This window comes from Mesorhizobium sp. WSM4808, from assembly GCF_055811675.1.
This window is the reverse complement of the sequence record NZ_JBVVQX010000004.1, coordinates 382,433-438,898: the sequence shown is the minus strand read 5'-3', so window position 1 is coordinate 438,898 and position 56,466 is coordinate 382,433. Positions and strand designations below refer to the sequence as shown.

Here is a 56,466-nt window from a genome sequence, read left to right as displayed (position 1 = left end):
GCTATCGCTGCTGGAAACCCCATCTCCGGGCTCGCCGGGACCGTCGCCCAGGATGCGCTACGCAACGGCTTTGGCTGGGTCATGCTCTATGGCGGGATCGGCGTCTGGATCATGGCCGCCATCAGTTTCGCAAGCTTCAACGGCCGGCCGGTGCGGCGGACGGAGGTTCAGTGCTCCGATTGAACATTATTCTGATTGAACTGGCGCCCTGGCGATCAACCCGCCGGCTGCAGCGGGTCGCTGCCGATCTTGGACAGCAGGATCACCGCCTGCGTGCGGCTGTCGACGCCGAGCTTCTGCAGGATGGCGGAGACATGCGCCTTGATGGTAGCCTCCGATACACCGAGTTCATAGGCGATCTGCTTGTTGAGCAGGCCCTCGGCCAGCATGCCCAGCACCCGTGTCTGCTGCGGCGTCAGAGCCTGCAGCCGCTTGATGAGGTCCGATATTTCGGGATCGCGCTCGATGCCGAGATCGACGCCGGCTGGTGCTGCGATGTCGCCGGCAAGCACCGATTGCACCGCGCTGCGGATCTCCTCCATGCTGGCCGACTTGGAGATAAAGCCGGAAGCGCCGAGATCGAGCGCCCGCCTGATGGTCGCCGGATCGTCATGCGCCGACACCACGACCAGCGGCACCGCCGGATGGATGCCACGCAGCGAGACCAGGCCGGACAGGCCGCTGGCGCCAGGCATCGACAGGTCGAGCAGCACCAGATCGACGTCCTCGTTGGCCACGACCAGCGCCTTGGCGCTCTCGAAATCGCCGGCTTCATGGATGGCGGCGACGTTGCCGATGCCGGCGAGCGCTTCGCGCAGCGCACCGCGAAACAGCGGGTGATCGTCGGCGATGACGAAAGAATAGCCTGCCGGCAAATGTCCCTCCCCAAATCCCCGATGATTTTTGGCTTTTCGGGTTCAATTGGACGATTATGAGGGGCTGCGCGCTGTTTTCAAGCGGCAAAGCCAGCGCGCCGCCTCCCCTGGTTGAAGCGCTCAGGTCTTCTGAGCGCCGTCGTCCTTGTCCATATCCTTGACGATGCCCATGAAGCCGCGCAGGAAGCGCTCCATGTAGCTCATGGTCTTGTTGAAATCCTCCTCGCTCGGCAGTTTCGATTCGAGGCGGGCGGAGAGCGAATTCTCGAGCTTGGTGACGCGCTCGTCCATCGACTTCATCGAGGTTTGCAGGCGGTCGACCTCGTCCTGGAAAGCGGCGCGTTCGTCGGCCGCCATCTTGCAGACGAGCTGACCCGAACGTTCTTCGCAGATCGACATGGCGCCGGTCTGCGTATCGATACGGACAAAGCCGCTATCGGACTTTTCCAGGCGGTAGCGGTCGGTCTCTTCCGAATAAGCTGAAGCCGCGACCAGCGAAACGAGCGCGGCGGGGATCAAGATGTGCTGCAGACGCATGTTGTCCTCCATGTCCAAGGCCTCAGATATCTCATGTTTGCGCCGGAAATGGGGAAGACCCTTGGCGTGGCCTTTCCCGAATGGCTGGTTCGGAATCTTTTTGACGCAATTCCCAAGGGAAAGCGCTATGCGCTTTTCCCGGGAAAACCGTTTCACACTTTTCCTGGAACTGCTCTATAGCGCAACCATGTCTCAGATTATCTACAAGATAACCCCGCAAGCGCCTTGGCGCGAGGCCGAAACGCATGGCCGCTTCACCGGCGCGCCGATCGATGTCGCCGATGGCTTCATCCACTTCTCCACGGCAGCACAGGTCAGGGAAACGGCGGCAAAGCACTTTGCCGGCCAGACGGACCTTCTGCTGGTCGCCATCGACGGCGCCGGCCTGGGTGCTGCGCTGAGATACGAGGTCTCGCGCGGCGGCGCGCTGTTTCCGCATCTTTATGGCCCGCTGGACCTCAAGGCCGTGCTGTGGGTCCGGCCACTGCCGCTTGGCGCCGATGGTGTGCACCAGTTCCCGGCACTGGAGGGGCAATGAGCGTGCTCGACCGGCTCGGCCAGAAGCTGCTGTTCGCCTTCGATCCGGAAACCGCGCATGGCATGTCGATTGCGGCGCTGCGATGCGGCCTGCCGGTCGGTGCGCGGACGACGCTCGACGCGCGGCTGAAGGTCAGCGTCTGCGGCCTCGATTTCCCCAATCCGATCGGCATGGCGGCCGGCTATGACAAGAACGCCGAGGTTCCGGACGCGTTGCTTGGCCTGGGCTTCGGTTTCGCCGAGGTCGGTACCATCACGCCGTTGCCGCAGGCCGGCAATCCGAAGCCGCGTATCTTCCGGCTGACTGCCGACGATGCGGTGATCAACCGATTGGGCTTCAACAATGAAGGCCATGCAGCGGCCGAAAAACGCCTTGCCGCACGCAAGGGGCGCTCCGGCATCGTCGGTGTCAACATCGGAGCCAACAAGGACAGCAGCGACCGCATCGGCGACTATGAGCGCGGTGTCGCCCGGTTTGCGCAATACGCCAGCTATCTCACCGTCAACATCTCCTCGCCCAACACGCCGGGCCTGCGCAACATGCAGGCGCGCGAGCAGCTTGGCGAGCTCTTGTCGCGGGTCATGGCCGCGCGCGCCACGGCAACGGCGCAGCCGCCAGTGTTCCTGAAGATCGCGCCGGATCTGGTCGAGGCAGAGCTGGAGGACATCGCCGCCGAGGTCACCGAAAAGCAGGTGGACGGCGTCATCGTCTCCAACACCACCATCTCCCGACCGCCATTGCGCAGCGGCGACACCGCGCGCGAGACCGGCGGGCTCTCCGGAAAGCCGCTGTTCGAGCGTTCGACCATCGTGCTGGCGAAGATGCGCAAGCTGCTCGGACCGGACCGCGCCATCATCGGCGTCGGCGGCGTCGATTCCGCCGATACGGCGCTGGACAAGATCCGTGCGGGTGCTGATCTGGTCCAGCTCTACACCGGCATGATTTATGCCGGGCCTTCACTGCCAGGCCGTATCCTTTCCGGAATGGTCCGTTTCGTCGAAAAGGAACGGCTGAAGTCGATTTGCGAGTTGCGCGGCAGCCGCCTCGACTTGTGGGCGTCCAGGCAACTCTGAGCCTGCTCTCAGGAGCGTAGATTGCGACTGACGGCCCGCTCGCAAATGGCGCCGCCGATGGCAGGCAACACGCCGAAGAGAAGCAATTGCGCGGTGCCGCCGATGCCAGAAACCGCGGAGAGAATGAACGCAGCGAGCAATCCCAACGCCGCGCCCAAGACATATGGCAGGTAGTTTCGCATAAGCTCGCCCTGGAACAATTGGTGCATCAAGTCTGTTGGAAATCGACTGGAAGTGCAAGTGCATCCGACCGCACAGCAGGGCAACGAACTCGGTTTAACGGGTTGCTTCGGAGCCTCGCCGGCGCATTGGCTAACGTAGCATCAAACGAAAAACCCGCCTGTGCGGCGGGTCACTGGCGCAAATCAGCACCATGGCCAAAAATGTACCATAGCTGAGATCACCGAGTCAAGAAAAAATTCCTATCGCGAACAGGTGCCGTTCGCTGCCTGGACGGCGCAGGGCCTTCCGGAGGGCACCGTCTAAAACGCCGTCCGCACCCTGAGCCGCAGGATCGTCAGCAGGCTGAAGCCTCGCACCAGCAGGAAGACGTGCAGCGCCGCCCAAAGTCCATTGTTGCCGAAGGCGGGCGCAAGGGTCAGCAGCGCGGCCGCGAAAACCAGGAACGACAGCAGCATCATGTTGCGCATGTCGCGGGACCAGGTCGCGCCGATGAAGACGCCATCCATCTGGAACGCCAGCACACCGCTCAGCGCCGTGAATGCCGCCCATGGCAGGTAGATGTCGGCCACCGAACGGACTTCCTCCGATGTCGTCACGAGAGCGACCAGATTGGCGCCACCAGACAGCATTACCAGCGTCGCGGCTCCCGCCAGTCCGAAACCCCAAAACAGCGTCAGCCGCACGGCCTGGCGGAACGGTGCGGCGGCACGTGCGCCGACGGCACGGCCCGCCAGCTGTTCGGCGGCGGTGGCAAAGCCGTCGAGGAAATAGCCGGCGACGAGGAAGAAGTTCATCAGCACGGCGTTGGCGGCCAGCGTCACCGTGCCGAACTGCGCGCCCTGGCGGGTGAACAATGCGAAGGCGGCGAGCAGCGAGAACGAGCGGATCATGATGTCGCGGTTGAGCGACATCATGCGCAGGAAGGCGGCCATGTCGAGCAGGCGGTGGCGCGGCAAGGATGGGGCGGCCCGGAACCGGCGGATCACGATCGCCAGGCCGAGCAGCATGGCCAGGAACTCACCGGTGACGGTCGCCCAGGCAACGCCGGCGACACCCCAGCCAAGTTCCAACCCAAGCACGAAGCAGAGCGCGATGTTGATGCCGTTCAGCACCAATTGCAGCATCAGCCCAAGCCCGCCCTCGCCGCGCCCCAGCACATAGCCGAGGATGGCGTAGTTGATCAGCGAGAACGGCGCCGCGAGCAGCCTGATCCTGATGTAGACGCCCATCGCCTCGCTGACGCGCGGTTCGGCGCCCATGAACTTTTGCCCGGCGATGGCGACCAGCGGCGCAAGGGCAGCGAGCACGATGCCGGCGATAACCGCGATCAGCACGGCGCGCCAGAACACCGCCTGTTCCTCCAGGGCATCGCCACGCCCAAACGCCTGTGCGACAAGGCCGGTGGTGCCCGAGCGCAGGAAATTGAAAGAGGTGAAGACGACGTCGAAGATCAATGCGCCGGCCGCCAGGCCGCCAAGCAAGGCGGCATCGCCGAACTGGCCGATGACAGCCGTGTCGACCAGGCCGAGCATCGGCGTCGTCAGATAGGCAAGCGTCATCGGCACGGCGATGGCGAGCACGGAGCGATTGGTGACGACAAATGATCCGGGGTTGATTGGGGATCTGGCGTCGGCTGGGGTTGCACCCTGGTCCAAGGATTGCTGCCTTGCTGATTGCGGCTTGATCGAACTGCCGATGTGCCTCATTTTCCAGCCACCGCGCAATCACTCTTCCCGTGACGGCCAACCGAATCCCCGGCCTGGCGCGAGCCGCCGGATCCAGTTCATGCCCCTGCACATCGTCCATCATCCCGACTACGACGCCGGCTTCGCCGTCAACCATCGCTTTCCGATGAGCAAATATCCCTTGCTGATGGGGGCGCTGCGTACACGCGGCCTCGCAGGCCCCGACGCGCTCAGCACCGCCGAACCGGCACTGGTGTCATGGCTGGAGCTTGCCCATGCGCCCGACTATGTCGACCAGGTCGTCAGCTGCCGCGTGCCCGAGAAGATCGAGCGCGAGATCGGTTTTCCGATCGGACCCCGCGTCTCGCTGCGCGCGCAGCTTGCCACCGGCGGCACCGTGCTGGCGGCGCGGCTGGCCTTGCGCCACGGTATCGCCTGCAACACCGCCGGCGGCAGCCACCATGCACGGCGCGCGCAAGGAGCGGGCTTCTGCACCTTCAACGATGTCGCCGTCGCCGCGCTGGTCCTGCTCGCCGAAGGCGCGGCACGCAACATCCTGGTCGTCGATCTCGACGTGCACCAGGGCGACGGCACGGCGGATATTCTTGCCGATGATCCACGCGTGTTCACCTTTTCCATGCATGGCGACCGCAACTACCCCGTGCGCAAGATCGCCTCCGACCTCGATGTCGCGCTGCCCGACGGCACGGGTGACGCTGCCTATCTCGAGAGGCTCGCCGCCATCCTGCCGGAGCTCTCCGCCCAAGCCCATTGGGACATCGTGTTCTACAATGCCGGCGTCGACGTCCATGCCGAGGACCGGCTTGGCAGGCTGTCGCTATCGGATGACGGGCTGCGCGCCCGCGACGACATGGTGATCAGCCACTTTCGCACGCGGGGCGTTCCGGTCTGCGGCGTCATCGGGGGTGGCTATTCAACTGACGTGCCCACGCTTGCCGCGCGCCACGCCATCCTGTTCGAGGTGGCCGCGGGCCACGCCCGATAGCACGATCTTGTCCAAAAACCGGGTGCCAGGGTTCGCTGACGCGGACCTGCGGTTCGGGATCATGCTCTACTTCCGGTAGTTGGCGAGCCTCAACAGGATGAAGGCCGGCACGACGATAGCCGCGCCCAGCAGGATATAGCCGAGGAAACGGTCGATGGCGTGGAAGCCGAGATTCCACAGGTCCATGAAGAATTTGCGGATGCCGTAGAGCACATCCATCGGCGACCAGCCGAAGGCGTTCATGACCAGGCCGACGAGGAAAGACACCACCAGCAGTTTCAGGATCACCTTGAGCGGCGAGTCGCCAAGAAAGCGCGTCAATGCGGACAAGGCCCGTCTCCAGATTGAGGTACCCAGGCTAGAGGGCGTCAGCCAGACATACGCACTTGGCTTGTCCGCTTCAAGCCGGGAGTTCTGCGGGGTAGCGAGACACCGAGCATAGTGTGGCCGCAAGCCGAGCCCAGGCGCATGGCAGACTGCCGGCTACTGCCGCACCGATCCCGCTGGCTTATCTGTTTTCTAACCAATTGCCGCTATTCCCAATCGGATAGCGGGAGCAAGGCTTTGGTGGAGACGGAGAGAAACACCGCGCGACGCGGCGTCATGCTGTCGGTGGTCATCCCATGCTACAACGAGCTGGATGGCGTGGCCGAACTGCATCGGCGGGTAACGGCCGCATGCCTTGAACAAGGCCCTTCCTACGAGATCGTCCTTGTTATCGATGGCGCGACCGACGGCACGCGCGAGGCCATTCTCCAGCTGGCCGAAAAGGACGACCATGTCGTCGCCATCGACCTTGCCCGCAATTACGGCCACCAGATCGCGTTGAGCGCCGGGCTCGAATTCTGTCGCGGCCAGCGCATTCTCATTCTCGATGCCGACCTGCAGGATCCGCCTGAACTGCTCGGCGCGATGATGACGAAGATGAACGAAGGCTTCGATGTGGTCTACGGCCAGAGGCTGACGCGCGATGGCGAAAGCTGGTTCAAGCTCGCCTCCGCGTCCATGTTCTATCGCTTGCTGCGCCGGATGGTCGACGTAGACATAGCCCCGAATACCGGTGATTTCCGGCTGATGAACCGTCGCGCGCTCGACCATCTGAACGCGATGCCAGAGCGTTACAGGTTTATTCGCGGCATGGTGAGCTGGATCGGGCTGAAACAGGTGGCTTTCCCCTATGAGCGGCACCGCCGCTTTGCCGGCACCACCCACTATCCGCTGAAGAAAATGCTTCTTCTGGCGGTCGACGCGATGACCAGCTTCTCCATCGTGCCGTTGCGGTTCGCCTCGCTGCTCGGAATGATGTTCGGGCTTCTGGGCCTGGTCGTGCTCGGCTACACGCTGCTCGAATGGTCGGTCGGAAACGTGTTGCCCGGCTGGACCAGCCTTGCCGCGATCGTGCTGATCCTCGGCAGCGTCCAGCTTATGGTGCTCGGGATCTTCGGCGAGTATCTCGGGCGCATGTACATGGAGACAAAGCGGCGGCCGCTCTACTTCGTCAACGAGATCGTTTCGCGCAGCCAGGCGGTGGAGGACGGCGAATTGCCGGTCCATCGCCTGCAGGAGATGGCAAAGAGGGCCGCACGTGCTTGAGGCGGAGTTCGACCAGTTTGCGCGGGAATATCAGGAGCAGCATGCCGCAAGCATAAGGCTGAGCGGCGAAAACCCGGATTTCTTCGCCAGGTACAAGATCGACGACGTCGCCGCGACGCTGCGGCGGGCCGGTGTCAAACCGCGACGAATACTGGATTTCGGCGCCGGCGTCGGCAATTCGCTAGGCCATATGCGCAACGCGTTTCCCGACGCGGAGATCACCTTGCTCGATCCTTCGCGGGAATCGCTCGACATCGCCAGCAAGCGCTTTCCCGGCCAGGCCGCCTTCACGCATTTCGACGGCAAGACAATTCCCTTTGCCGACGGCAGCTTCGACCTGGCCTTCGCGGCCTGCGTCTTCCACCATATTCCCGAGAACCTGCAGATCGGGCTGTTCGCCGAGATCGGCAGGGTGCTGGCCGATGGCGGCAGCTTCTTCGTCTTCGAACACAATCCCTGGAACCCGCTGACCACGCACGCGGTGAGAAACTGTGCCTTCGACGAAAACGCGGTTTTGATAAATTCGCGCGAGATGCGCGGGCGCATGGCCGAGGCGGGCCTTGCCAACACGAGGATCGTCTACCGGATTTTCTTTCCTCGGATGCTTGCGAGACTGAGGCCGTTCGAGCGCTTCCTCACCAAGGTACCTGTCGGAGCCCAATATTTTGCGTATGTGGTCAAGCCTGCCGTTTGACTTCCCGAGGATGCTGCGATTTGGCGCCGTCGGTCTGTTGAACACGGCGCTGGGATACGCGGTCATCCTGGCCGGGCTTGCGCTTGGTCTGGGCGACATCCTTGCCAACGCCACGGGTTATGCCGCCGGCCTTGTCCTCGGCTTCTTCCTCAACCGCCAATGGACCTTCAGCAGAGCCGATGGCTTCCAGCCCGGAACCGCGCTGCGCTACGGGGGTGTCTTTCTGGTCGCCTACAGCATCAATCTGGCCGTCGTGATCGCCGCCCGTTCGGCAGGCATCGTCGAAAACCCGCTGGTCCACCTCGCGGGAATCTGCGTCTATTCGGTGGTTTTCTATCTTGGCTCGGCCCGCTTCGTGTTTGTGGGACGTGGGGACGACAGCACCGACCGCACAGTTCGGGTGGCCGACAAGCCTCGGCGGCAGTCCGCCAGTCCAACACCTTGAACCCAACTGTCACCGGAACCGATCAGAGGCGGCGCATCATGAACGACGCTCAGGCCAGTGTGGCGGCCGCGACATACAACGAGCGGAACAGGCTGATCTTCTGCCTGCTCGCGGCCTTGGCGATGGCGGGTGCGTTGGCTGCCCAGGCAGGCGCCACCCTGCAGGATCCCGACAGCTGGTGGCAAGTGAAAGTCGGTCTCGATTTCCTGACAAACCGGACATTTCCGACCGTCGATCCTTACTCCTACACGTTTGCCGGCCAGCCCTGGATTGCCAAGGAATGGCTGGGGCAGGTCCTGCTGGCTCTTGCCTACCGGGCGGGCGGCTGGAACGGGGTCGTCACCGCGATCATCGCCTCGATCTCCCTGACGGTTTTCCTCATGGGGTGGTTTCTCAGCGCATGGCTGAAACCGATCCTGGCGATTACACTGGCCTTCGCGGCGGTGTTCCTGATCAACCCGATCTTCACGGCGCGTCCGCATGTCTTCACCTTCCCGATCATCGTCATCTGGACGGCGGTGCTGTTCGGTGCGGCAAGGGAAGAACGGGCGCCGCCCTGGTGGCTGCTTGTCCTGGTCGTATTATGGGCGAACCTGCACGCCACCTTCACCTTGAGCTTCGTCATCGCGGCTTTCGCCGGTCTCGATCTGCTGGCGCGCACGGGCTTGTCAAAACCGGCCCTGCTGGCGAAATGGATCGCGTTCGGCCTGCTTTGCCCGCTGGTCAGCCTGTTCCACCCGTACGGCGTCCAGGCCATCCTGGCGACGCTCGCCGTGGCTTACGGCAACGAGGCAGTGTCGCTGATCATGGAATGGAAACCGTTCAATCCGCCGGACAGTCCTGTCCAGGAAGCGGTGATGCTGCTGGCGCTTTTCGGGCTATTGGTGTCCCGATTGCGAATTGGCTGGGCCAAGGCGTTGTTCGTCGTCTTCACCTTGCATGTCTATCTCGCCCATGTGCGCTTCATGTACCTGTTCTTCCTGCTGATTCCGCTGGTGATGGCGGCCGAGGTCGCACAGCAATATCCCTCGCTTTCAGCCACCGCGTGGCTGGCCGAAAAGCGCGACGGGCTGGAGAGATTCTTAGCCAGACGGTTCTACGCCATTTGCGGCACGGCAGCCGTTCTGCTGATTGGCGGGGTCGCTGTGCTCGGCAGCGTCTATCAGGTAGCGCCAAGTCCGAAGACATCGGCCAGCGGGGCGCTGGCATTCGCGCAAAGCCATCATCTATCCGGCAACGTGCTGAATTCCTACAATTTCGGCGGCACGCTGATTTTCCACGGGTTCAAGACCTATATCGACGGACGGACGGACCAGCTGTTCCTCGGCGGTTTCACAAAGAGCGATAACGACACCGGACGCGGCGACGGCAAGCCGCTCCTCGAAGCCCGCCTGAAGAAATACGCAATAGATTGGGCGCTGCTATCGGCCGACGACAGCCGCATTCCCTTCTTCGACCAGTTGGGCTGGAAACGGGCCTATTCGGACGACTACGCGGTAATCTATCTGCCCGGCGCCTGATCCCGGTGCGTTCCTGGCGAATTTCGCGACAGCAATATATGCCTTGACACCCATGTTGCAGCGCAGCAAAATTGCTGCCTGGGGGTAAGCCTGTGAGATCGACGAGCCGGGATTTTCAGCACGATCGACGACATCGCCGCATGAGCGTGTCGGGTGCGGCCGCACGGATCCTGGTGGTCGCGCGCGGGCCGGCCGGATGAACTACCGGCGCGACATCGACGGCCTGCGGGCCGTTGCGGTGCTGCCCGTCGTGCTCTTCCATTTCGGCGTGTCCGCCATTCCCGGCGGCTTCACCGGTGTCGACATCTTCTTCGTCATATCGGGCTATCTGATCAGCGGCAGCCTGCTCGATGATCTTGAGCGGGGCCAATTCTCGATCGGCCGCTTCTACTGGCGCCGCGCACGGCGCATCCTGCCGGCGCTGACCTTCGTCATCCTGCTCGCGAGCATTGCCGCCTGGTTCATCCTTCTGCCTTCGGATCTCCACGAATTCAGCCTCAGCGTGATCGCCGCCTCGACCTTCTGGTCGAACATCTATTTCTGGAAAACGACGAACTATTTCTCCATCGACGCCGAACTGCGGCCGCTCCTGCACACATGGTCGCTTTCGGTGGAAGAGCAGTATTATATCTTCGCGCCGATCCTCCTTTATCTGATCTACCGATACGTCTCGAAGCGCTGGCTGACGGTACTTCTGCCGATGGCCATCGGCAGCTTTGCCCTGGCAGTCATAGCAACCTCGCTGGCACCGACGGCAGGGTTCTATCTCTTGCCGACGCGCATATGGGAGCTGGCGCTGGGCGCCATGCTGATGTTGCGGAAGCCTCCGGTCCTAGCCAGTCGGCTGGCGATGGACCTGATCGGCCTCGCCGGCTTTGCCCTGATTGCATTTGGCTTTGTGATGATTTCGGACAGCGATCCGTTTCCCGGCTACAATGCCCTATTCCCCTGCATCGGAACAGCTCTGCTGATCTATGCTGGCCAGGATAGCGCCGACAGGCCGGCACCTGTCGCCACTCGCGTGCTTCGGTTGGCGCCGCTGGTCTGGGTCGGCCTCATTTCCTATTCGCTTTACCTCGTCCACTGGCCAATCAACTCCTTCGTCCATTATCTCTCCCTGAAGACTGTCGGTGTGCCAACGATTATCGCGATGACGGTTGCCAGTTTCGCCTTGGCGGCATTCTCCTGGAAATATGTCGAGCAACCCTTCCGCCACAAACGAGCCTATACCGCCCCGCTGCCCATCTTCGCGTTTTCGGCGACGGCAATCGTGCTGCTGTGCGCCGGTGGTTTGGCCGGCGCACTGGGCAACGGTTTCCCGCAACGGTTTCCGGATTTCTCGACCGAACGTATCCGGGTCGGCGACTGGCGCAACGGCATCTGTTTCAACGAAAACGGGACCGGCATCGAAGACTGGAACCTTGCCGACTGCACCCGTACAACGGGCTTTGCCACCAATGTGCTGCTGTGGGGCGATTCTTTCGCTGCCCACTATGTTCCGGGACTTGAGCCCAACGCCCAGAAAATCCAGGCCAATGTCATCCAATACACCTATGCCGGCTGTCCGCCCGACCTGACCTATTTTTCCTATGCTCGGCCTGCCTGCACCCGCTTCAACGAACGGGCCTTGTCGATCATTCGCGACGCCAACATCCAGGCGGTGATCCTGAGCGGCCGATGGACCGACTACCAGGCCAGGGGCTTCGACGGCCTGCAGAAGACGATCGATCGGCTTCGCGAGATGGGGGTCAAGGTCTATACCGTCGGCCAGTCTCCGGAATTCATCGCCGACGTCCAGAAGATCGCTTTTTTGGTGAAACGGGAGCATGCCGGAACCACGTCCTGGCCGATGGCTATGGATCCGGACATCAACGCTCGGGTTCTGCCGTTCACCAAAGGGGGCGATTTCATAGATCCGCTGACGTATCTGTGCGACTCGGCCGGTTGTTCATACGCCGATGCCACGACCAATGAATTTCTCTACTTCGACTATGGCCACTTCTCTTCCGCCGGCGCGACGCTGGCCATCTCGAAATACTGGCCAAGCTTCGCCCCCAGCAATGAGGTCGCGGAGGCAAAACGGCAATTCACGGCCGCGGGCGCGCCGTGATCCGCAGCACGACCGTCGTGAGAACAGGCCGCTTTGCGATTGCCCGAAGGCTAACCCTCATGGTAACGAGGGCGCAAGCGGGTATGATGTAATGGTAGCTTGTCAGCTTCCCAAGCTGAACGCGAGGGTTCGATTCCCTCTACCCGCTCCAGTCTAAGGCGTCAGAACCATTTCAGCGCCTGCCTGTTCGTCGAACACAACCGAGCAGCCTCGCGCAAGCGCCACCGTTGCGAGGGCGCTTGCCGCCGCGTCATCCGATGAAACGAAATCGCCGGTCAACACCCGCAATTCTTCCACGCCTTCAGCCATGGAAACGAAATTCCCGACCGATCGATCGTGCTTGCAGGCCTCGATCACGCAAAGCAGATCGATGATTTCGAAGCTGCGCATGTTCAGCCTCCAGAAGAAATCGTCCCTTGCAAGATCATGAACGCATCGGCGGGAAATAATGTTCCCAGCTCGCTTTCGCCAGCCTCGGCCTGGCGGTGCTTTTGCCGGACAACCTTACCCGAGCGAACCATCATCCCACTTCCCTCAGAATGAAGTCGTGCAGCATCTTGGCGGCCGGCGACAGCGCGCGATTCCTAACCGTGATCAGGCTGTAGGGCCTGACCTCGATGTCGAATTCGGTCTGGACGACGTCGATGGCGCCGGCCAGCCCGTCAGGGTTCTGGATGAATTTCGCCACCTGGACAGAGACCGGTGCGATGGCATCGGATTGCGCGACCATGACCAGGGTCAGGAGCAGCGAACTGGTGTTCAGGATACGGTCCGGCAAAGCGATGTTGCGGTTGAGGAAGTTGCTCTCCATGGCCTGGCGCAAGGGCGAGCCGCCAGACTGGAAGACCCAGTCATAGGCGGCGGTCTCTTCCAGCCGCACCGCCTCGCCCTTGGTGAGCGGATGGCCCCGGCGCACGATCAGGCAGGCCTTCTCGACGCCGATGACGCGCGACTCGAACAGCCGCGGATTGAGATCGTCCGGGATGCGGGCGATGATGAAGTCATGGCGCGTGGCGATCAGCTCGCGTGCCAGCACATTGGAGGTCTCGACCTGCATGGTGATCTCGATGCGCGGATAGATGCGGCGGATTTCACGAATTGCCGGCACCGCCAGCTCGATTGCAGGCGCGGTCACGGCACCCAGGAAAACCGAACCACCCTTGCCCGCCTTGAGCTCGGAAATCTCGCGGTCCACCTCACGCATCTCCAGCAGGATCGAGCGCGCCCGCCTGGCCAAAGCCTTGCCGTATGGCGTCAAGGTGATACCGCGCGGCAGCCTCTCGCACAGCTTGACCTCCAGCACCGCCTCCATCTCTGCGATCATGCGCGAGGCCGCCGGCTGCGAAATGTTCAGAACCTGGGCTGCCGCGCTGACCCGGCTGTGGTCGTCTAGCGCGACGATCATGCGCATGTGACGCAGACTGAGACCGCTGCGCAGCAGGGTTTCGCCATCGCCCGGTGCTTCTCTGTAACCATTTGAAGCTGTTGTCGGATTCCCGGGCCGCGCCATCGCTTTTCCCTGCCTTCTGCTCGTGTAAGGCCGACCTTGGAGTCAGCCCGTCACGTCCCAATACATATACCAACCATGATATAGCAACCATCAAAGATCGCATTTGACAGTTATGGCAAAGACCCACACCCTCCGCGCGTTCCAAGACGTGACGGTCGCTGACGAGAAAAATCGTATCGATTGAATCAGCGTCTCGGGGCCATGGGAGGATACCGGAGATCGATATGACGGCAGCAGTGCCCTTGGCGCTTCTGCACGATTGCGCGGCCCGCGACCCCCGGGGTGCCGCGTCCATCAAACAGGGAGAGTTAAAGTGAAAATCATCAAGACACTGGCCGCCGTCGCGGCCCTTGGCATCGCTGCCATGACCTACTCGGCGCACGCAGCCGACAAGGGTCTTGTCGGCGTGCTGATGCCGACCAAGACCTCGCAGCGCTGGATCAATGACGGCGACGCCGTCAAGTCCCAGCTCGAGGCTCTCGGCTACACCGTCGACCTGCAATACGCGCAGGACGACATCCCCAACCAGCTCAGCCAGCTGGAAAACGAAATCACCAAAGGCCCGAAGGCGCTGATCATTGCTTCGATCGACGGCACCACCCTGTCGGATGCTCTGCAGAAGGCCGCTGACGCGGGCGTCGTCGTCGTCGCCTATGACCGCCTGATCAAGAAGACCGCCAATGTCGACTACTACACCACCTTCGACAATTTCGGCGTCGGCGTGATCCAGGCGAATTCGCTGGTTAAGGGCCTCAAGGAGCGCTTCCCGAACACCAAGCCGTGGAACGTCGAACTGTTCGGCGGCTCGCCCGACGACAACAACGCCTTCTTCTTCTACGACGGCGCCATCTCCGTCCTGCAGCCGCTGATCGACGACGGCTCGATCAAGATCAAGTCCGGCCAGACCGGCATGGACAAGGTCGGCACGCTGCGTTGGCTCGCCGCCACTGCCCAGGCGCGCATGGACAATCTGCTGTCGGCCAACTATTCGGACGGCAGCCGCGTCGATGGCGTGCTGTCGCCCTATGACGGCCTGTCGCGCGGCATCACCGCCTCGCTGCGCGCCGTCGGTTACGGCACAGACGCACAGCCCTGGCCGATCGTGACTGGCCAGGATGCCGAGACCGCCTCGGTCAAGCTGATCATCACGGGCGAGCAGTACTCGACCGTGTTCAAGGACACCCGCGAACTGGCCAAGGCCACCGTCGAGCTCGTCGACAAGGTGCTCTCGGGCGGCAAGCCGGACGGCCTCGATGAAAAGACCTACAACAACGACGTCAAGGTCGTTCCCTCGATCCTGTTGACGCCGCATGAGGTCGACAAGTCGAACTACCAGGCACTGGTCGTCGACTCCGGCTACATCAAGGCCGACGAACTGAAGTAACCCCGGTTACAAAATCAGGGGTCCTGCGCAACGCAGGGCCCCTTTTCGTTCACCAGCGAGCCCGGTATTGTCGCCGACCTCGCCGGCAATGTTTGCCGACCTCTCAAGGAGCGGTTGTCCCATGGCCCCGACGATTTTGGAGATGCGCGACATCACCAAGACGTTCCCCGGCGTGAAGGCGCTGTCGAACGTCAACCTCAGCGTCGAGGAAGGCGAGATTCATGCCGTGGTCGGCGAGAACGGCGCCGGCAAGTCGACGCTGATGAAGGTGCTGTCGGGCGTCTATCCCTCAGGAACTTATGACGGCCAGATCATCTTTAACGGCGAGGAATGCCAGTTCAAAGGCATCCATGACAGCGAGCGCAAGGGCATCGTCATCATCCACCAGGAACTTGCGCTGGTGCCGATGCTGTCGATCGCCGAAAACATCTTCCTCGGCAACGAGCACGCCAGATACGGCATCATCGACTGGAATTCCAACGAGGCGCGCACCAGCGCCCTGTTGAAGAAGGTGGGCCTCAAGGAGGACCCCAAGACGCTGATCACCAATATCGGCGTCGGCAAGCAGCAGCTGGTCGAGATCGCCAAGGCGTTGAGCAAGGAAGTCAAGCTCCTGATCCTGGACGAGCCGACGGCGTCGCTCAGCGAAAAGGACAGCCAGGCGCTGCTCGACCTTCTGCTCGAATTCAAGCGGCAGGGCATGACCTCGATCCTGATCTCGCACAAGCTCAACGAGGTGAACCGGGTCGCCGACAAGGTCACGGTCATCCGTGACGGGCGCACCATCGAGACGCTGGCCAAGAAGGACATCTCTGAAGACCGCATCATCACTTCGATGGTCGGCCGTTCGCTCGACGACCGCTATCCGCCGCGCGAGCCTGACATCGGCGAGGTCGTGTTCGAAGTGAAGAACTGGTCGGTCTATCACCCGCTCCATGCCGAGCGGCAGGTGATCAAGGGCATCGACATCAACGTGCGCAAGGGCGAAGTGGTGGGCATTGCCGGGCTGATGGGCGCTGGCCGCACCGAATTCGCCATGAGCCTGTTCGGCCGCTCCTACGGCCGCCGCATCTCCGGCGAGGTGCTGCTCAAGGGCAAGCCGGTCGACGTATCCTCGGTGAGCAAGGCGGTCCAACACGGTATCGCCTACGTCACAGAGGACCGCAAGACCTACGGTCTCAACCTCATCGACCATATCAAGCACAACATCACGCTGGCCAATCTTGGCGGCGTCTCGCGCCACAGCGTGATCGACGACATGCGCGAGCTCGCCGTTGCCAACGACTATCGCAAGAAGACCAATATCCGCGCTTCCAGCGTCTATCAGATGACCGGCAATCTCTCCGGCGGCAACCAGCAGAAAGTGGTGTTGTCGAAATGGCTGTTCGCCGACCCGGACGTGCTGATCCTCGACGAGCCGACGCGCGGCATCGATGTCGGCGCAAAGTACGAAATCTATACGATCATCGCCCGTCTCGCGGCTGAGGGTAAGGCGATCGTCGTCATCTCGTCGGAAATGCCGGAATTGCTTGGCATCACCGACCGCATCTACGTCATGAACGAAGGGCGCATCGTGGGCGAAATGCCCGCCGCGGACGCAAGCCAGGAAAAAATAATGCGCGCCATCGTTCGTGGAGAAGGAAAAGCAGCATGAGCACCGAAAGCGCCCCCGCCCCGCAGGGCAACGTCGCCGAAGAGCAGCGCCCACGCATCGCCGTCTCGGCGCTGACGACGAACCTGCGCGAATACGGCCTGATCCTGGCGCTGATCGCCATCATGGTGTTCTTCCAGTTCACCACGAACGGAACGCTGTTCAAGCCGGTGAACCTGAGCAACCTGGTGCAGCAGAACTCGTTCATCATCGTGATGGCGCTGGGCATGCTGCTGGTCATCGTCTCCGGCCATATCGATCTAAGCGTTGGCTCGGTCGCTGGCTTCATCGGCGCCCTGGCGGCGATGATGATGGTCATCTGGCCGCTTGGTCCGTTCAGCAACCCGCTGGTGGTTTCGATCATCTGCCTCATCGTGGGCGGCGCGATCGGTGCGGCGCAAGGCTACTGGATCGCCTATCACCGAATACCGAGCTTCATCGTCACGCTGGCCGGCATGCTGATCTTCCGCGGCATCTGCCAGGCCCTGCTGGGCGGCGGATCCTCGGTGGGGCCGCTACCCGATGGCTTCAAGGCGCTCAGCTCCGGCTTCATCCCGGATGTCATCGGCCCGCTGACGCTGATCCCGCCGACGGTGAACGCGGCCGGCAAGACCATCATGGGCAGCGGCCTGACGCTGCACATGACGACGATCGTGCTGGGCCTGATCGCTGTGCTGGCCTACGCCTATTTCGGGGTGAGGACGCGCCGCAAGCGCGAACGCCATGGCTATGAGGCCGAGCCCTTTGCCCTGTTCGTCGTCAAGACGCTGGTCGGCAGCGCGCTGGCGCTGTTCCTGGTCTACCAGTTCGCCAGCTACAGGGGCCTGCCGGTGGTGCTGCTCGTCATGGGCGTGCTGATCTCGCTGTTCGTCTTCGTCACCAAGCGCATGACCATCGGCCGCCGTATCTATGCCATGGGCGGCAATTCCAAGGCCGCGCAGCTGTCAGGCATCAACACCGAGCGGCTGACGCTGATGGTGTTCATCAATATGGGCGTGCTGTCGGCGCTCGGCGGCCTGATCATCGCGGCGCGACTGGGACAGGCGGTGCCGGCCGCGGGCCTCGGCAGCGAGCTCGACGTCATCGCCGCCGTCTTCATCGGCGGCGCCTCGGCGATGGGCGGCGTCGGTCAGGTCATCGGCGCGGTGGTCGGCGGCTTCATCATGGGCGTGATGAACAACGGCATGTCGATCATGGGCGTCAACGTCGACTGGCAGCAGGTGGTCAAAGGCCTGGTGCTGCTCGGTGCTGTGATCTTCGACGTCTACAACAAGAACAAGGCTTGAACGGGCTTAAGAGCAATTCCAGGAAAAGTGTGAAACGGTTTTCCGCCTGGAATTGCGCCAAGACAATGAGTTAGAGCGGTTCGCCGTTTCCGTGAAACGGTGAACTGCTCTAGGCGAGGCAAGCAGGAGGCATACGATCGCGGCGCTGCCGGCAACCCGCCGGTAACAGAAGTCCCTGAGGGACCAGGCCCGCGAGCGCAATCCGAACTGAGAATTTAAACCGTGGCATGGACGAGGTCCCGGCCGCGCTGAGTAAGGTCTGCCGTTTTGGCAGTCCTGCCAAGGCAAATGAGAGAGGATTCATCATGCTGATCTCCCAGATCCTCGACGACGCCGAGACCATCCGCGTCGTCGCCCGCAATGGCGGCAAGACCCGGATCATCAATGGCGCCCGTAGCGTCTATTCGCTGGCGATGGAGGCCGCCCGCACCGGCGTCGGCCTCGTCGCGCTGATCGAACGCAAGGGGCTTGGCGAGACGGTCGATCTCGAGGCCGCTTACAAGAAGGGGCGGCTGCTGTCGCCGATCAATCACCCTGATCCGGCGCATCTGCACCTGACCGGCACCGGGCTGACGCATCTCGGCTCCGCCGCGACGCGCGATTCCATGCACAAGAAGCTGAGCGCCGACGGCGAGGAGCAGCTCACCGATTCCATGAAGATGTTTCGCATGGGGCTGGAGGGCGGCAAGCCAGCAAATGGCCAGATCGGCGTGCAGCCGGAATGGTTCTACAAGGGCAACGGCACGATGGCGGTGGCGCCAGGTGCCGCACTTCTGTCACCGGCCTTTGCCAAGGACGCCGGCGAAGAGCCCGAGGTGGCCGGCATCTATGTCATCGGCGACGACGGCGCACCTTTCCGCGTCGGCTTCACGCTGTCGAACGAGTTTTCCGACCACGTCACCGAGCGCGTGAACTATCTGTTCCTCGCCCATTCCAAGCTGCGCAACGCCTCGTTCGGTCCGGAAATCCTGATCGGCAACCTGCCGCCCGATATCCGCGGCACCTCGCGCATCGTGCGTGACAGCGAGGTGCTGTGGGAAAAGCCGTTCCTGTCCGGCGAAGCGAACATGTCGCACACCATCGCCAATCTCGAACATCACCATTTCAAATACGCGGCCTTCCGCCAGCCGGGCGACGTGCATGTGCATATGTTCGGCACGGCCACGCTCTCTTTCGCCGACGGCATCAGGACCGAGGCCGGCGATGTGTTCGAGATCGAGGCCGGGGACTTCGGCCTGCCGCTGCGCAATCCGCTCGAGATCGAACAGCCGGTGAAGGTGGCGGTGAAGGCGCTTTGAGGTAGCGCCTTTTTCCTTCTCCCCTTGTGGGAGAAGGTGGATCGGCGCGTTAGCGCCGAGACGGATGAGGGGTGTTCCAGCGAAATAAGACGTTGGCGTTCCCTGGAACACCCCTCATCCGTCGCCTTCGGCGACACCTTCTCCCACAAGGGGAGAAGGGAAGAAGCGCCCAGCCTCAATAAATATCGAAGTCGAAATACTTGGCCTGGATCTTCTTGTAGGTGCCGTCGGCAACGATCGCATCGATGGCCGCGTTGAGCTTGTCGCGCAGGGCCGTGTCTTCCAGGCGCACGGCAATGCCGGCTTGCGTTTCGGTGCCCTTGACGTCGCCGACCAGCTTGCAGCAGCCGTCGCTTGCCTTCTTCAGCCAGTCCATCAGGACGAACTTGTCCGAGATCACAGCGTCGAGACGACCGTTGGTCAGGTCGGTGATCGCCTCTTCCTGGGTCGGATAGAGCTTTGCCTCCGCGCCTGCCTTGCCATACTCATTCTGGGCGTAGTCGGCCTGCGTGGTCGAAGCCTGGGCGCCGACCGTCTTGCCGGCCAGTGCCGGTGGTTCGGTCGAGCTGAGATCGCTATCCTTCGGCGCCACCAAAGCGAGCGGTGTCGTGTAATATTTGTTGGTGAAGGCGACCTGCTTCTTGCGCTCCTCGGTGATGCTCATCGAGGCGATGATGGCGTCGAATTTCTTCGCCTGCAAAGCGGGAATGATGCCGTCCCAGTCCTGGGTGACGATCTCGCACTCGACCTTCATCTGCGCGCATAGTGCATTGGCGATGTCGATGTCGAAGCCTTCGACCTTGCCGTCAGCGGTAATGGTGTTGAACGGCGGATAGGCGCCCTCCGTGCCGATCTTGATTTTCTCCTGCGCCTGCGAAAGCGAGCCGGCCGCCACCACCAGCATGGCAGCGCCTGCTGCCGATATGATCCATTTTGAAATCTGCATTTTCTTGGTTCCCCTTGCAGTGTTTCGTTTCAAGGTCAGCGTAACCAAGCATGGCGGGGCAGAGTCAGGCAAGCTGAGTCTGGTCGGGACCGAAGGCCATCAATCGATTAGGTCGATTTCAAATTCGGGTAGCCTTTGCCACTTGGCAAAAGGATTTGGATCACGCCGCCAATACTCCAGCACTTTGACTGGCTCAACACTCAGGTCGCCGTTCTCGGCGTGCAAACCTGCTGGAGGCTCGCCCATTGCCAAAGTCTTCGACCGGGTCAGATGGTCGGCTCTCTCAAACTGGGCGGTGTGCCCGCATATCAACTGCAGGTATTCAGGACCACCGCGCGCCCGAGCCAATACAAGGAGGCATTCCGTTGGCCTACCATACGCGCCCATGCCTGGACGAAACGGAGCAAAGCGCGGCACGTCATGGACATCCCACCAAATCGGTTTGCTGTCGGTTAGCGATAAGATGTCGTCATAGGGGTCGTTCATTGAACTCACCGCTCTTCCAGTACGAACCATCTCCTGGCCGAGTTTTCACAAGAGCTCCGCCGGATCAAGTATTCAGCGCGCGGCGCGGAAATGCTTGGACAGCTTCAGGCCCTGCGCCTGATAGTTGGAGCCGAGATCGGTGCCATAGAGGGCCTGCGGCCGCTTCAGCATATGCTCGTAGACCAGCCGGCCGACGATCTGGCCATGGTCGAGAATGAACGGCACTTCATGGCTGCGCACTTCCAGCACCGCCCGGCTGCCGGTGCCGCCAGACGCGGAGTGGCCGAAGCCCGGATCGAAGAAGCCGGCATAATGGACGCGGAATTCGCCGACCAGCGGATCGAAGGGCGTCATCTCGGCGGCGTAGAGCGGCGGCACGTGCACCGCCTCCTGGCTGACGAGGATGTAGAACTCGTCGGGATCGAGCACCAGTTCGCCGGCGCCGCTCTTGTGGATCGGCTCCCAGAAGTCGACGACTTCCTGCGCGGCGCGCTTGTCGACATCGACGAGGCCGGTGTGATGCTTGCCGCGGTAGCCGACCAGGCCGTTTTGGTCGCCGTTGAGGTCAATCGACAGCGCGATGCCGCCGCCGGAAATGTTCGGCGGCTCGGTAGCGACCAGCATCTCGGCGCGATGCAGGGCGTGCAGCTCGACTTCGGAGAGCAGCGCATTGCCGGTGCGGAAGCGGATTTGCGACAGGCGTGAGCCGGTGCGCACGACGATCGGGAAGGTGCGGGGGCTGACTTCCAGAAACAGCGGGCCGTGATAGCCGGCAGCGATCTTGTCGAACTCGTGGCCGCGATCGGTCATGACCCGGGTGAAGATGTCGAGCCGCCCGGTCGAGCTCTTCGGATTGGCCGAGGCCGAAATATCAGCCGGCAATGCCAGGCTTTCAAGCAAGGGCACGATATAGACGCAGCCGGTCTCCAGCACCGCGCCCTCGGCAAGACTGATCTCGTGCAGCTGCAGCCGGTCGAGCTTTTCCGAGACCTTGTGGTTGGGGCCGGGCAGGAAGGAGGCCCGCACCCGCCAGGCCTTGTCGCCGAGCCTGAGATCGAGACTGGCCGGCTGGATCTGGTCGGCGTCGAGCGCACGCGCCGACTTCAGCGCGCCGGACTGGAACAGCGCCGATATGTCCTGATCGGGAAGAATGCCTGTCTGCCGCAAGGCTCCACTCCTAGGTCAGACGTTTTTCTTGTCGCAGGTTCTGGTCGCAAAACCGTGGAACACTTTTGCGGAACCTGCTTGGTACAAACCTCTTAATGAAGCCGGCAATTGACGCAAGCGTGGCGCGGGTCTAAAGGGTCGTTATCCCGTGGTGATTTGGCCGGTCGGCTTGCAGCCACGTTAAACAAGTCGCTAAAGGACCGTCGGGCCGCAAGGCCGTATGGACCGGTTGCGACTTTCGCGGCCGGTTTTTTTGTGTCTGGAAGAAAAGCGATGAGCACCAAGAAGCACAACTGGAAGCCTCAGACGGCACTCGTGCACAGCGGAACGCTGCGTTCCGGTTTCGGCGAAACGTCGGAAGCGATCTACCTCACCCAGGGCTATGTCTACGAAACGGCGCAGGCCGCCGAAGCCCGTTTCAAGGGTGAGGAACCGGGCTTCATCTATTCGCGCTACGCCAATCCGACCGTCGACATGTTCGAAAAACGCATGTGCGCCCTGGAAGGCGCCGAAGACGCGCGCGCCACCGCGTCGGGCATGGCGGCGGTGACGGCCGCCCTTCTGTGCAGCGCCAAGGCCGGCGACCATATCGTGGCGGCACGTGCGCTGTTCGGCTCCTGCCGCTGGGTGGTCGAGACGCTGGCGCCGAGATACGGCATCGAGGCGACGCTGGTCGACGGCACCGACATCGCCAACTGGGAAAAGGCGGTCAAGCCGAACACCAAGCTGTTCTTCCTGGAAAGCCCGACCAATCCGACGCTGGAAGTGGTCGATATCGCCGCTGTCGCTTCGCTTGCCAATTCGATCGGCGCAAGGCTGATCGTCGACAATGTCTTCGCCACGCCCCTGCAGCAGAAGCCCTTGCAGCTCGGCGCCCATATCGTCGTCTATTCGGCGACCAAGCACATAGACGGCCAGGGGCGCTGTCTCGGCGGCGTGATCCTGTCGGACAAGAAGTGGATCGACGAGAACCTGCACGACTATTTCCGCCATACCGGCCCAAGCCTTTCGCCCTTCAACGCCTGGACGTTGCTGAAGGGCCTGGAGACGCTGCCGCTACGCGTGCGCCAGCAGACGGAAAGTGCCGGCCGGATCGCGGATTTCCTGGCCGAGCGGCCGGAAATCGCCCGCGTCATCTATCCCGGCCGCGCCGACCATCCGCAGGCCGACATCGTCAAGAAGCAGATGTCGGGCGGCTCGACACTGATCTGTCTCGACGTCAAGGGCGGCAAGCAGGCGGCCTTCGCCTTGCAGAACGCGCTCGACATCGTCTTGATCTCCAACAATCTCGGTGACGCCAAGAGCCTGATCACCCATCCGGCGACGACGACGCACAAGAATTTGAGCGACGAAGCGCGCGCCGAGCTCGGCATCGGGCCGGGCACGCTCAGACTTTCGGTTGGGCTGGAGGACACCGACGATCTGCTCGAGGACATCGCGCAGGCGCTGAAGGCCAGGTAGCGCGCGCGAGCGTCGTCACAGGATTACAGGCCGACCGCCTTGCGCAGCACTTCGTTCATGCGGGTCTGCCAGCCATCGCCAGCGGCCTTGAAGCGGTCGAGAACGTCGGCGTCGAGGCGTAGCTGTACGGCACGTTTGGGCCGGGCAAGCGGCGGCCGGCCAACCTTGCGGCGCGAAACGGCATCGGTTGGCTGCGCATCCGGATCGGCTTCGGCCGCAGCGGTGATCTTGGCATCTTCTTCGTCGGTCATCGCGGCAAGCGCCTTTTTGGCCAACGCCAAAGCGTCAGCACGTGACAGCTGGGGCGCAGCAGCCTCACGGCGTACGATCGTCTTAGAGGTTTTCGACATAGTCCGTAATTTCCTGCCTTGTGGCCTTGCGCAGCGAAATAACGCGGATGGCGTATCGTCGCTCGACATAAACCATCACATGGACGCCAGTTCCGATCAGACCGATGGCAACGAGGCGGTCCTCGCCAAAGTCCTCGCTGTCGTCGAGCCTGATAGCGGCGTTGGCGAAGTCGAAGGATGGTGCGATCGCAAATCCACGCCATGCTTGGCCCTGTTCGTCCTGGCCTTGTTTTCATCCCACTCGAACTGCATCGCCGCCGGTGCGTTCCCATAAATTATGTATACACAAAAATAGAGCCTAACGCAACATTTCCGTATATACGATAATTATTCCAGCGGTCAAACCTAGCTGACGCCTTCAGGCGCCGGACGGCGTCTCTTCCAGCTCGGCCGTCTTGGTGCCGATGGTCATCGCATTGCCGCGCCAGTCGACGGCGCCGCCGAGCCAGCCGCGTCCCCACATCGCCGGCAGGATCAGGTCGCGCGCCATGATCGCGGCGACCATGCGTGGCGACAGGTACCAGCCCTTGGACCAGGCCAGGGCGCACTCCGGAAGGTAGAAGGCCGCCAGTACGGCAATGGCGGTTGCCCAGAGGCTGAAACCGGCACTGGCTGCGGCAATCAGCGCAAGCACCAGCGGCACCAAGGCGCCGGTCAGGATTTCGGGTGCGAAGAACAGCGGGAAAGTGACGCGGCGCAGGCGTGCCCAACGGGCCTGACGCGACCAGATCTCGTCAAACGAGCGCCGGCCAAGCGGCTGCTCGAAGGGGGCGGCGACGAGATTGACGCGCAAGCCGAGGCTGTTCACCAGCTTGGTCGCGGCGGCGTCCTCGGCGATCTCGGCGGCCAGCGCGCGGATGCCGCCATTGGCGTCGAGCATCGGCTTGTTCCAGAGCATGCTCTTGCCCTGGGCAAAGCCAAGGCCGAGCGCCTCGCCGGCATATTGCCAGCGCGCCTGCAGCGTGTTGAGGAAAGCGCATTCGACCTCGGCCCAGAAGCCGGCAGGCCGGGAGCCGATCGGCGTCGAGCAGACAAGGCCGGTGCCGGACCGCCAGGCAGCCATCAGGTGCTGGACGTAGTCTCTCGGCATCAGCACGTTGGAATCGGCCAGGACGACCCAGTCGTGCCGCGCCGCTTCCCAGCCCTTGACGCAATTGTTGAGTTTCGGATTGGCGCTGATGCGGTCGTCGCCGATAAGCAGCCGGGCTGGCACTTTCGGAAACCGGACGATCGTCCTGTTTATCAATTTGACCACCGGATCGTCGGCATGGGCAACGCAGAAAATCAACTCGTAGCGCGGCCAATCGAGCGAGAAGGCGCGTTCCAGCGTCTCCTGCGTGAACGGCTCGACGCCGCGCGACGGCACGACGATCGACACCGGCCGCGGCTTGGCGGCCGGCGGCCCAATGGTGTGGCGCCGTTTCAGACGCGAAGCGGCGAGCACGATGCTGGCGAGATTCGAGAGGATGAGGACAGTTGAAAGCGTGGCGGCTATGAGAGTGAGTTCCATCGAGATCCGGTCACTCCAGGAAAACCGGTCCACAAGATGGCCGGTTTCAACAGTTCAGCAGAGCGCCCGAGTCGCGCATCACCAGTCCGCGCACACCATCATTGTCATATGTCACTTAAATGACATTCTTTGTCGGCACCTGCCCGCGAGGTCGGCCAGAGGAGGCTTCGGTCGGTTGACCTAACCGCACAGAGCGCCGAAAGTTCCGCTGGAACCGTTTTTTGGAGCCGCTTATGTATAGCGCCGTCACGCGCAACATCGAAGTGCAGGTCAGGCCGTTCTATCTGGAGGACCGTTCGGATCCCTCGGAGAACCGCTATGTCTGGGGCTATCAAATAACGATCGACAATCAGTCGGACGACTTCGTGCAGCTTCTGTCGCGCTATTGGCATATCACCGACGGCACTGGCCGCGTCGAGGAAGTGCGCGGCCCCGGCGTCGTCGGCGACCAGCCCGAACTCAATCCCGGCGACAGCTACCAATACACGTCCGGTTGCCCGCTCTCGACACCATCCGGCATCATGGTCGGGCACTACACGATGCGCAACCAGCAGGGCGAGACGTTCGACATCGCCATTCCGGCGTTTTCGCTGGACCTGCCGGGGACGCGGCGGACGGTGAATTAGCGCCTTTCTCCCCGTTCTACGGGGAGAAATGCCCGGCAGGGCAATGAGGGGCGGCACCGAACTCGTGAGATTATCTCCCAAGCACGACAACGTCTGAGTGGACACACGCGGCCATTCGCCAAAGTTCGCGCTGCCCCCTCATCCGCCCTTCGGGCACCTTCTCCCGTAAACGGGGAGAAGGAAAAACCCTGCTACTGAGCCGCGAATTCCGCCGGGTCGAAGTCATATTGCTTCGAGCAGAATTCGCAGGCGACGTGGATGCCACCATCCTCGGTGCTGTCCTTGATCTCCTGCGCGGAAAAACCCTCGAGGATGCCGCGGATCTTGTCCTTGGAGCACGAGCACTGGTCGGCGACCGGGACGCCGCCGAAGACGCGCACGCCATGCTCGTGGAACAGCCTGTAAAGCAGCCGCTCGGCACCGATCGTCGGGTCGATCAGTTCGGTCGGTTCGATCGTGCCGAGCAGCGCCAGCAACTCCTGCCAGGAATTGTCGACCGGGTCGTGGATCTCCTCGCGCGGATCGCCATCGCCACCCGGCAGGTCCGGGACGCGCATGCGCTCGGGCGACTGCGGCAGGAACTGCGCCAGGATACCACCGGCGCGCCACTGCTCGCGGGCACCGCCAGGACCGGGCGTCAAAAGCTTGGCCACCGACAGCCTGAGATCGGTCGGGATCTGTTCCGACTGGCGAAAATAGGTGCGTGCCGCATCTTCCAGCGTCTCGCCGTCGAGTTGGACGATGCCCTGGTAGCGCTGCGTGTGAGCGCCCTGGTCGATGGTCAGCGCCAGCACGCCGCTGCCGAGCAGCGTCTGCTGGGAAGTTTCGCCGGCCGCGACAAGCGCTTCCAGCCGGTCGGCGTCAAAACGCGCATAGGCGCGCAGCGCCGAGGGCGTGGAAAAATCCGCGACCAGCATGTCGACAGGCCCGTCGGTGCGGGTCTGCAGGATAAACTTGCCCTCGAACTTCAGCGAGGTGCCGAGCAGCACGGTCAGCACACAGGCCTCTGCCAGCAGGCGGGCGACCGGCTCGGGATAATCGTGGCGGCCGAGGATGGCGTCGAGCATCGGCCCGAGTTGGACGGTGCGGCCCCGCACATCGAGCGGGCCGACCTCGAACGGCACGACATGATCGTCGCCGGCATAGCCAAATTCGCCGAGTTTGGGGTGATGTTCAGTCACTTGATAGGTTTCCAACATGACAAAGCTCCAGGGCGCGGCCATGCCGCCCTCCGGGGCGCATGCGTCGAAACGCGCTTGATTTGCGTGATGCGGCGCAAATAGGCATCACACCCTCGCAGATCAAGCTCCCGGGGATCAAGCGCCCAGACACTTCAAGCGCCGAGACACCAGGCAAGCACGGCCTTCTGGGCATGGAGCCGGTTCTCGGCCTCGTCGAAGACCACCGAATGCGGCCCGTCGATGACGTCGTCCGTCACTTCCTCGCCACGATGCGCCGGCAGGCAATGCATGAACAGCGCGTCCGGCTTGGCCTTGGCCATCAGCTTGGCGTTGACCTGATAGGGCGAGAACACATTGTGGCCGCGGGCGCGATGCTCCTGGCCCATCGACACCCAGCAATCGGTGACGATGCAGTCGGCCTGATCGACGGCTTCCTCGGGCGAGCGGGTGAAGTGCAGCTTGCCGCCATGCGCCTGCGACCAGTCGATATGCTTCTGCGCCGGCTCACTGCCCTCGGGCACGGCGACGTTGAGGTTGAAGCGGAACCGGGCCGAGGCCTCAAGTAAGGAATGCAGCACATTGTTGCCGTCGCCGGTCCAGGCGATGGTCTTGCCGGCGACCGGACCGCGATGTTCCTCGAAGGTCATGATATCGGCCATCAGCTGGCAGGGATGGGTGTCGTCGGTCAATCCATTGATCACCGGCACGGTGGCGTTCTCGGTCAATTCCAGCAGGCGCTCATGCGAGGTGGTGCGGATCATGATCGCATCGACATAGCGCGACAGCACCTTGGCGGTGTCGGCAATGGTCTCGGAGCGGCCGAGCTGCATCTCGGTGCCGGTCAGCATGATGGTCTCGCCGCCGAGCTGCCGCATGCCGACGTCGAAGGAGACGCGCGTGCGCGTCGACGGCTTGTCGAAGATCATTGCCAGCACCTTGCCTTCGAGCGGTTTGGTGCGTTCGCCGGCCTTGAGGCGCGCCTTTCGCACCACCGCATCGTCCAGCATCAAGCGCAGATCGCCTTCGGAAACGGTGGAAAGATCGGTGAAATGGCGAACTGACATCTGCAATGGTTCCGGGATTACTTCGCCGCGGCGGAAGCGATCGCCTCCGCCAGGCCCTTGGCGCCGGCGCGGATGCGGTTGAGCGCGTCATGGATCTCGGCGTCGGTGACGGTGAGCGGCGGCAACAGGCGAATGACGTTGTCGCCGGCCGGAACCGCCAGCAGGTGCTGGTCGCGCAAGGCCATGTTCACCTTGGTGTTGGGCATGGCGCATTTGAGGCCGAGCATCAGCCCGGCACCCCTGATGTCCTCGATGATTTCGGGAAACTCGTCGGCGACCGACGCCAGTCCCTGCTTCATCAGCAGCGCCTTGCGCTGGACATCTTCGAGGAAGCCGTCTTCCAGCACGACATCGAGCACGGCGTTGCCGACCGCCATGGCAAGCGGGTTGCCGCCGAAAGTGGTGCCGTGCACGCCAGCAGTCATGCCTACGGCCGCTTCATCCGTGGCAAGGCAGGCGCCCATCGGGAAGCCGCCGCCAATACCCTTGGCGATCGCCATGATGTCTGGCGTGACACCTGACCATTCATGCGCGAACAGCTTGCCGGTGCGGCCGATGCCGCACTGGACCTCGTCGTAGATCAACAGCAGGCCGTGCTGTTCGCACAATTGCCTGAGCCGCTTCAGCGACTGCGTCGGCACCGGGCGGATACCGCCCTCGCCCTGCACCGGCTCGATCAGGATCGCGGCCGTCTCCGGCGTGATCGCCTTTTCGGCGGCGTCGATATCGTCGAAGCCGACCTGATCGAAACCTTCGACCTTAGGGCCGAAGCCTTCGAGATATTTGTACTGGCCGCCAGCCGCGATGGTCGCCAGCGTGCGGCCATGGAAGGCGCCCTCAAAGGTGATGACGCGGAAGCGCTCGGGATTTCCTTTGACGAAATGGCAGCGCCGCGCCGTCTTGATCGCGCATTCCAGCGCCTCGGCGCCGGAATTGGTGAAGAACACCTTGTCGGCGAAGGTGGCGTCGGCCAGCCGCTCGCCAAGCCGGCTCTGCCCCGGAATCTCATAGAGGTTGGAAACATGCCAGAGCTTGGCGGCCTGCTCGGTGAGTGCGGCGACCAGATGCGGATGGCTGTGGCCCAGCGAATTGACGGCGATGCCGCCGGCGAAATCGAGATATCGCTCGCCCTTGTCGGTAACCAGCCAGGTGCCTTCCCCGTGGTCGAAGGCCAGGGGTGCGCGAGCAAAGGTCTCGTAAAGCGCCGAACCGCTCATTATATGCGTCTCCGGTACCGGAAAATCAAAAAAGCCGCCAAAGCGGCGGCCTGTGCGGCTTATCCCGTTTTTCGGCCATGAAGTCAACGAAAACGTCGCGTAGTGGCGCGCGGCAAGCCCTCCGACGGGACGCCGGCTCATCAGCGACCGGGCAAGTTGGGGAAAACCGAAAAAACCGATTCGTGTTGCACTTGGGACTCTTGTCACCGAGTCAGCGCATAGAGTAGTTGTAGTTGAGAAATAACTAGATTTCGTGCGGCGGACCTAATCACCAGATATATGTGGTGTCTGCCCTGGCAAATGTTGCCGGGTCGGGAGAAGGATTCCGATTGCCGCACGCTTAGAGGAGCGCGGTCTCATGAACTGGACTGACGAGCGGGTAGAACTCTTGAGAAAACTGTGGTCGGAGGGTCTGAGCGCAAGCCAGATTGCTGCGCAGCTTGGAGGGGTCAGCCGCAACGCGGTCATCGGGAAGGTGCATCGGCTGAAACTGTCGGGCCGCGGACGCTCGGCCGCCACACCGGCACGCCAGAAGAAGGCAGCGCAAGGATCGACCGTCCAGAAATCGGTATCACGCGCTGCAACCACGGCACGCCATGTCACGACATCGATCGGCGCGACCGCCTTGCAGACGCAGTTCGACGCCGAACCCGTGGCACGCCATTACATCCGTCCGGTCGAGAATGTCGTGCTGCCGATCTCGCGGCATCTGCAGCTGGTCGAGCTGACCGAGCGAACCTGCAAATGGCCGAACGGTGACCCGCTTTCAGAGGACTTCCATTTCTGCGGCAACGAAGCCGCCGAAACCGGACCCTACTGCAAATATCACGCCCGCGTGGCGTTCCAGCCGGCATCGGAGCGGCGGCGGAGTCGCTGAGCGAATAGCGAATAGCGAATAGCGAATAGCGAATAGAAACGGCTTGCCTTCCGTCACAGGAAGCAAGCCGTTTTTGTGTTCGCTATTCGCTACTCCCTATTCGCTCTCTTCTCACAGCCAACCGTTCTTCCTGAACCGCCAGTAGAGAAACGTGCAGATGAGCGCGATAGCGCCCAGCACCACCGGATAGCCGTATTCCATCTTCAGTTCCGGCATACTGTCGAAGTTCATGCCGTAGATGCCGGCGAGCGCCGTGGGCACCGCCAGGATCGCGGCCCAGGAGGCGAGTTTCTTGGTGTTCGCCGTTTCCTGACTCTGGCCGACCAGGAGGCTGGCCTCGAAAGCGAACGCCAGCACTTCGCGCAGGCTGTCGATCTTCTCCTGGACGGTGCGGATGTGGTCGGTCACGTCGCGGAACAGCGGGTGCATGGCGGTATGTATCTGCGGCAGCTCGGCGCTGGTCAGCCGTCGGCAGACTTCGACCAGCGGAAGCGCAGCATTGCGCAGGCGCAGGAGATCGCGGCGCAGCATATAGAGCCGTTCGATGTCGGGAGCGGTCATTGGCTTCAGCAGAACCTTGTCCTCGATCGCCTCGACTTCGTCCTCGATCTGCTCGAGCACCGGCATGTAATTGTCGACGATGAAATCGAGAATGGCATAGAGGACGAAATCCTCACCCTTGGCCAGCGAATGCGGGCAGCTTTCCCAGTGCTGACGAACGGCGGCATAGGACGTCGAGGGACCGTGCCTGACGCTGACGATGTAGCCTGAGCCGACGAACAAATGGGTCTCGCCGAAGGTGACCCGGCCGTCGATCAGCTGTGCGGTGCGGGCGACGATGAACAAGGCGTCGCCATATTGCTCGATCTTCGGCCGCTGGTGCGGGTGCTCGGCATCCTCGATCGCCAGTTCATGCAGGTGAAACTGCGCCTGGACGCGCAGCAACAGGTTACGGTCGGGCTCCAGCAGGCCGATCCAGACGACATGGCCGGATTTTTTTGCCCATTCGCCGGCTTCCTCGATGGGAATGTCGGCGATGCGGCGCCCGGCCGTGTAAACGCCGCAAGCGACAATGCCGGATATCGACGCAGGCGCCGGGGTCAGGTTCCGAACATTTTCCATCACGACCTCCCGGAGCAAATCCACGGACGAGGATAGAGGCAAGGCCCGGAAAGCTTAGCGTAAATCGGATGGCGGTTCGAGAGGCGCGTTCACTTCACCGGCTGCGTCTCGGAAAGGCTGATCTTGTCGGTCTTGTCGCCCTTGGGCCGCTCAGCCGGCAACTGATCGCCGGTGACGATGTAGTAGATGGTCTCGGCTATGTTGGTGGCGTGATCACCGATACGCTCGATGTTCTTGGCGCAAAACAGCAGATGCGTGCAGGGCGTGATGTTGCGCGGATCTTCCATCATGTAGGTCAGCAATTCGCGAAACAGCGATGTGTACATGGCGTCGATCTGGTCGTCACGATCGCGCACGAAGCCGATTTTCTCCACCGAGCGAGACGCGTAGACGTCGAGCACTTCCTTGAGCTGGGTCAACGCCAGGTTGGACAGGGCCTCGAGGCCTCGGAACAGGCTGGTCGGCTGGCGTCCGTCGGTGACGGCGACCACCCGCTTGGCAACGTTCTTGGCGAGATCGCCAACCCGTTCGAGGTCGGCGGAGATGCGAATGGTCCCGACGATCTCGCGCAAATCCGACGCCATCGGCTGACGCTTGGCGATGATGATGATCGCCTTGTCGTCGATTTCGCGCTGGCCCTCGTCCAGTACGGTATCGTCGCGGATGACCTTCTGGGCAAGGCCTGGGTCGGCATTGACGAGAGCGGTGACCGCCTGCTCGACCATGCGCTCGGCATGGCCTCCCATCGCGGCGATGCGCTTCGACAGATATTTCAACTCCTCGTCATAAGCGCTGACGATGTGCACGGACTGCATGGCAAAATGCCTTCCCACGGGGTGTTTTGATTTTGAGTCGTTTCCTCGAATCCCCGCTGATACGCTAGCCGGATGACAGAAAAAAGAAACAGTCCCCTTGAATTAGGGCGATATCAGTGCGTCGGCAAATGAACCGAGAATGCCGCGCCGTTGCCGACTTCGGACTTGATCGAAAGCCGGGCGTTGTGGCGCGTCAGTATATGCTTGACGATCGACAGGCCGAGGCCGGTACCCTTCTGGGTCCGGCTGGTCTCGACGTCGACGCGGTAGAAGCGCTCGGTAATGCGCGGAATGTGCTCCTCGGGAATGCCAGGGCCAAAGTCCCTGATCGTCACGTCGATGCCCGGTTCTGATCCGGCGTCGCTATGGGCTATGGATACAACCACGCGCCCACCCGACTGCCCGTATTTGCAGGCGTTTTCCAAGAGGTTCTCGAAAACCTGGAAAAGCTCATCGCGATCGCCAGGCACATGAAGCGGCCCATCGGCGTAGTGCCGCTCGATGGCAACGGCGTTTTCGCTGGCCAGCGGTCCGAGCGAGTCGATGACGCTGTCGACTGTCTGCCGCAGATCCACCTCGGTTCCCGGCTTCAGATAGGGTTTCATCTCGAGCCGCGACAGCGACAACAAATCGTCGATCAGACGCGCCATGCGACCGGTCTGGCTCTGCATGATCTGCAGAAACTGGTCGCGCGCCGCCGCGTCGTTGCGGGCTGGCCCGCGCAGCGTTTCGATAAAGCCGGCGATGGAGGCGAGCGGCGTGCGCAGTTCATGGCTGGCATTGGCAATGAAATCGGCGCGCATACGGTCGATCCTGCGTGCTTCGCTCTGGTCCTTGAACACCAGCACATAGAGATCGGTGGCGTGACCGACCGAGGACACACTCACCCGGTAGGCCCGTTCGACCGGCAGCTTCTCCATGTAGTCGACGACATCGGAGGCGATATCGCCTGATAGCACGCCGTCCAGCAGGGTCTGCATCTCCGGCGCCCGGAATTTCAACGACAGCGACATGCCTGGCGCGATGCCACCGAAGGCGGCGAAGGCGGCGGCGTTGGCATGGACGATGGTGGCGGTCCGATCGAAGATGATCAGCGGATCGGCGACGGCGGCGGCCAGATATTCACCAGAGAGCCGCTGCAGGCCGATGGCCTCGATGGCAGCGCCGCTGCCGGTGGATTGGCGCGCGCCAGTGGCCGGCAGTATGGCCGCTGCAAGCAGCAACAGCAGCGCCGCGAGGACGACATAGGCTGAAATCCCGGCCAAGGCATAGACGGCGACGACCGCGGTGACGCCGGCCGCAAGCAGCCAGCGGCTATGCCACAGCCGTGCGGCCATGGTTTGCGTCATGCCTCTCTGCTCTGTGTCCAGGTCAGCCATTCGCTCGTGGACCTGCCCCCATGTCGTCGCACCCGGTCGCACGGTGGCGGAAAACTTCCACTAGACCGCTTGCCGCATGACCCCGAAAATCGGGATCGATTTTCGGAAAGGATCATGCGCAAATCAAAAGTGCTACAGCGTCCTTTGCGCATCCAAACGGACGCGCGACGCTGTAGTGGCTCCCCATAGCATGAGTCCGGAAGCTGGAAAGGGTTCGTCTCGATGAAAAAAGCCAAAGAAAGTCCCGCCGCGCCAACTTCGGGGCCGCTGAAGATCAGGATCGGTGGCAAGGAGAGGGAGTTCGACATCGAGAATCCCGTGCTTCCCGACTGGGTCGAGGACAACAAGCTGACCGCTGGCGGCTATCCCTACGACAAGAAGATGAAAAGCGACGAGTATGACGAGATACTCGAGAAGCTGCAGATCGAGCTGGTCAAGGCGCAGGCTTGGCTGCAGTCGACCGGCAAACGGGTGATGGCGCTGTTCGAGGGCCGCGACGCTGCCGGCAAGGGCGGCACGATCTTCGTGGTGCGCCAGTACCTCAATCCGCGCACGGCACGCAACGTGGCGCTGACTAAGCCGACCCCGACCGAGCTTGGGCAATGGTACTACCAGCGCTATGTCGACCACTTCCCGACTTCAGGCGAATTCGTCACCTTCGACCGCTCCTGGTACAACCGCGCCGGTGTCGAGCCGGTGATGGGTTTCTGCACCCCGCAGCAGCACGAGCAGTTTCTCGACGAGACACCGCATTTCGAGCGGATGATCTCCAACGAGGGCATCCACTTCTTCAAATTCTGGCTGAACATCGGCCGGGAAACGCAGCTCGAGCGCTTCCATGACCGTCGCTACAGCCCGCTGAAGAGCTGGAAGTTTTCGCCCATCGACGTTGCAGGCATCACCAAGTGGGACGACTACACCAAGGTGCGCGACACCATGTTCGAGCGCACCCACAAGGAATTCGCGCCGTGGATCATCGTACGGGCCAATGACAAGCGGCGCGCGCGGCTGGCGATCATGCGGCGCATCCTGTCGTCTCTGCCCTATGAGGGGCGCGATCTCGAAATCATCGGCAAGGAAGATAAGAAGATCATCGGCGAAGGGCCGTCATTCCTCGGCAAGCAGGATTGACGCTTCCGCGCGGCCTTGGCCGCGCGGCGCGGAACTTGAGGCTTTCGCTCAGGCCGCGAGCCGGGCGATGCGTTGCAATCGCCGCAGCGTGGTGTCGTCCTGCAGCGCCTGCTGGAAAAGCGAAATCTCCTGATCGATGCGGTCGCAGAGGGCCTCGGTGTTCCCTTTCAGCAGGCCGCGCGTCTGCAGCAAGGCGGCGACCGGCTTCTTGACGAGCTGTCTTGCCCGGCCGAGGGCCGCCTCCTCGACGGTGCCTCCCGGCACGATCTCCGCGACCAGGCCGAGCGCCCTGGCGTCCTCGGCGCGAAGCGTGTCGCCGAGGCAGAAGAAGCGGAAGGCACCGGCATAGCCGAGCTTCTGCGGCGCCAGGATGCTGGTCGCCGCGTCCGGCACCAGGCCGAAATCGACGAACGGCACCCTGAACGTGCTCTCATCGGACGCGATCACCATGTCGCAATGGAACAGGATGGTGCAGCCGACACCGACGGCATCGCCGTCGACGCAGGCAAGGATGGGCTTGGGAAACGTCGCCAGCGTGCGGAACAGGTCGGTGACGGCGGCAATCAGTTTCTGGTGCTTGGTGGCGTCGAGGAATTCGGAGAAGTCGCCGCCCAGACAGAAACAGCCTGCCAGGCCGCGCAGCACGACGACGCGAACCTCCTCATTGTCGGCGGCTTCATGGAAGGTCCTTGCCAGGCTTTCATAGGCTCTCCTGTCCAGCACCGGCCGGCCGTCGCTCGACGACACGGTGACGACCAGCGTGTGGTTGCGAAGTTCAGGTTGCGGGTGTGTGCTCATGGCTGTCTCCGATCTCATGACGCACGCCTTTGCCCGAGCATGTCAGGATATCCCCTGGCCAGCACGGGAGCAAAATGATTGCGGCGCGACCGCACCACATCGAGGGTGTGTTCGTTGAAGGTCAGCAAGGTGGCGACGACCTGCTGGTTGCCATAGGTGCGCTGATAGCCCAGCGGGGTCGCCAGGAAATGCAGTTGCAAGGCGCGCAGCACCCACATCGGCTCGAACTCGATGATCACCTTGTCGACGCCGCGCTTCAGCCCCCACTCGACGAAACCGGCAATCAGTTCGGTGCCGACGGTCGAAACGCCGCGACGGCCGTCACGAAAACCGGGAGCCACCGCGTAGCGGGTCAATTCCCAGATGTTTGGACCCGATGGCGGCGTTCCTTCGGAAAGATCGGTCAAGACCTCGGTCAGCAGATGTGGCCGCGTCGTCGGCAACATCCTCTGATAACCCGCCACTTCACCGCCCCTGATGACGATCTGATGGACCGCCTCGTCGTGATCGAACTGGTCAAGTTCGAGCCCGTCGGGACGCCTGAGGTCATCCCACCCCATCTCTTCGACGAATATCTTGTAGCGCAACCGATGGACGGCCTCCCAAAGGTCGGGACGTTCCATCAATTCCTGGGTTGTAAGGGAAAAAAGCATTCCGCCGTCTCCTGCGTTCAGAGGAAGATACGGCCGTGCTTTGATGAGAAAATTGCGTGATCGCGTAGGCAAAAATTCCAGGTCGGCACGGCCGACCTAACTAATGTAGCCGCGCCGTATCGCTTCCGCGACGGCCTGCACCCTGTTGACGGCACCTAGTTTGCTTTTGGCGTTAAGAAGATGTTTCTCCGACGTGTGTTCGGAAATGCCGAGGATTTGCGAAATCTCCCATTCGGACTTGCCGACGGCGGCCCATTGCAGGCATTCGCGCTCGCGCGGCGTCAGCACGATATGATCGATGGTGTTGCTCGCCATGGTGTGGAGTTGCATGGCGCGGCCAACCGCATAGGTCGAGACCAGCGACACCTGGCCAAATTCGGCGGCGGACAATTCCACAGCCTCGCCGCCGAGCGACACCATGACGATCTGGCCGTCAAGCGTGATCAACGGAAAGGCCAATCCATCACGCAGTTTGAAGGCGCCGGCATCGCCCATCACCTCGCCGCTGCTCTTGTCTATGCGGATGCCCTGCGACGCCTCGTGCCACTGGAAGGGCGCCTGCAACTGTTTCATGTGGCTGACGACCGGGTCGTGGTCGACATAGTTGCGCGCGACATAGCGCTCCAGCCATTCGCCCGGCCAATCGCAGAGAAGCACATGCTGCTTTTGCTGGCCGGCCGGCGTGCCTGGCTGCGGTACGGTTCCCGCCATCAGCGCGGTGAGGCCGAAATCCGATGTTATGCCCAGCAGCCTTTCACAGACCGCCGCCGCCGTTGCGGCGTGCTGCAGTTGGTCTATGTATTCCAGCGTGCGATCGAACTGACCCATCGCAACATCAACCCCATGTTGCCTCGTGCATTGCGGCCAATGATGCGTGCCTGATTTACACTTCGCCACCGACCACGGATTGCAAATCGCATACTTATTTTGTGGCTCCCTCTCACGAGGCGACCGAAGCTGATTTGCAAACCGGCTAAATCATATCCTGAAATCGGCGGGTTGAAATCAAAAACCATTGTGCCTGTACCATTTTCGTACCAAAACCGGTGCGAGCACGACTGTGGCGGAGTTTTATCTTGGCGTTCCGGTGGAGGTCCTTCGCCCTTGCGATGCTGATCGGCTTGCTGTCGTTCGCCGACGGCGCGCGCGCCGCGGCGCCTCAGGTTCCGGTGCTGTGGGATGCCAAGGAGCGGCTGCCCAAGCCAGACCTTTCGACGCTGCCCCGGCTGAGGTTCCTGACCACCACGGACTTCCCGCCCTTCAACTTCCTTGACGGCGCGGGAAAGCTGTCCGGCTTCCATATCGATCTGGCACGCGCCATCTGCGCCGAGCTTGGCATTGTCGAAAAATGCCAGATCCAGGCCCTGCCCTGGGCCGAGCTGGAAGGCGCACTGCGGAAAGGCGAAGGCGAGGCGATCATCGCCGGCATCGCCGCAACACCGGAATCGCGCGCGACCTACGCCTTCTCACGCTCCTATCTGCAGTTTCCAGCGCGCTTCATCATGCCGAAAGGCAAGGCGCTGACCGAGCCCATCTTTGACAAATTGCACGGCAAGCGTGTCGGCGTAATATCAGGCTCGGCGCATGGACGCATGCTGCGCGACTATTTCAACACGGTTCAGGTCGTCCCTTTCGACAGGCCGGAGGACCTCTATGCCGATCTCAAGGCCGGCAAGGTCGACGCCGCCTTCGGCGACGGCATGCGCCTGGCCTTCTGGCTGGGCGGCTCGGACGCGGCGGGCTGCTGCCGCTTTGCCGGCGGGCCCTATCTGGCGCCTGAATATCTGGGCTCGGGCATGGCCATTGCCACCAAAGCGGACAATCCGGCGCTGGCCGCCGCGATCGATTACGCGCTGCAGGAGATGTCGATGAAAGGCACGTTCGCCGAATTTTATCTGCGCTATTTCCCGGTCAGCTTTTTTTGATCCGGTTCCGGTCAGCTTTGCCGGCCTGACCTGAATCTCAACAGCGTCCGGCCAAGGACTTCAGGTCAGCGTGCGCAGCCTCGCCTTGGCCGCGCGGCCGATGGCAGCAACCGTCAGCGTGTCGAGATCGAGCTGACGCCGGATCAGCTGCAGCACCCGTACCTCTTCCATGCGCATTTCGAGGTCAACGGCGGCAACCTCGAAGGCAGCGGCATAGGCGGTGTCGCGCAGCCGCTCAGGCAAGACCTCGGCGACTTCAGCCAGCACACCCTCCAGCCCGTCCTTTTCGTGCAGGCGCTTCTGGCAGTCCTGGGCAACGCCGACCAGCCTGTCGTGGTTGAAGTCCTCGAACACCGGCCAGGAGCGGACGACCTCGCCGATCCGCGCCAGTTCGACATCGGTCATGTCGCGGTCGGAGGCCGAGGTGATGACCATCAGATAGATCAGGGCTTCATGGGGTGTCGGCAATTTTTTCTCCTTGAACCGGGCCTCGAAGTTAGGAACGCCCATTCTGCACCGCAAGGAAAAAGCGCCGCACGCGTTGACGCTCCGGCGCTGCACGCCTAGAGACCGGTTGAAAAAGCCTTGCCGCGGCCCGTCTTCGGGCCGGCAAATGATTTGGAAAACTGTGACATGACGGGATCAAACATCATCGATCTCAACCCCGAGCTGCTGGCGGCTGCGACCGAAAGCAAGGCGTGGCCGTTCGAAGAGGCCAAAAAGATCATCGAGCGCTACAAAAGCGCCGACTTCCCGCAAACAATCCTGTTCGAGACCGGTTACGGACCGTCCGGCCTGCCGCATATCGGCACGTTCGGCGAGGTGGCGCGCACCTCGATGGTGCGCCATGCCTTCCGTGTCCTGACGCAGGATAAGGTCGCGACCAAGCTGCTGTGCTTTTCCGACGATATGGACGGCATGCGCAAGATACCCGACAGCGTGCCGGACCGCGCCGCACTCGAGCCGCATCTGCACAAGCCGCTGTCGTCGGTCCCCAACCCCTTCGGCGGCGACTATGCCAGCTTCGCCGACCACAACAACGCGATGCTTTGCCGCTTCCTCGACACGTTCGGCTTCGACTACGAGTTCGCCAGCGCGACGCAATACTACAAGTCCGGCCGTTTCGATGCGATGCTCAAGCGCGCCGCCGAACGCTATGAGCAGATCATGGCGGTGATGCTGCCGACGCTCGGGCCTGAGCGGCAGGCGACCTACAGCCCGTTCCTGCCGATCTCGCCGAAGAGCGGCCGCGTGCTTTACGTGCCGATGAAGCATGTCGACGCCAAGGCCGGCACCATCACCTTCGACGACGAGGGCACCGAGACCACGCTTTCGATCACCGGCGGCCGCGTGAAGCTGCAGTGGAAGCCGGATTTCGGCATGCGCTGGGCAGCGCTTGGCGTCGATTTCGAAATGTTCGGCAAGGACCACCAGACCAATGCGGTGGTCTACGACCGCATCTGCAACATTCTGGGCGGACGGGCGCCGGAGCATTTCGTCTACGAACTGTTCCTCGATGAGAACGGCCAGAAGATTTCGAAGTCGAAAGGCAACGGGCTGACCATCGACGAGTGGCTGACCTATGCGCCGACCGAAAGCCTGGGGCTCTACATGTACCAGCGGCCGCGGCAGGCCAAGAAGCTGTATTTCGACGTCATCCCGCGGGCCGTGGACGAATACTATACGTTCCTCGCCGCCTATCCCCGGCAGGACTGGAAGGAACGGCTGGGCAACCCGGTCTGGCATATGCATGACGGCAACCCGCCCGCGATCGACATGCCGGTGCCGTTCTCGCTGCTGCTCAATCTGGTCAGCGCCTCCAACGCGCAGAACAAGGATGTGCTGTGGGGGTTCATTTCACGTCATACGCAAGGCGTGACGCCAAAGACGCATCCCGAGCTCGACCGGCTGGTCGGCCATGCGATCCGCTATTTCGACGATTTCGTGAAGCCGACGAAAACCTTCCGGCCTGCCGACGAGGTCGAGCGCGAGGCGCTGGCAGCCCTCGACGAAGCGCTTGGGGCGCTGCCGGCCGACGCCAACGGCGAAGCGATCCAGAACGCCTCGCTCAACGTCGCGCGCAGGATCGAGCGCTATCAGGATCATTCCAAGCAGAGCCCGGAGGGTGGCCCCGGCGTATCGGGCGCCTTCTTCCAGATGATCTATCAGGTGCTGATCGGCCAGGAGCGCGGCCCGCGCTTCGGCTCGTTCGCAGCGCTCTACGGCGTTGCCGAGACACGTGCGCTCATTGAGCGGGCGCTGGCTGGTCAGCTGGCTTGAGCACGCCGTCGACCTCTTCCAGGATCGAACCCGGCGCCTGAGGCGCCTGGCGTGGCGCGGCCGGCATCGCCGGCATGCCGGACAGATCGGGCGCCGATCCGAAAATGCCCTTCTTCGCCGTGCGTGCCATGTCGCCAGCCTCGACATAGGGTCCGCCCTTGGCGGCGCGCGCCCAGCCATTTTCGACCAGCCACTGACCGACATCCTGCTTGCCGATCCGGCACTCGGCTGCGATCAGGTCGCGGCCACCTTCCGGCGGCACGGTGCAGACCACCGCGCGGCCGCGCAGGAAGGCGCGGAACGCCGTCCGCGCCCGGACGCCGCACGGCCAGGGCTTGCCGTCCTCGCTGCAGGTCTCGTCCTGCCTGACGATATCGATGCCGGAAACCGCGACCGAGTAGCCCTTCGCCTCGATCAGGCCGGCGGCCGGCGCAACCGGCTGGAACAGCTTTGTGCCGTTCCAGTCGTCGGGCATTTTCGGCTTGGGCGGCACGGCCAGCGCGAGCTTGCTCAACGGTTCGCGCGGCTCGACCCGTTCAAGCCCCTCGGCGGGCAGTTCCGGTGACGCGACGATTTGGGGATCGATCGCCCTCGAATGCAGCACCGGCTTTGGCGGCTGCGGGGCTGCTATGGCCGATGTGGCCGGCTCCTGCGGCACCGTCCCGGCAGCCTGCTGCGCCATCGTGTCGGCGCCCGGATCAAGCTGGTCCACCGTGATGACGCTTTCACTTCCTTTCAACGTGCGACCGCCAGTGACGACCATGGCCGCCATCACAGGCACCATCAGAACCGCCAGCGCATGATGGAGAAGCCGCACCAGCCGGACCTATTGGCTTGCCCAGACAATCCGCGCCACCCATTCGACATCGCGCATGGGAATATCGCGGTCGGGATGATCGGGATTGAGCGAGACCAGCGCAATCGACTTGACGGTCTGGCGCTCGAGCACCTTGGCCATCACCTCGCCTGATGTGGTCTTGACGACGACGCGATCGCCCTTGCGGGTGACGGCGCCCGGTTCGACGATGAGGACGTCGCCATTGCGGTAGAGCGGCAGCATGGAATCGCCTTGCACCTGCAGCGCGTAGGAACTCTCGGTCGATTGCGCCGGCAGTTCGATCAGATCCCAACCCTGCCCGACTGGAAAGCCGGCATCGTCGAAGAAGCCGCCGGCGCCGGCTTGGGCAAAGCCGAGCAACGGCACGGAGCTTCTGCGGGCGACCGAAGCGGCATGGCTGGTCGAAGCACCATTGCTGATCCCGGGCCGGCCTTCGATCAGACCGGTGAATTCGTCGAGTGAGGCGCCCGTCGCCTCGATGATCTTGGCCAGCGATTCGGTCGAGGGCCAGCGTGGTCGGCCATCCGACGACAAACGCTTCGACTTGTTGAAGGCAGTGGAATCGAGCCCCGCACGCTTGGCCAAACCCGAGGCCGAAAGCGAATAACGCTTGGCAAGAGCATCGATGGCAGCCCAGACTCGGTCGTGCGAGAGCATGCTCGCTCTCCTTCGGTGCAGGAAAAAATACCTTTCCCTTCTAGTCTTGGAATGTCGTTTTGTCCACCGGTCGTGGAGTGGTTGCAAACGTTTCCGTCGATCGCGGAAAGTCCGACTACCGGGATCGATCGACGCCCTTGGCCAAGCTGCGCAGACCCTGGTGCGATGTCATGAAAATCCGCTCCGTTTGCGTCGGTGGCCGCGGGTTCACGGCACGACCAAGTGCCGCAACGACCTCGTCAATCTCAAGAAAGTTGCGAGCCTTGCGATCGTAGACGCCGGCTGTCGTCAGGATCAACGCGGCCGTCTCGCCATTGTCGAGGACGAAGCGGTGCTTGCCTACAACCTGGGTGCCTTCCCAGGTCTCGATCGAGGACACCACTTCGAAGCGGCGCCACAGCCTGATCTCGCGTGCATAGACCGCTTGCAGTCCGCCCATCATCGGCGCCCAGCCATTCTTCCTTGCCAGCGTGATGAGGCCTGCACGAACAAACAGGTCGATGCGGCCGAGATCGGCCAGCATCATGTAGCGCGCATTGTTGAGATGGATGTTGAAATCGATGTCGGTCGGCAGGCAGCGGAAAGCCAGCCGGCCTTCGCCGCCCATCGCATAGGGGCCACGGCTGCGTGCCGTGGCCATCATGCGCACCATGCGCGCCCAGACATACATTACAGCGCCCCATGTCCTCTTGGACGCGCGAAGGTCGCTGCAAGACGCTTGATTTTGCCCATGCGTCAGGCTGCCTGCTTCACGTCGCCTTTCGCATAGGGATCGAAGCGCTGGTAGAAGGTCTCGCCCTTCTCGGCCATGTCGAGCAGCAGCTTGGGTGCCTTGAACTCGGCGCCGTATTTCTTCTGCAGGTTCTTGGCGATCTTCACGAACGCCTTGGCGCCGATGCCGTCGATGTAGGACAGCGCACCGCCGGTGTAGGGCGCGAAGCCGAAAGCGAGGATCGAGCCGACATCGGCCTCGCGCGGGTCGGTGACGATGCCTTCTTCCATCACCCGCGCCGCTTCCAGCGCGATGGTGACCAGCAGCCGCTGCTGCAGTTCCTCATAATCGACCTTCTCGGGTGCAAGCTGCGGATAGAGCTCCCTAAGGCCCGGCCACAACTTCTTCTTGGCCGGCTTTGCCGGGTAATCGTAAAAACCCTTGCCGTTCTTGCGGCCGAAGCGGCCGTGATCGTCGACCATGGCGTTGATCAGCGCCATCTGCTTGGGATCGACCGCCTTGTCGCCCAGATCCCTGATGGTCTGCTTCATGATCTTCTGGGCAAGGTCGATGGCCGTCTCGTCGGTCAGCGCCAGGGGGCCGACCGGCATGCCGGCCGCCTTCGCTGCATTCTCGATCATCGGCGCGGGAACGCCCTCGATCAGCATCTTGTAGGCTTCCGACATGTAGCGCAGCACGCAGCGATTGACGTAGAAGCCGCGCGTGTCGTTGACGACGATCGGCGTCTTCTTGATGGCGCGAACGAAGTCGATGGCGGTGGCCAGCGCCTTGTCGCCGGTCTTCTTGCCCAAGATGATCTCGACCAGCATCATCTTGTCGACCGGCGAGAAGAAATGGATGCCGATGAAATTCTTCGGCCGCGCAGAATTCTTCGCCAGGCCGGTGATCGGAATGGTCGAGGTGTTCGACGCGAAGATCGCCGATGGCTTCAGCACGGCTTCCGCCTGTTCGGTGGCGCTCTTCTTCACGCTCGAATCCTCGAAAACGGCCTCGACCACCAGATCGCAGCCGGCAAGGTCGGCATAGTCCGCCGTCGGCGTGATCAGCGACAGCAGTTTGTCCTTGTCCTCCGGCTTGGCGCGGCCCTTCTTGACCTGATCCGAGATCAGGCCGTCGGAATGCGCCTTGCCCTTGGCAGCCGACTCCAGATCACGGTCGAGCAGCACCACCGGGATGCCGGCCTTGGCGGTGACATAGGCGATGCCCGCGCCCATGAAGCCGGCGCCGAGAATGCCGATCTTCTTGAACTTGGTTTCGGGCACGCCGGCTGGGCGGCGGGCGCCCTTGTTCAGTTCCTGCAGCGACACAAACAACGAGCGGATCATCGCCGCCGCTTCCCTGGTCTGCATGATCTGGGTGAAATAGCGCTGCTCGATGCGCAAACCGGTGTCGAACGGCACCAGCAGGCCTTCATAGACGCATTTGAGGATCGCGGCGGCGGCCGGATAGTTGCCGTAAGTCTCGCGACGCAGGATGGCGATGGCCGGCGGCCACAGATTGAAGCCGGCGGGCGAATAGATCTGGCCGCCGGGCAGCTTGAAACCTTTCTCGTCCCATGGCGCCACCGGCTTCAGGCCATTCCTGATCATCGCCTTGGCGGTCTCGACGAGCCTGGCCGGCTCGGCGATCTCATGGATCAGGCCCATAGACTTGGCCTTCTGCGGCGACAGTGTCTGGCCCGAGGTCAGCATCTGCAGCGCTTGCTGCTGATCGGTCAGCCGCGGCACGCGCTGGGTGCCGCCTGCGCCCGGGAAGATGCCGATCTTCACCTCGGGAAGCGCCATCTTCACCTTGTCGCTGTCGGCGGCGACACGGCCGTGGCAGGCGAGCGACAATTCGAAGGCGCCGCCCATGCAGGTGCCGTTGATCGCCGACACCCACGGCTTTCCGCAAGTTTCCAGCTTGCGGAACAGGCCGGTCATCATGCCGGCATTGTCGAACAGCGCCTTGGTCGCCCTTTCGGCGTCCTTGCCTTTTTCCGCGGCGAAGGTCGTCAGCATCTTCTGCAGCAGGGTGATGTCGGCACCGCCGGAGAAGGTGTCCTTGCCGGAGGTGATCACGGCGCCCTTGATGGCGGCGTCACCAGCCACCTTGTCGACAATGGCGTTCAATTCCCGCATCGCCTCTTCGGTGAAGACGTTCATCGAGCGGCCAGGCATATCCCAGGTGACCAGCGCAATGCCGTCGGCGTCGATGTCGAGGGTGAAATTGGTGTAGCTCATCGTTTCTCTCCCCGTCAGACGCGTTCGATGATGGTTGCGGTCCCCATGCCGGCGCCGATGCACAGCGTCACCAGAGCCGTGTTGAGATCGCGGCGCTCGAGTTCGTCCAGCACCGTGCCGAAGATCATCGCGCCGGTGGCGCCGAGCGGATGACCCATGGCGATAGCGCCGCCATTGACGTTGATCCTGTCGTGATCGATGTCGAACGCCTGCATGTAGCGCAGCACCACCGAAGCGAAGGCTTCGTTGAGCTCGAACAGGTCGATGTCCGAGAGCTTCATCTTGGCGCGCTTCAACAGCTTCTCGGTGACGTCGACCGGGCCGGTCAGCATCAGCACCGGCTCGGAGCCGATGTTGGCGAAGGTACGAATGCGCGCGCGCGGCTTCAGCCCCATCGCCTTGCCCGCCTTCTTCGAACCGAGCAGCACGGCGGCGGCGCCGTCGACGATGCCGGACGAATTGCCGGCATGATGGACGTGATTGACCTCTTCCACCTCAGGGTGCTTCTGCACTGCGACGGCATCGAAGCCGCCCATTTCGCCTGGCATGACGAAGGACGGGTTGAGCGAGGCCAGCGACTGCATGTCGGTCGATGGGCGCATATGTTCGTCATGGTCGAGGATGGTCAGGCCGTTCTGGTCCTTGATCGGGATGACGGAGTTCTTGAACCGGCCATCGGCCCAGGATTTGGCGGCGCGCTTCTGGCTCTCGACCGCATAGGCGTCGACGTCGTCTCTGCTGAAGCCGTATTTGGTGGCGATCAGGTCGGCCGAGATGCCTTGCGGCACGAACCAGCCGGGCAGGCCTACGGACGGATCCATGAACCAGGCACCGCCGGAGGCGCCCATGCCGACACGCGACATCGATTCGACGCCGCCGGCAATGACGATCTCATCGGCGCCCTGGGCGATCTTGGCGGCGCCGAAATTGATGGCGTCGAGCCCGGAAGCGCAGAAGCGTGAGATCTGCATGCCGGGCGCCTTGGTGTCGTAGCCGGCCTCGAAGGCGGCGGCGCGCGGAATGACCGAACCGGCTTCGCCGACCGGATCGACGCAGCCGAAGATGATGTCATCGACAGTGCCGGTGTCGAGCCCATTGCGATCGCGCAGCGCCTCAAGCGTCTTGGCGGCAAGCCGCACCGCCGGCACCTCGTGCAGCGATCCGTCCTTCTTGCCCTTGCCGCGCGGTGTGCGCACGGCGTCATAGACATAAGCTTCAGCCATTTGCTTGCTCCTTGGGTTTGCCTGATGTCGCTCTCAGAGAGAGCGGCCGATCAGCAATTTCATGATCTCGTTGGTGCCGCCGTAGATGCGCTGGACGCGGGCGTCGCGGAACATGCGGGCGATCGGGTATTCATTCATGTAGCCATAGCCGCCATGCAGTTGAAGGCATTCGTCGACGACTTTTCCCTGCAGGTCGCTGAGCCAGTACTTGGCCATCGACGCGGTCACAGGATCGAGGCCGCCGGCGATGTGGCGGGTGACGCAATCATTGTAGAAGACGCGGCCGACGGTGGCCTCGGTCTTGAGTTCGGCCAGCGTGAACTGGGTGTTCTGGAAATCGATGATCGCCTTGCCGAACGCCTTGCGTTCCTTGACATAATCAATGGTCAGCGCCAGCGCCCGCTCGATCATGGCAATGGCGCCGGTGCCGATCTGCAGCCGCTCCTGCGGCAATTGCTGCATCAGTTGGACGAAGCCCTGCCCTTCCTCGTGGCCGAGCAGGTTGGAGGTCGGCACGCGCATGTCGTTGAAGAACAACTCCGACGTGTCGTTGGCCTTGAGCCCGATCTTGTCGAGGTTGCGGCCGCGCTGAAAACCTTCGACCTCGTCGGTCTCGACGACGATCAGCGAGGTGCCCTTGGCGCCCTTCTCCGGATCGGTCTTGGTGACGACGATGATGAAGTTCGCAAGCTGGCCGTTGGTGATGAAGGTCTTGGAACCATTGATCTTGTATTGGTTACCATCCTTCTGCGCCCGCGTCTTGACGCCCTGCAGGTCGGACCCGGCGCCAGGCTCGGTCATGGCGATGGCGCCGATCAGCTCGCCGGTCGCCAGCTTCGGCAGCCATTTCTTCTTCTGCTCCTCGGAGCCATAGTGGAGGATGTAAGGGGCGACGATCGAATTGTGCAGGCCGATGCCGAAACCGTCGACGCCGACATGGCCGATGGCCTCGATGATGGCGCTCTCATGCGCGAAGGTGCCGCCGGAGCCGCCATATTCCTCCGGCATAGAGGCGCAGAGCAGGCCGGCGGAGCCTGCCTTCAGCCAACTCTCGCGATCGACCATCTCGTTCTTCTCGAACTCGTCGTAGCGCGGCGCGATCTCCTCCGACATGAAGCGATGCGCCATGTCGTAGAGCATGCCGACCTCGTCCGCCGCCCAAGCGGGCTTCGGAAGGCCAAGGATTTCAGCTGGGTTGGTCATGCTGGTATGATACTCCTCCCGACATGCATCATCGAAACTGAGGCCGGCGCACTGCCGCAGCGACCCCTCCCGACCCTTCGGGCCACCCTCCCCTCAAGGGGGAGGAGGACGCCGATCATCTTTAGAACGCTTCCGCCGGCAGTGCCATCAATGTGTCGGCGCCGCTCGAAATGCGGGCGAGATGCGCCGACGTCTCCGGCATGATCCGCTCCATGAAGAAGCGCCCCGTCACGACCTTGTTGTCGTAAAAAGATTGCGCGCCATTGGCGTCCGTCTTGCCAAGTGCCACCTTGGCCATCTGCGCCCACATATAGCCCAGAGCGACCAGGCCGAAGAGATGCATGTAGTCGGTCGAGGCGGCACCGGCATTGTCGGGCTTGGCCATGCCGTTCTGCACCAGCCACATGGTGGCGGCCTGCAAATCGTTGAGACCTTTCTTCAGCGCCTTGGTGAATGGCGCCATCTTCTCGTCGGAGCGGTTCTCCTCGCAGAACTCACCGACCTCCTTGAAGAAGGCCTGCACGGCGCGGCCGCCATTCAGGCCGAGTTTGCGGCCGACGAGGTCGAGCGCCTGGATGCCGTTGGCGCCTTCATAGATCATGGCGATGCGGGCATCGCGCACGAACTGGCTCATGCCGTGCTCTTCGATATAACCGTGACCGCCGAACACCTGCTGCGCCATGACGGCGTGGTCGAAGCCCTTGTCCGTGAGCACGCCCTTGACCACCGGTGTCATCAGGCCGGTGTAATCGTCGGCGGCCTGGCGGTCCTTGTCGTCGCCGGAGCGGTGGGCAATGTCGGACTTGATCGCCGTCCACAGCGCCAGCGCGCGGCCGGCCTCGTTGAAGGCTTTCATGGTCATCAGGCTGCGGCGGATGTCGGGATGGACGATGATCGGGTCGGCCTTCTTGTCCGGCGCCCTCGGCCCCGACAATGAGCGGCCCTGCAAACGGTCCTTGGCGTAGCCGACAGCGTTCTGATAGGCGATCTCCGACAGCGACAGCCCCTGCAGTCCCACACCAAGGCGCGCCTCGTTCATCATCGTGAACATCGCCTTCAGGCCGCCATTGGCCTCGCCGAGCAGCGTGCCCTCAGCCTCGTCATAGTTCATGACGCAGGTCGAATTGCCATGGATGCCCATCTTCTCCTCGATCGAGCCGCAGGAGACGGTGTTCCTGGTGCCCGGATTGCCCGACGGGTCGAGCTTGAGCTTCGGCACGATGAACAGCGAGATGCCCTTGACGCCTTCCGGCGCACCCTCGATGCGGGCCAGAACCAGATGGACGATGTTGTCCGACATGTCGTGTTCGCCGGCCGAGATGAAGATCTTCTGGCCTGAAATTTTATAGGTGCCATCGCCGTTCGGCACCGCCTTGGTCCGCAACAGGCCCAGATCCGTGCCGCAATGCGGCTCGGTCAGGTTCATGGTGCCGGTCCAGGCACCCTCGATCATCCTCGGCAACCATGTTGACTTCTGCTCGTCGGTGCCGTGGGTGATGATCGCGGCGATCGCGCCTTGCGTCAGGCCCGGATACATCATCAAGGACATATTGGCCGAGACCATATATTCGGCGACGGCGGTATGCACGGCATAGGGCAGGCCCTGGCCGCCGAACTCGACTGGTGCGGCCAACCCCATCCAGCCGCCTTCGCGATACTGGTCGAAGGCCTCCTTGAAGCCTTTCGGCGTGGTCACCGAGCCATCGTCGTGACGCACACAGCCTTCCATGTCGCCGACACGGTTCAGCGGATGCATGACGTTTTCGGCGAGCTTGGCGCCTTCGGCCAGGATCGCCTCGAGCACATCGGGCGTGGCGTCGGCAAATCCGGGAAGGTTCGAATAACGCTGATAACCCAGAACCTCGTTGAGCACGAACAGCGTGTCCTGGACCGGAGCCCTGTATGTCGGCATGCTTTTTCTCCACCCTGCAAACCCGGTCCGAATGCCCCGAAGACAAGCCAGGGGCGGCATGCGGACCCATATTGGGAGCGGGATAGCAAAAATTGACGTTTGCGTAAACGTCAATTTTTTCGATGCGACAAGATTCCCCGCCCACTGGAGCAATGAGCGTAGCGGCGCGACGTTGCGCAAGCCAGCGCCGAAAGGCCATGAGAGTGGGCCAGGACAACGAAAAGCCGCGTGGCAGGCCACGCGGCTCGACAGAACTCAGACAATCAGCAGACGACTTGGTCTGCCGCAAATCCGAACGGTTGTTTTAGCTGGCGGCGCTCGCCTGCGGCGCCGAACGCTCGCTCAGCATCTGGCGCACCGCCGACATCGAGCCGCTCAGCTCGTTGATGGCGTCGTCGATCAGCGCCCTTTGCTTCTGCAGGCGGGCAAGCTGCTTTTCTGACTTGTCCAGCGCGAGCTTGAGCTGCTTGGTGTTTGAACCGGTCGGATCGTAGAGATCCATCATCTGCTTGACGTCACGCAGCGAGAACCCGACCTTGCGGCCGAGCAGGATCAGCTTGAGGCGGGCCTTGTCGCGGCGCGTGTAGAGACGGGTCGACCCGTCACGCTGCGGGTTGAGCAGGCCTTTGTCTTCGTAGAAACGCAGCGTGCGCAGCGTCACTCCATATTTTTTCGCCATCTCGCCGATGCGGACGAGGTCCTCGCCGGCTTCGGCAGATATATTGGTATTGGCCGCGGTCTCGCCGGCCGAGATAAGCTTCATGGTCACTGGCTTTCCCCGTCTGGTGGCGTCGCGGTCTCGGACCGTGCGTCGCCTGACTGGAAGCGGGGGCCTGCTTCCAGTCGTGGTTTCAACAAACAAATCGCAAACATGCGCCCAATGCGCCTTTTACGTTTACGTCAATTCTATACCGATTGCCGCATGATGACGCAAGGGCGTTCTGCGCGCCGCCCTTTATGCCGCACCGTCAGGCCGGCAGCCGGCATCCTTTCAATTTCTTAAGTTTGGTTAACGCGTTGTTTACCACGTTGGGGGAAATGTGGGCGCGTCGGCTACCCGTGTTTATCCTGTATCGAATTTTTCACGGTTTTTCGGAGCGCGGGCGAGAGCCCGGGAAGCTCGTCTTCCGCCGCGGCATCGCCGCCGGTCGCCTTCGTTCCGATAGGGACCTGGGGGAACTGGCCGCGAGCCAGCCATTCTGAAAGACGGACGCACCGATGAACAGCAAGCGGTCCTATCTCGACACACTCAATGCCGGCAGGCAGCGCAGGCCGCAGACCACGCTCGAGCAGTTGAACCAGTCGCTGGAGACACTGGAGCAGCGGCTGGAGCGGACGCGCGAGGATCCGGTGGCACGTCCCGAACTCCGCCAACCCGATCCACGCCAATATGGTGCCGATGCGCGCTATCCCGCAGCCCGGCCCGCTGGCCAGCAGCGCTGGTACGAGGACCCGCAGCCCGCGTTGCGTCCGAAGAGCCCGATTCAGGGAGCCGCCGCTTTCGAGCAGAACTATCAGGCCATTGCCCGCGACATTGATCGCGTGCGCGGCCAGGAGGACGGCGTTGCCATGGTCGGCAAGATCGCCGGCGAATTGCGCGGCATGCGCGAGGAATTGCGCCACCAGATGACCGCAGGCCTGCAGCGGGAATTCGAAGCGCTGCGCAAGGACATCGAGCGGGCTTTCCAGTCAGGGGCAAGGCCCGGTGCTTCGGCCAAGGGCAGTGCTGAACTCGGTCTTGAGTTCGAGCGGCTTTCGGGCGCCATCCAGACACTGGCCGAGAAGAGCGACGACAGAAGCGTCAACATGCTGCGGCTCGAACTCGAACAGGTCAAAGCCGCACTCGAAACGCTGGCACGCGAAGAGAGCGTGCAGAAGGTCGACCGCCGCTGGGACGATTTCGATCGCCGCTGGACGGCGTTCGAAGACCGCGTCGACGCCGACCAGCGCAAGCGGTCGGACGACCCGGGCCTGTCTGCTCTGACCGCCCGGCTGGAGCAGATCAGCAATGCCGTCAACAATTTGCCGGAATCGTTGTCGCTGCGATCGCTGGAGGAGAAGGTGCGCACGCTTGCCGGCGCTGTCGACCATTTCGCCAGCCACCAGGACAATCGCGGCAGCGACACGCTTGGCATGATCGACGAGCGGCTGGATGAGATTTCCCGCGCCATCGTCGCATCCACGGTCGCCGCGCAAGCCAATTCATTCGACCACGAGGCTTTCGAGCGCATCGAGAGGCGGATCGACTCGCTTGCCAGCCAGATCGAGGAAGTGGCGCAGGATCGTCCAGGCAACGCAGTCATGGACCGGCTGAGCACGCTGTCCGGTCGGGTCGACGAACTCGCCGGTCGCGCCAATCTGCCGGAGCAGGCGATGGAGCGCCTGGCCAAGCAGATCGCACTCATCGCCGACAAGATCGACCAGGCACCAGCCATGCCTGACGCCGACTACATCTTCCATGGGCTGGAGCAGCGCTTCGACGTGCTGTCGAGCATGATGGAACGCCGCCAGGGTGACGCCATCGAACAGGGCAACATGCTGTTCCGCGATCTCGAGCGCAGGCTGGATGAGGTTGCCGACAGGCTCGACCAACGCATGCCGCAGATCGACAGCGCCGGCATCATGGACGCCATCGATGCCCGCTTTACGGCGCTCGCCAAGCGTATGGAAACGCGTGTACCGGATCCCGCGGGCGAAGCCGCAATCCGCGGCCTGGAGAGCCGGCTCGAAGACATTTCAAGCCGGCTGGATGCGTCGGCCGCGCAGGTGGCCGGCATCGATCCGGCGCTGATCCGCAGCCTGGAAGCACAGGTTGCCGGCCTGTCCGCCCATCTTTCCAGGCCCAGCACCCCGCTGCCGGAATTCGAGGACATCAGCCCGCGTCTCAACGAAATTGAAAAGTCGCTCGCAGGAACCCGCGATTCCATCCTTGGCGCAGCGCGCGAAGCCGCCGAGAACGCAGTCCAATCGCTGGCCGGTTCGAGCGCCAATACGACCGCGGTTTCCGGCCTCGCCCAGGATTTGAAGACGCTTGAAACGCTTACGCGGCGCTCCGACGAGCGCAATTCGAGAACGTTCGAGGCCATCCACGACACGTTGCTCAAGATCGTCGACCGGCTGGGCTCGCTCGAACCCGGCGAGCCGGTCGAGGCGATGAGCGAATTGCTGGACGCGGCACCGGTCGAGCCGAGCAACTGGCGCGGCGCGCGGCGACCCAAGATGGCCGTGGACGCGCCATCGATGGATATCGATCAGCCCCTGCCATTGACTGGGGACTTGGCCGATCGCGATGGCCGTGCCGCCGCCATCCTGCGCAACGAGCCGGGTGCTCGTAGCGATCTGGGCGGCCTGGGTATGGGAACGCGCACGCCGGCCGAAGCCGCAGCGGCTGCGGCCATGGCTGCTCTCGGCTCCGACACAATTGTCGAGAAGAACGAACAGTCGGGCGGCCGCAGGTCGATGTTCGGCGGACTGGCCCGCGCCTTCAAGGGCAAGAAGGAGGCGGACATCCCGCCACTGGCCGGCTCGGCGCCGAGTGCCCCGATCCCGAGCGTCGATCTCGACGAACCGCTCGATCCGAAAATGGCCAACCGGCCGCTGGAGCCCGGTTCCGGCGCACCTGACCTCAACGCCATCATGAAGCGCGTGCGCGACGAGCGCGGCCAGCCGGCCAAGCCCAGCGACACCGACGCCGCGAAGTCGGATTTCATCGCCGCTGCCCGGCGCGCGGCGCAGGCCGCGGCCGCCGAGGCCGATGCGCTGAAGCGCCAGTCGACGGTGACCGGACCGGTGAAGGCACTGCGGATCGGCGACCTGCTCAAGGCACGGCGCAAGCCGATCCTGATGGGGACAACCGCGATCCTGCTGGCGCTGGGCGCCCTGCAACTGGGCAAGGCCTTCTTCGCCGATCCGGCCCAGGTGGCGAGCAACGATGTTGCGCCGATCGTCGCCTCACAGCCGGTGCAGACCGCCTCGCTCGATCCCGCCGGCCAACCTAAGATGGACGCGCAGCCCGCGGCAGTGGAAAGTGCGCCTGACCACACCGTCAGGCAGGCCGAGCCGTCCGCACCGGCAACCAAGGACGACCTGGCCGCGCAAAGCATGATTGCCACGCCGCCAGGCGCCGAGCCGTCGATGAGTGCCGCGCCGACCGCAGAGCCGGTTCCCGCGCCCGTCGCCTCGGTTACATCGGCTGATGCGAACCAAGCGGTGTCTGGGGAGACAGCCTCGGCTGCGCCGGCCTCGACCGTTCCGGTCGCCGCGGAAGCTGCCGACACCGGCGCCCAGCCTATGGCGGCTGAGCCGATCACCGCCAAGGACACCACGGGCGCGGTCCCCCCAGCGGACGCCTCGCCGGCGATGACGACGAAGTTCGACATTCCCGCTGACGCCGGCCCGGCCGCCTTGCGCGATGCCGCCGCCAGCGGCGACGCCAAGGCGCTGTTCGAAATCGGCTCGCGCTATGCCGAGTCACGCGGCGTCAAGGAAGACATGGCGGCAGCCGCCAAATGGTACGAGAAATCGGCGGAACTCGGCTTCGCGCCGGCCGAATACCGCATCGGAAACTTCTACGAAAAGGGCATCGGCGTCGCGCGCGACATCAAGAAGGCGAAGACCTGGTACCAGCTTTCCGCAGCACAGGGCAACGCCAGCGGCATGCACAATCTGGCCGTATTGTTCGCCATGGCGGCAGACGGCGTGACCGACAATGAATCGGCCGCGCACTGGTTCCAGGCGGCCGCCGACGTCGGCGTCAAGGACAGCCAGTTCAATCTCGGCATCCTCGCCGCCAAGGGCGTCGGCATGAAGCAGAACCTCGAGGAATCCTACAAATGGTTCGCGCTCGTCGCCAAGACCGGCGACAAGGATGCCGCTGCCAAGCGTGACGAGATCGCCAATGCGCTGCGGCCCGAGCAGCTCGAACGCGCCCGCGCCGCGACCGAACTGTGGAAGGCCAAGCCGCTGGATGCAGCGGCCAATTCGGCCGACATTCCCGAGTCCTGGCAGGACGGCACACCGCAGACGACAGCCAGCATCGACATGAAGAAAGCCGTCCAGAACATCCAGCGCATTCTCAACAAGAACGGCTACGACGCCGGCGGCGCCGACGGCAAGATGGGCCAGAAGACGAAGACCGCGATCATGGCTTTCCAGACCGACAACAAGATGCCGGCGACCGGCGAAGTCGATGAAAAACTGGTCAAGGCACTGCTGGCGCGCAAATAACGGCAGAGGCGTCGTTTCCACGACGCCCTTGCCACACATTCGCCTGTTAACTGATTGAGATGTTTTTTGTTTCGGTGGCGTAGCGCGGTTTGACTTCGCAGCACCTCCGGCGCAAGAACGAATTGGCTTGTCGGGCCAAGATGCCCGCAACGGTTGCATTCGCCGACAGGCAGAACTGATCGAGACTGACGGGTGGGCATCTATCTCCCGATCGCGGAAATTTCCGTCAATATCTTCGTCCTGCTGGCCATGGGCGCGGCGGTGGGTTTCCTGTCGGGCATGTTCGGCGTCGGCGGTGGCTTCCTCATCACGCCGCTGCTGATCTTCTACAACATACCCCCGGCGATCGCGGTCGCCACGGGCGCCAACCAGGTCATCGCCTCCTCCGTCTCCGGCGTCCTTTCGCACATGAAGCGAGGGACGCTCGACTTCAAGCTCGGCGGGGTATTGCTGGCCGGCGGCATTGTCGGTTCCACCGGCGGCATCTACGTCTTCGCCTTCCTGCGCAGGCTCGGCCAGCTCGACCTGTTCATCTCGTTGCTCTACGTCGTGCTGCTCGGCACCGTCGGCGGGCTGATGCTGGTCGAAAGCGTCAATGCGCTGCGCGCCACGCGCAGCGGTGCGGCGCCGGTGCTGAAGAAATCCGGCCAGCACAACTGGATCCACCGCTTGCCGCTGAAGATGCGGTTCAGGGCGTCAAAACTGTTCGTCAGCGTCATCCCCGTCCTTGGCCTTGGCGCCGGCATCGGCTTCCTGTCGTCGATCATGGGCGTCGGCGGCGGCTTCATCATGGTGCCGGCACTGATCTATCTGCTGAAAGTGCCGACCAACGTCGTCATCGGCACCTCGCTGTTCCAGATCATCTTCACCTCCGCCTATACGACGCTGGTCCACGCCACCACCAACCAGACGGTCGACGTCGTGCTGGCCTTCCTGCTGATGGCGGGCGGCGTCGCCGGTGCGCAGTACGGCGCCAAGGCAGGCCAGCGGCTGCGCGGCGAGCAACTCAGGGCCTTGCTGGCGCTGCTGGTGCTGGCGGTGGCGATACGATTGGCGATCGATCTTTTCGTCACCCCGCCCAACCTCTATTCGCTGTCTGCCGCGGGCCTCAACTGATGATGGCTCGCAACACATTCGCAACCGCCATTGTCCTGACGCTGCTTGCGGCCGCCGTGCCGGCGAAGGCACAGGTCCCGCTGACCGAAGGCATCCAGATCGGTCTCTCCACCGATAATGTCTCGATCACCGCCGGCTTTTCCGGGGCCGACCTGACCATTTTCGGTTCGCTGGAAAACCCGGATCCACTTGTCGCGCGCCAAGGCCGTTACGACGTCATCGTCGTGCTCGAAGGTCCGCCCAAACCGGTGGTGGTGCGCCGCAAGGACAGGGTGCTAGGCGTCTGGGTCAATCTGGATTCCGAGACCTTCGAGAACGTGCCGGTCTCCTATTCGGTGGCGACGACGCGGCCGCTACAGGACATCACCGAACCCAACAGCTACAAGCAGCTGTCGCTCGGCGCCTCCAACCTCTACATGCAGCCCGCCGATGCCGGCGACAGCCCGGCGACGATCGAGGAGTTCACGGCGGCACTGCGGGAGCGCAAGTCGGCGACCGGCCTCTACAGCGAGAATGTCGGCGGCGTGCAATTCCTGTCGCAGAACCTTTTCCGCGCCACAGTGAGGCTGGCGCCAAATGTGCCAGTTGGAACCCATAAAGCCCGCGCGTTCCTGTTCAAGAGCGGCTTGTTCATCAAGGAAAGCTCGGCCCAGCTCGAAATCCGCAAATCCGGTTTCGAACAGTCGATCTTCCGTGTCGCCCACAATTATTCCTTTCTCTACGGCGTCTTCGCGATATCGCTGGCCATGCTGACCGGCTGGCTCGGAAGGCTGATCTTCCGGCGGGATTAATGCATGTCGCCCAAAAGTGGCCCGGTTTTGGGCGAGCGACATGCATCGAATCAAGACCTGAAGTGCGTCGCGTGAATCCACTCAAAAGCCCCGCCCGTCAGAACATTTACCGAAAAATGGTTTTCCATTAACCGGGCATTCGGTATAACCCGCGCCCCACCCAAAATTG

At 62.7% G+C, this 56,466-nt stretch carries 53 protein-coding genes, 1 tRNA gene and 1 riboswitch (1 of these 55 running past the window's edge); of the genes, 24 read left to right on the top strand and 30 right to left on the bottom strand.

Going from position 1 to position 56,466, the window contains the following annotated elements; all coding sequences use genetic code 11:
* Positions 1–183 carry the 3' end of an MFS transporter gene (locus AC0L2U_RS09795; RefSeq protein ID WP_473601800.1) on the top strand. It extends 1,329 nt beyond the left edge of the window, so 183 of the gene's 1,512 nt are visible here — the last part of the coding sequence; the start codon falls outside the window, past its left edge; its stop codon occupies positions 181–183.
* A gap of 32 nt (positions 184–215) precedes the next feature.
* Here AC0L2U_RS09795 and AC0L2U_RS09790 read toward each other — a convergent pair whose 3' ends face one another.
* Positions 216–875 (bottom strand): response regulator transcription factor, encoded by a 660-nt coding sequence (locus AC0L2U_RS09790; protein ID WP_023813893.1) that lies wholly within the window; start codon positions 873–875, stop codon positions 216–218.
* A gap of 120 nt (positions 876–995) precedes the next feature.
* Positions 996–1,412, bottom strand: coding sequence for a hypothetical protein (locus AC0L2U_RS09785; protein ID WP_473601799.1), 417 nt, complete (start codon positions 1,410–1,412; stop codon positions 996–998).
* Positions 1,413–1,599: 187 nt separating this feature from the next.
* Between AC0L2U_RS09785 and AC0L2U_RS09780 the strand changes: the two genes are divergently transcribed.
* Positions 1,600–1,950 carry a DUF952 domain-containing protein gene (locus tag AC0L2U_RS09780; RefSeq protein ID WP_063173552.1) on the top strand — a complete coding sequence of 117 codons (351 nt, stop codon included), beginning with the start codon at positions 1,600–1,602 and terminating at the stop codon, positions 1,948–1,950.
* The gene (locus tag AC0L2U_RS09775; protein WP_473601798.1) at positions 1,947–3,023 is read left to right on the top strand and encodes a quinone-dependent dihydroorotate dehydrogenase; all 1,077 of its coding nucleotides are present in this window, start codon (positions 1,947–1,949) and stop codon (positions 3,021–3,023) included. The genes AC0L2U_RS09780 and AC0L2U_RS09775 overlap by 4 nt, the downstream gene beginning before the upstream one ends.
* A gap of 8 nt (positions 3,024–3,031) precedes the next feature.
* Here AC0L2U_RS09775 and AC0L2U_RS09770 read toward each other — a convergent pair whose 3' ends face one another.
* Entirely contained in the window at positions 3,032–3,205 is a 174-nt protein-coding gene (locus AC0L2U_RS09770) for a hypothetical protein (protein WP_473601796.1), read from the bottom strand.
* Between the two features lie 300 nt (positions 3,206–3,505).
* Positions 3,506–4,861 carry an MATE family efflux transporter gene (locus AC0L2U_RS09765; protein WP_352581857.1) on the bottom strand — a complete coding sequence of 452 codons (1,356 nt, stop codon included), beginning with the start codon at positions 4,859–4,861 and terminating at the stop codon, positions 3,506–3,508.
* A gap of 130 nt (positions 4,862–4,991) precedes the next feature.
* Here AC0L2U_RS09765 and AC0L2U_RS09760 point away from each other — a divergent pair, with 130 nt between their 5' ends.
* Complete coding sequence (locus tag AC0L2U_RS09760; protein WP_473601794.1) at positions 4,992–5,897, top strand: histone deacetylase family protein; 906 nt, start codon at positions 4,992–4,994, stop codon at positions 5,895–5,897.
* A 66-nt stretch (positions 5,898–5,963) separates the two neighbouring features.
* Here the strand turns inward: AC0L2U_RS09760 and AC0L2U_RS09755 are convergent, their stop codons facing one another.
* A complete protein-coding gene (locus AC0L2U_RS09755; RefSeq protein ID WP_013533620.1) occupies positions 5,964–6,227 on the bottom strand; it encodes a DUF6460 domain-containing protein in 264 nt (87 codons plus the stop codon).
* A gap of 273 nt (positions 6,228–6,500) precedes the next feature.
* Between AC0L2U_RS09755 and AC0L2U_RS09750 the strand changes: the two genes are divergently transcribed.
* From AC0L2U_RS09750 to AC0L2U_RS09725, 6 genes are all read left to right on the top strand, one after another.
* Positions 6,501–7,490 (top strand): glycosyltransferase family 2 protein, encoded by a 990-nt coding sequence (locus AC0L2U_RS09750; protein WP_185929007.1) that lies wholly within the window; start codon positions 6,501–6,503, stop codon positions 7,488–7,490.
* A complete protein-coding gene (locus AC0L2U_RS09745; RefSeq protein ID WP_473601793.1) occupies positions 7,483–8,184 on the top strand; it encodes a class I SAM-dependent methyltransferase in 702 nt (233 codons plus the stop codon). Before AC0L2U_RS09750 ends, AC0L2U_RS09745 begins: the two co-directional genes overlap by 8 nt.
* On the top strand, positions 8,162–8,629 hold the full coding sequence (locus AC0L2U_RS09740; protein ID WP_256745971.1) for a GtrA family protein: 468 nt from the start codon (positions 8,162–8,164) through the stop codon (positions 8,627–8,629). Before AC0L2U_RS09745 ends, AC0L2U_RS09740 begins: the two co-directional genes overlap by 23 nt.
* A gap of 38 nt (positions 8,630–8,667) precedes the next feature.
* Entirely contained in the window at positions 8,668–10,149 is a 1,482-nt protein-coding gene (locus tag AC0L2U_RS09735) for a hypothetical protein (protein WP_473601792.1), read from the top strand.
* 196 nt (positions 10,150–10,345) lie between these two features.
* Entirely contained in the window at positions 10,346–12,259 is a 1,914-nt protein-coding gene (locus AC0L2U_RS09730; RefSeq protein ID WP_128290122.1) for an acyltransferase family protein, read from the top strand.
* A 77-nt stretch (positions 12,260–12,336) separates the two neighbouring features.
* Positions 12,337–12,410, top strand: a tRNA-Gly gene (locus AC0L2U_RS09725).
* A gap of 2 nt (positions 12,411–12,412) precedes the next feature.
* On the opposite strand, the gene AC0L2U_RS09720 is transcribed toward AC0L2U_RS09725, so the two are convergent.
* Both AC0L2U_RS09720 and AC0L2U_RS09715 read right to left on the bottom strand, forming a co-directional pair.
* Positions 12,413–12,649, bottom strand: a complete 237-nt coding sequence (locus tag AC0L2U_RS09720) for a hypothetical protein (RefSeq protein ID WP_128290121.1) — start codon at positions 12,647–12,649, stop codon at positions 12,413–12,415.
* A gap of 130 nt (positions 12,650–12,779) precedes the next feature.
* Entirely contained in the window at positions 12,780–13,769 is a 990-nt protein-coding gene (locus tag AC0L2U_RS09715; protein WP_127395813.1) for a LysR family transcriptional regulator, read from the bottom strand.
* Between the two features lie 313 nt (positions 13,770–14,082).
* On the opposite strand from AC0L2U_RS09715, the gene chvE reads away from it, so the two are divergent.
* From chvE to araD1, 4 genes are all read left to right on the top strand, one after another.
* Positions 14,083–15,153 carry a multiple monosaccharide ABC transporter substrate-binding protein gene (gene chvE / locus AC0L2U_RS09710; RefSeq protein ID WP_127266709.1) on the top strand — a complete coding sequence of 357 codons (1,071 nt, stop codon included), beginning with the start codon at positions 14,083–14,085 and terminating at the stop codon, positions 15,151–15,153.
* Positions 15,154–15,274: 121 nt separating this feature from the next.
* Positions 15,275–16,807 carry a multiple monosaccharide ABC transporter ATP-binding protein gene (gene mmsA, locus AC0L2U_RS09705; RefSeq protein ID WP_473601790.1) on the top strand — a complete coding sequence of 511 codons (1,533 nt, stop codon included), beginning with the start codon at positions 15,275–15,277 and terminating at the stop codon, positions 16,805–16,807.
* Positions 16,804–18,090 (top strand): multiple monosaccharide ABC transporter permease, encoded by a 1,287-nt coding sequence (gene mmsB, locus AC0L2U_RS09700; protein WP_027038593.1) that lies wholly within the window; start codon positions 16,804–16,806, stop codon positions 18,088–18,090. Before mmsA ends, mmsB begins: the two co-directional genes overlap by 4 nt.
* Before the next feature lie 305 nt (positions 18,091–18,395).
* Complete coding sequence (araD1, locus tag AC0L2U_RS09695; RefSeq protein ID WP_473601788.1) at positions 18,396–19,388, top strand: AraD1 family protein; 993 nt, start codon at positions 18,396–18,398, stop codon at positions 19,386–19,388.
* A gap of 175 nt (positions 19,389–19,563) precedes the next feature.
* Here araD1 and AC0L2U_RS09690 read toward each other — a convergent pair whose 3' ends face one another.
* The 3 genes from AC0L2U_RS09690 to AC0L2U_RS09680 form a co-directional block, all read right to left on the bottom strand.
* Positions 19,564–20,334 (bottom strand): ABC transporter substrate-binding protein, encoded by a 771-nt coding sequence (locus AC0L2U_RS09690; protein WP_128307995.1) that lies wholly within the window; start codon positions 20,332–20,334, stop codon positions 19,564–19,566.
* A gap of 99 nt (positions 20,335–20,433) precedes the next feature.
* Positions 20,434–20,820 carry a hypothetical protein gene (locus tag AC0L2U_RS09685; protein ID WP_128287794.1) on the bottom strand — a complete coding sequence of 129 codons (387 nt, stop codon included), beginning with the start codon at positions 20,818–20,820 and terminating at the stop codon, positions 20,434–20,436.
* A 72-nt stretch (positions 20,821–20,892) separates the two neighbouring features.
* Positions 20,893–21,987, bottom strand: a complete 1,095-nt coding sequence (locus tag AC0L2U_RS09680; RefSeq protein WP_127807929.1) for a 2'-deoxycytidine 5'-triphosphate deaminase — start codon at positions 21,985–21,987, stop codon at positions 20,893–20,895.
* A 138-nt stretch (positions 21,988–22,125) separates the two neighbouring features.
* Positions 22,126–22,203: riboswitch (SAM riboswitch) on the top strand.
* A gap of 57 nt (positions 22,204–22,260) precedes the next feature.
* On the opposite strand from AC0L2U_RS09680, the gene AC0L2U_RS09675 reads away from it, so the two are divergent.
* On the top strand, positions 22,261–23,448 hold the full coding sequence (locus AC0L2U_RS09675; RefSeq protein WP_023811337.1) for an O-succinylhomoserine sulfhydrylase: 1,188 nt from the start codon (positions 22,261–22,263) through the stop codon (positions 23,446–23,448).
* 23 nt (positions 23,449–23,471) lie between these two features.
* On the opposite strand, the gene AC0L2U_RS09670 is transcribed toward AC0L2U_RS09675, so the two are convergent.
* Positions 23,472–23,699 (bottom strand): BrnA antitoxin family protein, encoded by a 228-nt coding sequence (locus tag AC0L2U_RS09670; RefSeq protein WP_127272043.1) that lies wholly within the window; start codon positions 23,697–23,699, stop codon positions 23,472–23,474.
* A gap of 16 nt (positions 23,700–23,715) precedes the next feature.
* Here AC0L2U_RS09670 and AC0L2U_RS09665 point away from each other — a divergent pair, with 16 nt between their 5' ends.
* Positions 23,716–24,072, top strand: a complete 357-nt coding sequence (locus tag AC0L2U_RS09665; protein WP_473601786.1) for a hypothetical protein — start codon at positions 23,716–23,718, stop codon at positions 24,070–24,072.
* 84 nt (positions 24,073–24,156) lie between these two features.
* On the opposite strand, the gene AC0L2U_RS09660 is transcribed toward AC0L2U_RS09665, so the two are convergent.
* Positions 24,157–25,308, bottom strand: coding sequence for a ceramide glucosyltransferase (locus AC0L2U_RS09660; RefSeq protein WP_127276809.1), 1,152 nt, complete (start codon positions 25,306–25,308; stop codon positions 24,157–24,159).
* Positions 25,309–25,541: 233 nt separating this feature from the next.
* Between AC0L2U_RS09660 and apaG the strand changes: the two genes are divergently transcribed.
* Positions 25,542–25,934: a Co2+/Mg2+ efflux protein ApaG gene (apaG, locus tag AC0L2U_RS09655; RefSeq protein WP_127319328.1), complete on the top strand. Its 393-nt coding sequence runs from the start codon at positions 25,542–25,544 to the stop codon at positions 25,932–25,934.
* A gap of 191 nt (positions 25,935–26,125) precedes the next feature.
* Here apaG and AC0L2U_RS09650 read toward each other — a convergent pair whose 3' ends face one another.
* The 3 genes from AC0L2U_RS09650 to AC0L2U_RS09640 form a co-directional block, all read right to left on the bottom strand.
* Complete coding sequence (locus tag AC0L2U_RS09650; RefSeq protein ID WP_127807930.1) at positions 26,126–27,157, bottom strand: Hsp33 family molecular chaperone; 1,032 nt, start codon at positions 27,155–27,157, stop codon at positions 26,126–26,128.
* Between the two features lie 110 nt (positions 27,158–27,267).
* Positions 27,268–28,179 carry an ornithine carbamoyltransferase gene (gene argF / locus AC0L2U_RS09645; RefSeq protein ID WP_127807931.1) on the bottom strand — a complete coding sequence of 304 codons (912 nt, stop codon included), beginning with the start codon at positions 28,177–28,179 and terminating at the stop codon, positions 27,268–27,270.
* A gap of 17 nt (positions 28,180–28,196) precedes the next feature.
* The gene (locus tag AC0L2U_RS09640) at positions 28,197–29,396 is read right to left on the bottom strand and encodes an aspartate aminotransferase family protein (RefSeq protein ID WP_127807932.1); all 1,200 of its coding nucleotides are present in this window, start codon (positions 29,394–29,396) and stop codon (positions 28,197–28,199) included.
* Positions 29,397–29,754: 358 nt separating this feature from the next.
* Between AC0L2U_RS09640 and AC0L2U_RS09635 the strand changes: the two genes are divergently transcribed.
* On the top strand, positions 29,755–30,273 hold the full coding sequence (locus tag AC0L2U_RS09635) for a GcrA family cell cycle regulator (RefSeq protein WP_473601785.1): 519 nt from the start codon (positions 29,755–29,757) through the stop codon (positions 30,271–30,273).
* Positions 30,274–30,384: 111 nt separating this feature from the next.
* On the opposite strand, the gene AC0L2U_RS09630 is transcribed toward AC0L2U_RS09635, so the two are convergent.
* The 3 genes from AC0L2U_RS09630 to AC0L2U_RS09620 all read right to left on the bottom strand — a co-directional run bounded on the left by AC0L2U_RS09630 (position 30,385) and on the right by AC0L2U_RS09620 (position 33,589).
* Positions 30,385–31,395: a magnesium and cobalt transport protein CorA gene (locus AC0L2U_RS09630; RefSeq protein WP_127807933.1), complete on the bottom strand. Its 1,011-nt coding sequence runs from the start codon at positions 31,393–31,395 to the stop codon at positions 30,385–30,387.
* Between the two features lie 89 nt (positions 31,396–31,484).
* A complete protein-coding gene (gene phoU, locus AC0L2U_RS09625) occupies positions 31,485–32,210 on the bottom strand; it encodes a phosphate signaling complex protein PhoU (RefSeq protein WP_127807934.1) in 726 nt (241 codons plus the stop codon).
* Between the two features lie 113 nt (positions 32,211–32,323).
* Entirely contained in the window at positions 32,324–33,589 is a 1,266-nt protein-coding gene (locus AC0L2U_RS09620; RefSeq protein ID WP_128287796.1) for an ATP-binding protein, read from the bottom strand.
* A gap of 222 nt (positions 33,590–33,811) precedes the next feature.
* Between AC0L2U_RS09620 and ppk2 the strand changes: the two genes are divergently transcribed.
* Positions 33,812–34,720 (top strand): polyphosphate kinase 2, encoded by a 909-nt coding sequence (gene ppk2 / locus AC0L2U_RS09615; RefSeq protein ID WP_127807936.1) that lies wholly within the window; start codon positions 33,812–33,814, stop codon positions 34,718–34,720.
* 48 nt (positions 34,721–34,768) lie between these two features.
* Here ppk2 and AC0L2U_RS09610 read toward each other — a convergent pair whose 3' ends face one another.
* The 3 genes from AC0L2U_RS09610 to AC0L2U_RS09600 all read right to left on the bottom strand — a co-directional run bounded on the left by AC0L2U_RS09610 (position 34,769) and on the right by AC0L2U_RS09600 (position 36,999).
* Positions 34,769–35,518 (bottom strand): enoyl-CoA hydratase-related protein, encoded by a 750-nt coding sequence (locus AC0L2U_RS09610; protein WP_013533649.1) that lies wholly within the window; start codon positions 35,516–35,518, stop codon positions 34,769–34,771.
* A 14-nt stretch (positions 35,519–35,532) separates the two neighbouring features.
* Entirely contained in the window at positions 35,533–36,171 is a 639-nt protein-coding gene (locus AC0L2U_RS09605; protein ID WP_013533650.1) for an acyl-homoserine-lactone synthase, read from the bottom strand.
* 96 nt (positions 36,172–36,267) lie between these two features.
* A complete protein-coding gene (locus AC0L2U_RS09600) occupies positions 36,268–36,999 on the bottom strand; it encodes a helix-turn-helix transcriptional regulator (RefSeq protein ID WP_127267150.1) in 732 nt (243 codons plus the stop codon).
* A 248-nt stretch (positions 37,000–37,247) separates the two neighbouring features.
* On the opposite strand from AC0L2U_RS09600, the gene AC0L2U_RS09595 reads away from it, so the two are divergent.
* The gene (locus tag AC0L2U_RS09595; RefSeq protein WP_128287798.1) at positions 37,248–38,096 is read left to right on the top strand and encodes a transporter substrate-binding domain-containing protein; all 849 of its coding nucleotides are present in this window, start codon (positions 37,248–37,250) and stop codon (positions 38,094–38,096) included.
* Positions 38,097–38,156: 60 nt separating this feature from the next.
* Here AC0L2U_RS09595 and AC0L2U_RS09590 read toward each other — a convergent pair whose 3' ends face one another.
* Complete coding sequence (locus AC0L2U_RS09590; RefSeq protein WP_050596218.1) at positions 38,157–38,606, bottom strand: tellurite resistance TerB family protein; 450 nt, start codon at positions 38,604–38,606, stop codon at positions 38,157–38,159.
* 123 nt (positions 38,607–38,729) lie between these two features.
* On the opposite strand from AC0L2U_RS09590, the gene AC0L2U_RS09585 reads away from it, so the two are divergent.
* Positions 38,730–40,376: a lysine--tRNA ligase gene (locus AC0L2U_RS09585; RefSeq protein ID WP_128287799.1), complete on the top strand. Its 1,647-nt coding sequence runs from the start codon at positions 38,730–38,732 to the stop codon at positions 40,374–40,376.
* On the opposite strand, the gene AC0L2U_RS09580 is transcribed toward AC0L2U_RS09585, so the two are convergent.
* From AC0L2U_RS09580 to AC0L2U_RS09545, 8 genes are all read right to left on the bottom strand, one after another.
* Entirely contained in the window at positions 40,342–41,193 is an 852-nt protein-coding gene (locus AC0L2U_RS09580; RefSeq protein ID WP_348629400.1) for a thermonuclease family protein, read from the bottom strand. The genes AC0L2U_RS09585 and AC0L2U_RS09580 overlap by 35 nt on opposite strands.
* A gap of 9 nt (positions 41,194–41,202) precedes the next feature.
* On the bottom strand, positions 41,203–41,871 hold the full coding sequence (locus tag AC0L2U_RS09575; protein ID WP_127268614.1) for a S24 family peptidase: 669 nt from the start codon (positions 41,869–41,871) through the stop codon (positions 41,203–41,205).
* 115 nt (positions 41,872–41,986) lie between these two features.
* A complete protein-coding gene (locus AC0L2U_RS09570) occupies positions 41,987–42,541 on the bottom strand; it encodes a thioesterase family protein (RefSeq protein WP_127396042.1) in 555 nt (184 codons plus the stop codon).
* A 65-nt stretch (positions 42,542–42,606) separates the two neighbouring features.
* Positions 42,607–44,826, bottom strand: coding sequence for a 3-hydroxyacyl-CoA dehydrogenase NAD-binding domain-containing protein (locus tag AC0L2U_RS09565; protein ID WP_473601783.1), 2,220 nt, complete (start codon positions 44,824–44,826; stop codon positions 42,607–42,609).
* Between the two features lie 14 nt (positions 44,827–44,840).
* A complete protein-coding gene (locus AC0L2U_RS09560) occupies positions 44,841–46,049 on the bottom strand; it encodes an acetyl-CoA C-acetyltransferase (protein ID WP_127807942.1) in 1,209 nt (402 codons plus the stop codon).
* A gap of 33 nt (positions 46,050–46,082) precedes the next feature.
* On the bottom strand, positions 46,083–47,252 hold the full coding sequence (locus AC0L2U_RS09555; RefSeq protein ID WP_127807943.1) for an acyl-CoA dehydrogenase family protein: 1,170 nt from the start codon (positions 47,250–47,252) through the stop codon (positions 46,083–46,085).
* A gap of 121 nt (positions 47,253–47,373) precedes the next feature.
* On the bottom strand, positions 47,374–49,164 hold the full coding sequence (locus AC0L2U_RS09550) for an acyl-CoA dehydrogenase (RefSeq protein WP_127807944.1): 1,791 nt from the start codon (positions 49,162–49,164) through the stop codon (positions 47,374–47,376).
* A 304-nt stretch (positions 49,165–49,468) separates the two neighbouring features.
* Positions 49,469–49,927 (bottom strand): MerR family transcriptional regulator, encoded by a 459-nt coding sequence (locus tag AC0L2U_RS09545; protein ID WP_127811260.1) that lies wholly within the window; start codon positions 49,925–49,927, stop codon positions 49,469–49,471.
* Between the two features lie 455 nt (positions 49,928–50,382).
* Here AC0L2U_RS09545 and AC0L2U_RS09540 point away from each other — a divergent pair, with 455 nt between their 5' ends.
* The 3 genes from AC0L2U_RS09540 (at position 50,383) to AC0L2U_RS09530 (ending at position 56,297) form a co-directional block, all read left to right on the top strand.
* A complete protein-coding gene (locus tag AC0L2U_RS09540) occupies positions 50,383–54,390 on the top strand; it encodes a peptidoglycan-binding protein (RefSeq protein WP_473601782.1) in 4,008 nt (1,335 codons plus the stop codon).
* A gap of 192 nt (positions 54,391–54,582) precedes the next feature.
* Positions 54,583–55,506, top strand: a complete 924-nt coding sequence (locus AC0L2U_RS09535; protein ID WP_023811359.1) for a sulfite exporter TauE/SafE family protein — start codon at positions 54,583–54,585, stop codon at positions 55,504–55,506.
* Entirely contained in the window at positions 55,506–56,297 is a 792-nt protein-coding gene (locus AC0L2U_RS09530; protein WP_127807946.1) for a TIGR02186 family protein, read from the top strand. Before AC0L2U_RS09535 ends, AC0L2U_RS09530 begins: the two co-directional genes overlap by 1 nt.
* The last annotated feature ends 169 nt before the right edge of the window (positions 56,298–56,466 follow it).

Bases quoted from the DNA above. Each gene is read 5' to 3' on its own strand.
- AC0L2U_RS09785 (WP_473601799.1), bottom strand. From the start codon at position 1,412: ATGCGTCTGCAGCACATCTTGATCCCCGCCGCGCTCGTTTCGCTGGTC.
- AC0L2U_RS09780 (WP_063173552.1), top strand. From the start codon at position 1,600: ATGTCTCAGATTATCTACAAGATAACCCCGCAAGCGCCTTGGCGCGAG.
- AC0L2U_RS09775 (WP_473601798.1), top strand. From the start codon at position 1,947: ATGAGCGTGCTCGACCGGCTCGGCCAGAAGCTGCTGTTCGCCTTCGAT.
- AC0L2U_RS09770 (WP_473601796.1), bottom strand. From the start codon at position 3,205: ATGCGAAACTACCTGCCATATGTCTTGGGCGCGGCGTTGGGATTGCTC.
- AC0L2U_RS09760 (WP_473601794.1), top strand. From the start codon at position 4,992: ATGCCCCTGCACATCGTCCATCATCCCGACTACGACGCCGGCTTCGCC.
- AC0L2U_RS09750 (WP_185929007.1), top strand. From the start codon at position 6,501: ATGCTGTCGGTGGTCATCCCATGCTACAACGAGCTGGATGGCGTGGCC.
- AC0L2U_RS09740 (WP_256745971.1), top strand. From the start codon at position 8,162: ATGTGGTCAAGCCTGCCGTTTGACTTCCCGAGGATGCTGCGATTTGGC.
- AC0L2U_RS09735 (WP_473601792.1), top strand. From the start codon at position 8,668: ATGAACGACGCTCAGGCCAGTGTGGCGGCCGCGACATACAACGAGCGG.
- AC0L2U_RS09730 (WP_128290122.1), top strand. From the start codon at position 10,346: ATGAACTACCGGCGCGACATCGACGGCCTGCGGGCCGTTGCGGTGCTG.
- AC0L2U_RS09720 (WP_128290121.1), bottom strand. From the start codon at position 12,649: ATGCGCAGCTTCGAAATCATCGATCTGCTTTGCGTGATCGAGGCCTGC.
- AC0L2U_RS09715 (WP_127395813.1), bottom strand. From the start codon at position 13,769: ATGGCGCGGCCCGGGAATCCGACAACAGCTTCAAATGGTTACAGAGAA.
- mmsA (WP_473601790.1), top strand. From the start codon at position 15,275: ATGGCCCCGACGATTTTGGAGATGCGCGACATCACCAAGACGTTCCCC.
- mmsB (WP_027038593.1), top strand. From the start codon at position 16,804: ATGAGCACCGAAAGCGCCCCCGCCCCGCAGGGCAACGTCGCCGAAGAG.
- araD1 (WP_473601788.1), top strand. From the start codon at position 18,396: ATGCTGATCTCCCAGATCCTCGACGACGCCGAGACCATCCGCGTCGTC.
- AC0L2U_RS09690 (WP_128307995.1), bottom strand. From the start codon at position 20,334: ATGCAGATTTCAAAATGGATCATATCGGCAGCAGGCGCTGCCATGCTG.
- AC0L2U_RS09685 (WP_128287794.1), bottom strand. From the start codon at position 20,820: ATGAACGACCCCTATGACGACATCTTATCGCTAACCGACAGCAAACCG.
- AC0L2U_RS09675 (WP_023811337.1), top strand. From the start codon at position 22,261: ATGAGCACCAAGAAGCACAACTGGAAGCCTCAGACGGCACTCGTGCAC.
- AC0L2U_RS09670 (WP_127272043.1), bottom strand. From the start codon at position 23,699: ATGACCGACGAAGAAGATGCCAAGATCACCGCTGCGGCCGAAGCCGAT.
- AC0L2U_RS09660 (WP_127276809.1), bottom strand. From the start codon at position 25,308: ATGGAACTCACTCTCATAGCCGCCACGCTTTCAACTGTCCTCATCCTC.
- apaG (WP_127319328.1), top strand. From the start codon at position 25,542: ATGTATAGCGCCGTCACGCGCAACATCGAAGTGCAGGTCAGGCCGTTC.
- AC0L2U_RS09650 (WP_127807930.1), bottom strand. From the start codon at position 27,157: ATGGCCGCGCCCTGGAGCTTTGTCATGTTGGAAACCTATCAAGTGACT.
- argF (WP_127807931.1), bottom strand. From the start codon at position 28,179: ATGTCAGTTCGCCATTTCACCGATCTTTCCACCGTTTCCGAAGGCGAT.
- AC0L2U_RS09640 (WP_127807932.1), bottom strand. From the start codon at position 29,396: ATGAGCGGTTCGGCGCTTTACGAGACCTTTGCTCGCGCACCCCTGGCC.
- AC0L2U_RS09635 (WP_473601785.1), top strand. From the start codon at position 29,755: ATGAACTGGACTGACGAGCGGGTAGAACTCTTGAGAAAACTGTGGTCG.
- AC0L2U_RS09630 (WP_127807933.1), bottom strand. From the start codon at position 31,395: ATGGAAAATGTTCGGAACCTGACCCCGGCGCCTGCGTCGATATCCGGC.
- phoU (WP_127807934.1), bottom strand. From the start codon at position 32,210: ATGCAGTCCGTGCACATCGTCAGCGCTTATGACGAGGAGTTGAAATAT.
- AC0L2U_RS09620 (WP_128287796.1), bottom strand. From the start codon at position 33,589: ATGGCTGACCTGGACACAGAGCAGAGAGGCATGACGCAAACCATGGCC.
- ppk2 (WP_127807936.1), top strand. From the start codon at position 33,812: ATGAAAAAAGCCAAAGAAAGTCCCGCCGCGCCAACTTCGGGGCCGCTG.
- AC0L2U_RS09610 (WP_013533649.1), bottom strand. From the start codon at position 35,518: ATGAGCACACACCCGCAACCTGAACTTCGCAACCACACGCTGGTCGTC.
- AC0L2U_RS09605 (WP_013533650.1), bottom strand. From the start codon at position 36,171: ATGCTTTTTTCCCTTACAACCCAGGAATTGATGGAACGTCCCGACCTT.
- AC0L2U_RS09600 (WP_127267150.1), bottom strand. From the start codon at position 36,999: ATGGGTCAGTTCGATCGCACGCTGGAATACATAGACCAACTGCAGCAC.
- AC0L2U_RS09590 (WP_050596218.1), bottom strand. From the start codon at position 38,606: ATGGGCGTTCCTAACTTCGAGGCCCGGTTCAAGGAGAAAAAATTGCCG.
- AC0L2U_RS09585 (WP_128287799.1), top strand. From the start codon at position 38,730: ATGACGGGATCAAACATCATCGATCTCAACCCCGAGCTGCTGGCGGCT.
- AC0L2U_RS09575 (WP_127268614.1), bottom strand. From the start codon at position 41,871: ATGCTCTCGCACGACCGAGTCTGGGCTGCCATCGATGCTCTTGCCAAG.
- AC0L2U_RS09570 (WP_127396042.1), bottom strand. From the start codon at position 42,541: ATGTATGTCTGGGCGCGCATGGTGCGCATGATGGCCACGGCACGCAGC.
- AC0L2U_RS09565 (WP_473601783.1), bottom strand. From the start codon at position 44,826: ATGAGCTACACCAATTTCACCCTCGACATCGACGCCGACGGCATTGCG.
- AC0L2U_RS09560 (WP_127807942.1), bottom strand. From the start codon at position 46,049: ATGGCTGAAGCTTATGTCTATGACGCCGTGCGCACACCGCGCGGCAAG.
- AC0L2U_RS09555 (WP_127807943.1), bottom strand. From the start codon at position 47,252: ATGACCAACCCAGCTGAAATCCTTGGCCTTCCGAAGCCCGCTTGGGCG.
- AC0L2U_RS09550 (WP_127807944.1), bottom strand. From the start codon at position 49,164: ATGCCGACATACAGGGCTCCGGTCCAGGACACGCTGTTCGTGCTCAAC.
- AC0L2U_RS09545 (WP_127811260.1), bottom strand. From the start codon at position 49,927: ATGAAGCTTATCTCGGCCGGCGAGACCGCGGCCAATACCAATATATCT.
- AC0L2U_RS09540 (WP_473601782.1), top strand. From the start codon at position 50,383: ATGAACAGCAAGCGGTCCTATCTCGACACACTCAATGCCGGCAGGCAG.
- AC0L2U_RS09530 (WP_127807946.1), top strand. From the start codon at position 55,506: ATGATGGCTCGCAACACATTCGCAACCGCCATTGTCCTGACGCTGCTT.